Source organism: Cupriavidus sp. FW305-27, assembly GCF_058787995.1.
The window spans coordinates 56245-96731 of record NZ_JBYTAG010000019.1 but is presented as its reverse complement, the minus strand read 5'-3'; the positions used below and the strand labels follow the sequence as shown (position 1 = coordinate 96731).

The window sequence follows — 40487 nt, the reverse complement described above, 5'->3', positions numbered from 1 at the left end:
AGCCCCCGCCCGCCATGAAACGCTACGAAGCCCTTGCCGAGACCCTGGCCGCCGATATCCGCAACGGCAGCCTGCCGCCGGGCACGCGCCTGCCGTCGATCCGCAAGACCGTGGCCCAGTATGGCGTCAGCCCCTCGACCGCCTTCCAGGCCTATTACCGGCTGGAAGAGCGCGGGCTGGTACGGGCGCGCGAGCGCTCCGGCTACTACGTGGCGGGACCGGCGCGGCGCGAGCTGCCCCAGCCGCAGGCGCGGCCGTCGCGCCAGGTGTCGACGCAGGTCGACATCTCCAAGCTGGTCTTCGCCGTGCTGGAAGGCGCGCGTGACCGCGAGCTGGTGCAGTTCGGCTCGGCCTTTCCCTCGCCCGAGCTGTTCCCGTGGGAGCGGCTGGGCAAGTCGCTGGCGCGCGCCGGCCGCGCGCTCGACCCGTGGTACTCGGTCAACGACCTGCCGCCGGGCAATACCGCGCTGCGCCGCCAGATCGCGCTGCGCTACCTGGGCGCGGGCGCGCCGCAGCCGGCCGAGGACCTGATCGTCACCAACGGCGCGCTCGAGGCGCTCAACCTGTGCCTGATGGCGGTGACGCAGCCGGGCGACGTGGTGGCAATCGAATCGCCCGGCTTCTATGCCTCGCTGCAGGCACTGGAGCGGCTGCGGCTCAAGGCCGTTGAGATCCCGGTCGACCCCGCCGAAGGCATCGACCTGGGTGCGCTCGACACCGCACTGTCACGGCACCCGGTCAAGGCGTGCTGGTTCATGACGCAGTTCCAGAATCCGCTCGGCGCCAGCATGTCGGAAGACAAGAAGAAGGCACTGGTGGCCTTGCTGGCGCGCCACCAGGTGCCGCTGATCGAGGACGATGTCTATGGCGAGCTCTACTTCGGCAACCGCTGCCCGCTGCCCGCCAAGGCCTTCGATACGCAAGGCCTGGTGATGCACTGCAGTTCGTTCTCGAAGACGCTGGCGCCGGGCTTCCGCATCGGCTGGGTGGCGCCGGGCCGCTTTGGCGAAGCCATCCAGCGGCTCAAGCTGATGACCACGCTGTCTGCCGGTGTGCCCACGCAGGTGGCGCTGGCCGAATACCTGCAGCACGGCGGCTACGACAAGCACCTGCGCAAGCTGCGCCATGTGCTGGAGATGCAGCAGGGGCGCATGATCGATGCCATCGGCCAGCACTTCCCGGAAGATGTGCGCGTGTCCCGGCCGGAGGGCGGGTATTTCCTGTGGGTCGAGTTTGCGCCCGGCTTCGATGCATTGGCATTGCACCATGCCGCACTGGAGGCAGGCATCGGGCTGGCGCCGGGTCCGATCTTCTCGGCGCGGCAGGGTTACCGCAACTGCATCCGGCTCAACTACGGGCACCTGTGGAGCGATGAGGCCGAGGCTGCGGTAGCCACCCTCGGCCGGCTCATCGCGCAGCAGCAAGGCAGCTAGCGCGCATCGCGATGGCGGCGCAGCGCCCACTCCAGGGTCTCGAACGCTGCCTGTACCACCAGTGCCAGCACGGCCGCCGGGATTGCGCCGGCCAGCAGCAGCGCTGTGTCGTTGAGCGCCAGCCCGGTGGCAATGCGCTCGCCGAAACCACCGGCGCCGACAAAGGCCGCGATTGTGGCCGTGCCGACGCTGATGATGGCCGCGGTCTTGACCCCGGCCAGCAGCACCGGCAAGGCCAGCGGCAGCTCTACATAGCGCAGCACCTGTCCGCCGCGCAGCCCGAGCGCCCGCCCCGCATCGCGCATGCCCTGCGGCACCTGCTCCAGCCCGGTCGCGGTATTGCGCACGATCGGCAGCAAGGCATAGAGAAACAGCGCCACCATGGCCGGCCAGACGCCGATGCGGCCCAGCAGCGGGATCAGCATCGCCAGCAACGCCAGCGACGGCACCGTCTGCAGCACGTTGACCACGCCCAGCACAGCCTGTCCGGTGCGCCGCCGCCGCGCCGCCAGCATCCCCAGCGGCACGCCGACCAGCGTTGCCGCGCCGACCGCCCCCGCCACCAGGCCGACATGGCGCAGCGCCAGGCGCGTGGTGTCGGGCCCGAACAGCGCGGCAGCCAGCCGGCTGCGCGGTTCGGCACCGTCATGCGTTGCCTTTTGCCCCGCAGTGCCGGCCAGGAACGCGCGCGCGATTGCATCGAATGACTGGCCATCGATCTCCGCCGCCGCATTCATGGCGATCATGTCGTCGGCGCTGACGCGCCCGGCCAGCCGCTCCAATGCCTGCCAGGCCTGCGGGAAGCGCTGCGGTACGTCAAGGCGGTAGACCACTACTGCGTCGTAGCGCGGGAAGTAGTGCCGGTCGTCTTCCAGCACGCGCAGCTTGTACTTGCGGATCTTGGCGTCGGTGGAATAGATGTCGATGGCATCGACCTGCCCCGCGGCCAAAGCCTCGTAGGCGACGCCATGGTCCAGCCCGACCGGGCGTTGCGGCAGTCCATAGCGGCTGGCCAGCCCCGGCCAGCCGTCGGCGCGCCCCAGGAACTCGTGGGACAGGCCGAGCCTGAACTGCGGCTGCGCGGCGAGGTCGCTCAGCCGGCGCAGCGCGCCGGCGCGGGCATCGGACACGGCCAGCGCGTAGGTGTTCTCGAAACCAAGCGGAATTGCCGCGCCCAGCCCCATCGGCGCCAGTGCCCGCTGGATGGCATCGAGGCCGGCCCCCGGGTGCAGTTTGAGGATTTCGGCGGCGAGCGTGCCGGTGTAGTCGGGATAGAGGTCGATGCTGCCGGCCTTCAGCGCCTCGAAGACGATCGCGGTATTGCCCAGCCCTGGCTGGTGCTGCGCGGCGCCAGGCGGCCCCGCGGCCTGGGTCAGCAGTTCGCCAAGGATGTAAGACTCGGTGAAGCGCTTGGAGCCGATACGCAGCGGATCTGCCGCGCGCGCCGGCATCGCGCCCGCGAGTGCGGCAGCCAGCACCCAGGCCACTGCCCGCCACAGCGCGCGCCCTGTTCTCCCGATCTCCCGACTGCCGCGGATCCAAGCCAAAACGTCTGTCCCGATATGGGGCCGGTGTGCGCCCGGCATCGCTACATCATAGCTGCCGCATGTCCTTATCCCGAAATAGTATTTGCCATTTGCATGATGAAGGCATCAGAATCCGGATTACACATACATTAATCCCGAGACCCAGCCCGCCATGGAAATCCGGCAACTGGAAGCCTTCGCCGCAGTCGTCACCACCGGCAGCGTCACCGCCGCCGGGCGCCTGCTCGGCCGCTCGCAGCCGGCCATCACGCGGCTGATCCAGGAGCTGGAGGCCGAGCTGGGCTTTGCCCTGTTCACCCGCAGCGGCCCGCGCGTCAGCCCGACCGAGCAAGGCTTCCTGCTCTATGACGAAGTCGAGCAGACGCTGGCCGGCATGCAGCAGATCCGCACCCGCGCCGCGGCGCTGGCGCGCGGCGATGGCCGGCCCCTGCGCATTGCCGCGACCCCGGCGCTGGCGGCCGGCCTGCTGCCGCCGGCGCTGGCGCTGGCCTTTGAGCGCGGGCTGTGCGCGCCGGAACGCGTCGCGGTGCAGAGTGTGTCGCCCGAACAGGTGGTGCACGCGGTGCTGACCGGCGCCGCCGACATCGGTCTGAACAGCCTGCCGCTGGAACACCGCGGCGTGACCGTGCACTGGATCGGCCAGTCCGCGTGCGTCGCAGCCGTGCGTGCCGACGACGCACTGGCCGCACAGCCTGCGATCGCGCTGCAGGACTGCCGCGGGCGCCGCATCGTGACCATGCAGAACCCGTACCGGCTGCGCCGCCGCGTCGACCGGGCCCTGGCTGGCGCCGGCGTGCCCGAAGCGGGCGTGATCGACACCAACACCTCGATCAGCGCGCTGACCCTGGTGCGCGCCGGGCTGGGCATCGCCGTGCTGGAGCCGGTGACCGCCCGCGGCCTGCCGCTGGCCGATATCGCCGTGCGGCCCATCGATGCCGATATCCCTTTCTACTTCGGCGTGATCACGCCACAGGCCCGCCCGGCCAGCACGGCGGTGCTGGGGCTGGTGCAGGCCGTGGCCGACGCCGCCGCCGCGCTGTTGCCCGACCTGGTGCGGCGCGATCCCGCCGAACACGGCGCGCTGCTGCAATCGCTCTATGGCGATGCCAGCGACGACGCTGACACGCTCACGCAAGATGCCGGACTTCCAAGCCATGACTGACCTATCCGCCCCCGCCCTTACCCCCGCCGCCGGCCTGGCCGCGCTTGAAGCGCGCCTGCGCCAGGACCTGTCCTGGCTGGACCTGCCCGCCAAGGCCTGGACCATGCCGCGCAGCCACGATGGCCAGGACGTGCTCGACGTCGCCGTCATCGGCGGCGGCATGGCGGGACTCGCAGCCTGCGCCACGCTGACGCACCTGGGCATCCGCGTGCGCGCCTTTGACCGCGCCCCGGCGGGCTTCGAAGGCCCGTGGACCACCACCGCGCGCATGGAGACGCTGCGCTCGCCCAAGCAGCTGACCGGCCCCGCGCTGGGCCTGCCGGCCCTGACCTTCCGCGCCTGGTTCGAGGCGCAGTTCGGCGAGGCCGCCTGGCAAACGCTGGACAAGATTCCGCGCCTGCAATGGATGGACTACCTGCGCTGGTACCGCCAGGTGCTGGCGCTGGATATCCGCAACCAGCACCAGGTCAATGCCATCGTGCCGCGCGCGGACGGCCTGGTGGCGCTGTCGATGCAGACCCCGGACGGCCCGCACACCGTGCTGGCGCGCCGCGTGGTGCTGGCCACCGGCCGTGACGGCCTGGGCGGTGCCTACGTGCCGCCGGTCGCGGACACGCTGCCGCGCCACCTGTGGGCGCACTCGTCGGACGAGATGGACTACGCCAAGCTGCGCGGCAAGCGCGTGGGCGTGGTCGGCGTAGGCGCCTCGGGCATGGACAGCGCCGCGACCGCGCTGGAGGCGGGCGCCGCCAGCGTCGAAATGCTGATCCGCCGCCCGGACATTCCGCGCGTCAACAAGAGCAAGGGCGCCGGCAACCCTGGCCTGACCTTCGGCCACTACGGGCTGCCCGATGTCTGGAAATGGCGGCTGCGCCATTACATCAACACCCAGCAGGTGCCGCCGCCGCGCGGCAGCACGCTGCGCGTGTCGCGCCATGCCAATGCCTACTTCAACCTGGGCGCAGCGCTGGAAGCGATCGAGGCGCAAGGCGATGTCCTGCACGTGCAGACACCGCAGGGCACGTTCGAGCTGGACTTCCTGATCTTCTCGACGGGCTTCCGCATCGCGCTGGAAACACGGCCGGAGTTCGCCGCCTTCGCCCCGCATATCCGCTTCTGGCGCGACCGCCATGCGCCGCCCGCGGGCCAGGAAGACCGCGAGCTGTCCGACTCTCCCGATCTCGGCGCAGCCTTCGAATTCCAGGAGAAAACGCCCGGCGCCTGCCCCGGCGTCACGCGCATCCACTGCTTCTGCTATCCGGCGGCGCTGTCGCACGGCACCGTGTCCGGCGACATCCCGGCGATCAGCGACGGCGCACGCCGGCTCGGCCAGGGCATTGCCGCGCTGCTGTACCGGGAAGACGTTGAGCTGCACTACGCCGCGCTGCAGGCCTATGCCGAACCCGAAGTCTTCGGCGACGAATGGGTGCCGGCCCCGCCGCCGGCGCTGCGCGCAGCCAAGGCCTGAATCCCACCCCGACCTGAACCTGGAGAGTCCGATGACCCAGCCCCCGACTTCCACGGTCGACCTGATCGACCAGCTCACCGGCCTCGCGCCGGGTAGCGCGACGCACGCGCTGCGCCACCAGCGCAACAAGGTCGTGGCCGCCACGCAAGGCAGCTACGACGCCCTGTTCGACCCCGCCCTGCCTGGCCTGTCGCTGGCAGAGCGCCTGCTGGTTGCGTTGTACGCGGCACGCCTGACGCCGTCGACGGCGCTGGCGGCACACTATCGCGCGCGCCTTGAGCAGGCCGGCGCAGATGTCAGCCAGGTCCGCGCCGCGGCCGAAGGCCAGCCGGAGGATATTGCCGACACGCGCCTGCACGCCATGCTGGAGTTCACCCGCAAGCTGATCGAAAAGCCCGTTGAGGGCGACAAGGCCGCGCTGCAGGCCCTGCCCGCCGCCGGCCTGAGCACCCCGGCAGTGGTCACGCTGGCGCAACTGATCGCCTTCCTGTCGTACCAGGTCCGGCTGGTGGCCGGCTTGGATGCGCTGAAAGCACTGAACGACAACGCCGCAGGAGCCCAGGCATGAGCGAGATCATCAAATCCCACGGCTTCACCAATGAAGTCCTCGACTGGAAGGCCTGGCTGGACGTGGTCGAACTCGACCAGGCCACGCCCGAGCAGGTCGCCGTACTCGAAGAGAGCCACCCCAAGGCCAAGGTCCAGGATTACTACCGCTTCCTGGTGCACCAGCCCGAAATCCTGCGCCAGCGCTCCACCGCCTTCAACGCCATCATGTACGCCCCCGGCGGCATGCCGCGTGCCGAACGCGAGCTCTCCACCACGGTGGTGTCGCGCATCAATGGCTGCGTCTACTGCGCATCGGTGCATGCGCAGCGCTTCGAACAACTGGCCAAGCGCAACGACGTGATCCGCCAGGTGTTCGACGATCCCCATACCGCCGGCACGACTGCGCGCGAACAGGCAATCGCGAAGTTCTCGATCGAACTGACCGAGCGGCCCGCCGAAGTCACTGCCGAGCAGCTCAAGCCGTTGCGGGAAGCGGGCGTCACGGATGCGGAAATCCTGGACCTGATCCACTCGATCGCCATCTTTGCCTGGGCGAACCGGCTGATGCTGAACCTGGGCGAGCCGGTGTTTCCGGAGCAATCCGGGGAGTAAGCCGTCAGGCGCCAGCCACAATGCGCGCGGGCGCTCAGCCCGCGCTGTGATGCACCGCCAGCCAGACACTGGGCTGACTGGCATCGGTCCACGCCACCCGGTGGCGGCAGTGGGCCGGAAGATGCAGCCAATCCCCCGGCTTCATGGGATACAAGCCGGACTGGCCTTCGATCTCGATGGCGGCGCTGCCGCTGACCAGCAGCACCCATTCCGCCTCTGCGCTGTCGTACCAGAAGCCCTCAGGACTGGCCTGCCCGTTGGAGACGATGCGCTCGATCCGCAGCCCGGGCCGTTCCAGCAGCGGCTGGAAAAGTTCCTGCGCCGCGCCGGCCGGGACGTCCGCCAGCAGGTTTCCGTGTTCAGGCTGCATGCTGCCTCCTGGAAGGGAAGTCGTGGATGCCGACCCCGGTCAGTTACCCGGCCCCGGCGCCAGTACGTCGCGCGCGCCGTTGCGGCCCATCGGCGACACCAATCCGGCCACCTCCATCTGCTCGATCAGGCGTGCCGCGCGGTTGTAGCCGATGCGCAGCTGGCGCTGCACGGCGGAGATCGAGGCGCGGCGGCTGGTCAGCACAAAGCTGGCGGCTTCGTCGTAGAGCGGGTCGGCCTCGCCGTCGCCGCCGCTGTCGCCGAACAGGTCGGTGCTGCCGGCCTCGGCCGGGTCGCCGGCAAGGATGGTTTCATCGTAGTCCGGCTCGCCGAACTGCTTCCAGTGTTCCACCACGCGGTGCACTTCGTCGTCGGCAACAAAAGCGCCATGCACGCGCTGCGGATAGCCGGTGCCAGGCGGCAGGAACAGCATGTCGCCCTGGCCGAGCAGGCTCTCGGCGCCCATCTGGTCAAGGATGGTGCGCGAATCGATCTTGGACGAGACCTGGAACGCCACGCGCGTCGGGATATTGGCCTTGATCAGGCCGGTGATCACGTCCACCGAGGGGCGCTGCGTGGCCAGGATCAGGTGGATGCCGGCGGCGCGCGCCTTCTGCGCCAGGCGCGCGATCAGTTCCTCGATCTTCTTGCCGGCGACCATCATCAGGTCGGCCAGTTCGTCGATCACCACCACGATCATCGGCAGGCGCGACAGCGGCTCGGGCGCGTCCGGCGTCAGCGAGAACGGGTTCGGCACTTTGCGCTCGGCGGCCTCCGCGGCGCGGATCTTCTGGTTGTAGCCGGCCAGGTTGCGCACGCCCAGAGCCGACATCAGCTTGTAGCGCTTTTCCATCTCGCCGACGCACCAGTTGAGCGCGTGCGCGGCCTGCTTCATGTCGGTGACCACCGGCGCCAGCAGGTGGGGGATGCCCTCATAGACCGACAGTTCCAGCATCTTGGGGTCGATCATGATCAGGCGCACATCTTCGGGCGTGGCCTTGTACAGCATCGACAGGATCATGGCATTGACCGCCACCGACTTGCCCGAGCCGGTGGTGCCGGCCACCAGCAGGTGCGGCGCGCGTGCCAGGTCGGTCACCACCGGATTGCCGGTGATGTCCTTGCCCATGGCCAGCACCAGCCGCGAATGGTGCGCCTGGAACGAGGCCGCGTTGACGATCTCCGACAGCCGGATCATCTGCCGGCGCGCATTGGGCAGCTCCAGCCCCATGCAGGTCTTGCCGGGAATGGTCTCGACCACGCGGATCGAGGTCACGCCCAGCGCGCGCGCCAGGTCCTTCATCAGTCCGACCACCTGGGCGCCGCGCACGCCCATGGCGGGCTCGACCTCGAAGCGGGTGATCACCGGGCCGGCGCCGGCGCCGACCACGGCGACTGGCACCTTGAACTCGGCCAGCCGCTGGGCGATCAGCTCGCCGGTTTCGCGCAGGCGTTCTTCCGACACCTGTTCGGCGCTGTCGACACCGGTCTCCAGCAGGTCGGCCGGTGGCAGGCGGTAGTCAACGATGGGGCGCGGCGGCGGCGGCGCGACCGGCACCGGCACGGGCGCAGGCTGGGCGGTAGCCAGCGGCACGGTGCGGCCGACCACGGCGGGCAGCACGATGCGCGGCTTGGCGGCCGGGACCGGAGCCTGGTTCAGTGCAGGCGCCTCAGCGGGCTCAGGGACTTCCGGGGCCTCGGTCGCTTCAGGCAGTGCTGCTGCCTCGGCAGGCTCGGCCGCATCGGGTTCCGCCTCCTCGGCGATCAGGCCGTTGCCGTCCATCAATCCGTCCGGTTCGCTGTCCTCCGCGGGTGCCGGGGTGCTGGCATCGAGAGCGCTGCCCTCTTCCATCGCGGAGCTTGCCACGGCCTGGGCTACTGCCTCGGCGCCGGTGATATCCAGTGCGGGCCCGGCTGCTGCCAGCGCTTCGGGTTCCCCAATGACAACGACGTGATCTCCGCTCCTCGCTTCGGCTTCGGCTTCGGCTTCGGCTTCGGCTTCGGCTGGCAGGGTGACGGTAGCCAGTGCTTGCGGTTCTGCGTCGCCGGCAATGTCCGGCGCCGAATCCGGCACAGCCGCGTCCAGTTGTTGCGGTTGCGGCGCAGCCGCTTGCGGCACTACCGGCTTGCCGGCCAGCGCCTGCAACTCGGCCAGCAGGTCAAGGGCTTCCTGCCGGATCGCGGCAAGCGTGGCTTCGTCGGCTTCGGCCGGCACGGCTTCCGGCGCAATATCGCCAACGATATCGGTGCCTGCGGACACTGGTTCCATGGCAGGCGCTTCGGGCACTGCCACTACCTCAGCTTCCGGGCTGGTAACCGGCTGCGCGGGAGCGGCCACGGCTTGCGTGGCGCCAGTGGGCGCCGGCGCGGCGGCGGCTTCGGCCGGCGCGGATACGGCGGCAGCTACGGTGACTGAAGCAGCGGCCGCGGCGATGCTCTTGCCGGAAGCCTCGGGCAGCGTCGTAATCGCCGAACGCACCAGCGGCTGCGGCTGGCGGAACGGGCTGCTGACGACCGTGCCGCGCAGGGACTGCGCCGGCCGCGGCGCCGGAGCCGGTGAAGGGGCTGCCGTCGGGGCCGGCCTGCGCGCCGCCGGCTGGGCCGGACGCGGCGCCGGTGCCGCCGCCACGGGTGCGGGCGGCGCGGCGCGCGCCGGCTTGACCGCGCCCGGCGACTCGGCGTGGTGCAGCCAGATCTCGCCCGGCTGCGGCGGGGATTCACGCGTGCGGCGCGGCGGTTGCCAGGCGGGCTGGCGGCGCGCCGAGACTGCCTCAAAGCTGCGATGGCGCGTGGCGGGCGCGGTCCAGCCGGGGGTGCCTGCCGCCGGCGCATCGCGGCGCTCTGCGTCGCGCATCGGCTGGGTGGCAGCAAAGGAAACCGGCGGCTCTTCCGGCGCCGCGTCAGGCGCGGCGGCGCGGCGCGGCTTGCGCGAGAACAGGCTGCGCCAGGTTTCACCGAACACCATCGGCGCGGCCAGCGCCAGCACGCCCAGCATCAACAGCAAGGCACCGGTCCAGCCGAACAGGTTGCCCATCATGCCGGCCAGCGCGCGGCCGGCCGAACCGCCAGCGCTCGATTCCGGATCGGTGCCGCTGGTCAGCGCTTCGAGGCAGGCGCTCGCGCACAGCACGGCGAGCGTGCCGAGCCAGACGCGCAATGAGCCGGGCCCTGCCAGCCGGCGCTCGCCGGCGAGCCAGCGCGTCACCAGCCGCCAGACCAGCGGCACTATCCAGAAAGTCGAAAATCCGAACCAGCCAAAACCCATTATCGACATGCCATGTTCAAAACTACGGGCAGCGATTGTAGCGGTTATGGCAGGCGGCGATTGAATCGGAAAGCGCAAATATTCGTAACGCAGCGCGTTTCCGGGGCGATTGCGCAACGATCCCCTGTGCGATTCCGCATGCCAGCGGCGCCAGACTTTGCGCCATCCGGTGGTTGGCGCAGCGGCGCCGCGCTACCATGCGGCAACCCCCAATCGAATTGCACTCCGGCGGCCCGCCGCCTTCCCCTCCCCCATGCCGATCCGCTACGCCAGGCTGCGCATTCTTGTCGTCGAAGACCATCCGTTCCAGCGCGTCGCGGCCGAGGGGCTGCTGCGGTATCTGGGCGTGCAGACCCTGGTTTCAGCTGAAAACGGCACGCAGGCGGCCGAGATCCTTGCACGCGAACCGTTCGACATCGTGTTCTGCGACATCGAAATGCCTGGCGGCAACGGCCCCGAGCTGATTGCCGAACTGCACCGGCGCGGGCAGCATGCCTTTGCCGGGACGGCGCCGGTATGGGTCTGGGTGACGGCGCTGGCGGAGGACATCCTGGATTCAAACCGCGGCCTGGCGCACGCCGCCGGCATCCCGCGCGTGCACGCGCTGCGCAAGCCGCTGTCGCGCGATGCGGTGGAAGAGATCCTGGCCGATGCGCTGGTGCGCCAGCCTGTTAGCGAATCCACCGCGCCGGCGTGGTCGCCCGACGACGCAGAACTGGTCCCCGCCACCCGCTCGGGCACGGACCTGCTGGTCATGCTGCAGCCCCAGCACGAGATTGCCAGCGGCCGGCTGGCCGGTGCCGAGGCACTGGTGCGCTGGCGCCATCCCGAACACGGTCTGGTGCAGCCCGACCTCTTTATCCCACGGCTCGAAGCGCTCGACGCGGCCGACCCGGTGTTCTTCTTCGTGGCCCGCCAGTGCCTGGCAGCGCAGCAGCGGCTGCGCGCGGCGGGCATCCACATCACGCTGGGCATCAATGCCTCGGCGCAAACCCTGTGCCGGCCCGGTGTGCTGGAGACGTTCGATGCCCTGGTGACCGCCAGCGGCGTGCCGCGGCACGCGCTGACGGTGGAATTGACCGAGGGCTATCCGGTGCCCGATACGCTGGCGCTGTCGGTCGCGCTGAACCGCTTGCGGCTGCTCGGCTACGGCGTGGCGATCGACGATTTCGGCGTTGGCATCGCCACGCTCAGGCTGCTGGCGGACCTGCCTTTCACGCAGTTGAAGCTCGACCGCTCGTTCGTTGTCGAGGTCGACGGGCATGGCCAGCGTGCCGCGATCTGCCGCAACATGATCAACCTGGCGCGCGAGCTGGGCCTGGAGTGCGTGGCCGAAGGCGTCGAGACCGACGCCCAGCGCGCAGCGCTGCTGGCGCTGCGCTGCCCGCTGGGCCAGGGCTACCTGTGGTCCGCGCCCAAGCCGGCCGAGGTCTTCGTCGCGGATGCCATCGACCGGGCGGCAGTCACGCCGGCGGCGTGAGCTGGCCCTACTGCGCGGCCCGGAACGGATACTTGGCAAAGATCTGCGCCACGGTCTTGTCGATGCGCTGCTGGGCGCTGGTCTTGTCGCTGGTGTCCACGCTGCCCACCGCCACGCCTTCCCAGACCAGCTTCATCTGGCGCCGGTCGACCAGGTCGATGTTGACCGTGCCTTCGGTGTAGGTATAGACGTCGTTATAGAAGCCGTAGCCCGGCCACGGCGCATACAGCCCGCCGCGATAACCGTAATACCCCATCATCGGCGTCGGCGCCGGGCTGACCTGGACCTTCTCCTGCAGCCGGGCATTGAAGTTGACCAGCAAGTCCGGCGACTGCGCCGCATAGCGGTAGCCGCGCGCGGTCAGTTCCCGCTGCACGGCAGACTTGAAGTACTGGGTGGTCAGGCTTTCATAGCCCTGGCGGTCGGTGCCGAGATGCTCGACGAAGCCAAAGCTGCGGTAGGCACTGAAGTCAGTGCTGCGATTGTAGTCAGTCTTGATGTCGGGCACGCTGGCGCAGCCTGACAGGACCAGCGCCGCGGCCACGACGGGAAAGAGCTGCCGGAAGGGTTTCACGATACATCTCCATGATGTCCGCGGCAGCGCGCACATGCAGCCACGCGCAAGCGCCACCGGCGCCGGAACGCCGGCGCACCGTACGCCATCTGACCCGATGGGCTAGTGTCCTGTTCCGCAGATGGCTTGCCAAAATGAAATCGTCCAGTTGATCGTCAGGCTAAACGCGAGGAGGCGCCATAGCCGTAGCTATGGCAACGACGAGCAACGACGCATGGCGGCCAACTGGGCGATTTCATGGCAAGGTATTTGCGGAACAGGGCACTAGTTCAGCTTGCCATTGATGCCGCCCACGCTGAACCGGCCCGCCCCCAGCAGGGCCACCGCCAGCGCCGCGGCCAGGAACATCCCCTGCAACTCAAGCGCCCAGCCGCCGGTATCGGACAGCATGCCGAGCTGCTTGGTATGCACCAGCGCCACCGCAAATACCATGTTGATGGCAACGATCAGCGCCGCCAGCCGGCTCCACAGCCCGATGATCAGCAGGATCGGGGCCACGACTTCCCCAATGTAGACGCCGTAGGCCAGCCATGCCGGCAAGCCGGCGTCGGCGACCACCTTCCCCACAAAGCCCATGCCGGACGCACCGGTCAGCTTGGCGATGCCGTGCATCAGGATCAACACGCCAAGCACGATGCGCAGCAGCGCCTTGCCCAAGTCCTGGGAACCCTGAGAGCCACCCATGGCCGTTCTCCTTGCCGTTGTCTGTCGAGTTGGTTGTCGAAGCCAAGCGCCTTTACCCTCACGCGCAAGGCTCGCCCCTGTACCTTAGTGCGAGGCGGCGTGAAGGTAAAGCCGCAAATACGAGACTGCCTGGTGGCCGGGATGCGACCGGCACACCACCTCGCCAATCCCGCCATGCCGTATCCGGAAGGCCTGCGCTACACCACCCGGTGCATCGCTGGCTGCCGCGGCTCAAGCATGCCGACCTTGTATGCGCATTCGGGCAGGACCTCGCCCAGGAAGTCGAGAAAGCGCCGGGTGGCAGGCGTCACGCCCTTGCGGGAGGGGAACACCGCGTGCAGCGTGCCGACCGGCATGTCGTACTGCGGCAACACCAGTTCCAGCTCGCCGCTTTCCAGCGCATCGCGGCAATACATCCGCGGCAGCATGGCCACGCCCGCGCCGGCGATCGCCGCCTCGCGCAGCAGCACGAAGTCTTCGGTGACCAGGTGCGGTTCATAGGCAATCTGGATCGAGTCGTTGGTCTTGCAGCGCAGGGTCCAGACATGCTTGCCGTCGTGCGGCGGCTGGCCCACGCCGGGCATGCCGTCCAGCGCCTGCGGTGTGCGCGGGCGGCCGATGCTGTCCAGCAGCGCGGGGCTGGCCACCAGCATCAGCTGGCTTTCACCGAAGGTGCGCACGGCCAGGCTGGAGTCCTCCATGGACTCGCGCACGCGCAGGGCCAGGTCGAAGCCTTCGCCGATCACGTCCACGCGCCGGTTGGTGGTCTCCAGCTCGATCCGCACGGCCGGGTTGGCGCGCATGAAATGGCCGATGGCCGGCGCCAGCAGGATCTGGGCGATGGCGATCGGGCAGCTCACGCGCAGCGTGCCGCCAGGCTGCTCGCGCGCCTGCTCGATGACCTCGCGGGCCGCCTTGGCCTCATTGAGCATGGCGCGGCAGCGTTCGTAGAAGGATTCACCAAGCGGCGTAACGCGCACCTGCCGTGTCGTGCGGCGCAGCAGCTGCACGCCCAGGTCGCGTTCCAGCTGGGCGATGCGCCGGCTCAGGCGCGACTTGGGCACGCCTGAGGCGCGGCTGGCCGCGGAAAAACTGCCGTGTTCGACCACCTGGGCAAACAGGGACAAGTCGTTGAGGTCTTGCATGGATGGCTCCGGGATCACGTGCGGCCGCCAGGCTGGCGTTGCGCCGGCAGAACAATCATTTGCATTTTGCCTCACTACCGATACCAATGGCCAGCCGCTATCTTTCATCCATCGCAACCGCACACCTTGTGGAGATAGACATGAACATCCTGCAGATCGATTCCAGCGTACTTGGCGACAACTCCGTTTCGCGCAGCCTGACCGCCAGCGTGGTGGCCGACCTGGTCGCCGCCACCCCGGACGCCAAGGTCACCGTGCGCGATCTGGACCAGGACGCTCCGGCACACCTGTCCGGCAACCTGCTGCCCGTGCTGGGCGGCCCGAAGGAAGGCCTGAGCGCCATCCAGGAAGCCGAGCTGCAGCGCACCGAGCAATGGCTGGCCGAATTCCTGGCCGCCGACGTGCTGGTGGTGGGCGTGCCTCAGTACAACTTCAGCATCCCCAGCCAGCTCAAGGCCTGGATCGACCGCATCGCGCAGGCTGGCCGCACCTTCAAGTACACCGAGAACGGCCCGGTGGGCCTGGCCGGCGGCAAGCGCGTGATCGTGGTGTCGTCGCGCGGCGGCGTGCGCCAGGATGCCAATGAACTGGACCTGCACGAAAAGACCGTCGACATCGTGTTCCGCTTCCTGGGCATCACCGACATCACCTACGTGCGTGCCCACGGCCTGGCCATGGGTCCGCAGTTCCGCGAAGCCGGCCTGGCCAGCGCCCGCACCGAAATCGCGGCGCTGAACGACGCCAGCCGCCTGGCCGCCTGAAGTCCTGTGGACGGCCGGCGCTGCGGGACGGCGCCGGCTCGCCCCGCGGACGGATCGGGTCTATGATGGATCGGGGCGCTATGGCGCCCCGCGTGCCATGGGCGGCGCGCCGGCCCCGGCTATTTGCCCGCGGCTGTCGTGCCGCCTGCAGTCATCGACCGATCCACTCCCGGGAGCCCGCATGACTTCAGCCCTGTTGCCAGCCGCCGCCCTCCATCCGCCGCACGAACCCGCCCTGCTTTCACAGTATCGCCACGTACGCACCGCCACCGAGACCCTGGTGGCCGACCTGTCCGATGCCGATGCCACCGTGCAGTCCATGGACGACGCCAGCCCGGCAAAATGGCACCTGGCGCACACCACATGGTTCTTCGAGGAATTCGTGCTGGCTGCGCGGATCCCGGACTACGAGCTGGTGGACCCGGACTACCGCTACCTCTTCAACTCGTACTACGAAGCGGTCGGACCGCGCCACCCGCGGCCGCAGCGCGGGCTGCTGACCCGCCCCTCGCTGGACGAGGTGCTGGCCTACCGCGAGGCCGTGGACGAATCGATGCTGACGCTGCTGGGCAGCGCCCAGACCGATGACGAGGCAGCGCTGATCATGCTTGGCCTGCAGCATGAACAGCAGCACCAGGAACTGCTGCTGGCCGACATCCTGCATCTGTTCGCGCAGAACCCGCTGCGCCCCGCCTTTGCCCCGGAACTGCCCGAGCCGGTGATCGCCGACCCTCGGCCCGCGCCGGACTGGATCGGCTTTGACGGCGGCCTGGTGGAGATCGGCCACCGCGGCGAGACCTTTGCCTTTGACTGTGAAAGCCCGCGGCACAAGGCCTACCTGGCACCGTTCACGCTGTGCTCGCACCCGGTCAGCAACCGGCAATGGTTTGAATTCATCGAGGATGGCGGCTACCAGACGGCGGGGCTGTGGTTGTCCGACGGCTGGCGCTGGGTGTGCGAGCAAGGCATCCTGGCCCCGCTCTACTGGGAAGAACGCGAAGGCACGTGGTGGCAGATGACGCTGCGCGGGATGCATCCGGTCGACCCGGACAGCCCCGTCACCCACGTCAGCTTCTATGAGGCCGAGGCATTCGCGCGCTGGGCCGAACGCCGGCTGCCGACCGAGGCCGAATGGGAGCACGCGGCGCGCAGCCTGCCGGCCACCGGGAATTTTGTTGAAGGCCGCGCGCTGCGGCCGTTGCCGGACCGGCAGAACACCTCGGGCGTGCTGCGCCAGATGTTCGGCGATGTGTGGGAATGGACCGGCAGCGCCTTCCTGCCGTATCCGGGCTTCCGCCCGAACGGCGGTGCGGTGGGCGAGTACAACGGCAAGTTCATGAGCGGCCAGATGGTGCTGCGCGGCGGGTCTTGCGTCACGCCCGAATCGCATATCCGGGCGACGTACCGCAACTTCTTCTATCCGCACCAGCGCTGGCAGTTCACCGGGGTGCGGCTGGCGGACGATGTCTAGCCCGGCGCCAGCCAGCGCCACGCCAGCCAGGCCAGCAACACCCACACCAGCACGATGACCACGGCGGCCGCGCGATTGCGCGGCCGTTTTGCATGCGTGGCCTGCCACGCCTGGGCCCGGCCGCGGCATTCATCCTTGACCGCCGGCGGAATCATCCGCAGCGTCAGCCAGATACCCAGCGGCACCAGCAGCACGTCATCGACATAGCCCAGCACCGGGATGAAATCGGGGATCAGGTCGATCGGGCTGAAGGCATAGGCCACCACCAGCGCGGCCAGCAGCCGCGCGCTCCACGGCGTGCCGGGGTGGCGGCTGCAGAACCACAGCATCAGCAGGCTCGCCTTGAGCCCGCGCGCCCACTGGCGCAGGCGTGCGCCGACGGCCATCGCCGGCATCAGCGCTTACCAGCCCTTGGTCTTGGGCTGCTGCGCCGCGGGTTGCTGGGCCGCAGGCCGCTGCCCGCCCGGCTCGCCGGTGGGCGCCTTCAGCGGCGGCGCCGCCGCGATCGGCGTCTGCGGGTACAGCTTCTGCCAGCGCGCCTTCAGGCCCTTGGCGATCTCTGCCTGGTTGTAGCGCTCGGCAAAGTCGATCACGGTCATGCCCTGCTGGTTCTTCAGGCGCATGTCGGCGCCCTCGTCCAGCAGCAGCTTGACGGTCTCGATATGGCCGCCGCGCGCGGCCATCATCAGCGGCGTGGTGCCGTTGGGGCTTTCAGCGTCGATATAGGCGGCATGGTCGACCAGGTACTTGACTACGTCGTTGTGGCCATTGGTGGCCGCATAGTGCAGCGGGGTCCAGCCGGTCTTGTTGATCTCGGCCTCCATCTCGTCGACCATCAGCTTGACCATGTCCAGCTCACCCTGCAGCGCGGCCATCATCAGCGGGGTCTCGCCGGCCGGGTTGGCCTTGTCGAAATCGATGTCCTTGGCGCGGATCAGCACCGTGGCCGCCTTCAGCGACTTCTCGCGCAGCGCCAGCACCAGCGCCGGGTTGCCGCGGCTGTCCACCAGATTGGGATCGACGCCCTTGGCCAGCAGCTTCTTGACGGTGTTGGCGTCGTCGAATTCGACGGCCTTGCGCATGTCGTCGGCAGGCGCGGCCTGCGCCAGCGTGGCGGCGGCCAGCGCAAGGACGCCGGCAGCGCGTCGGGCAAACTTCATGTCAAACATGCGATTCCCTGTCAATATGCTTGAATAGCTTGAAGAAATTTTCCGTCGTCTGTTCCGCGACCTGTTCCACAGGGATCCCGCGCAGCTGCGCGATGAACTCGCCCACATGGCGCACCCAGGCAGGTTCGTTGGTCTTGCCGCGGTATGGCACCGGCGCCAGGTAGGGCGAATCGGTCTCGATCAGCATGCGCTCCAGCGGCACCTTGCGCGCGGTTTCCTGCAGGTCGGCCGCGCTCTTGAAGGTGACGATGCCCGAGAACGAGATATGGAAACCCTCATCCAGCGCCTGGCGGGCGACGTCCCAGGTCTCGGTGAAGCAGTGCATCACGCCGCCGGCCTCGCGCGCGTTCTCTTCGCGCATCAGGCGCAGCGTGTCGTCGGCGGACGAGCGGGTATGGATGATCAGCGGCTTGCCGGTCTGGCGCGCGGCGCGGATATGGGTGCGGAAGCGCTCGCGCTGCCATTCCATGTCGGCGATGCTGCGGCCGTTCAGGCGGTAGTAGTCCAGCCCGGTCTCGCCGGTGCCGACCACGCGCGGGTGGGCGGACAGCTCCACCAGGCGCTCCAGCGTGGGTTCCTCGCCCCCTTCGTAGTCCGGGTGCACGCCGACCGAGGCGTACAGGTTGGGATGCTGCTCGGCCAGCGCCAGCACGCGCGGGAAGTCTTCCAGCGTGACCGAGATGCACAGCGCATGCGTGACCTGGTTGGCGCGCATGTTCTCCAGCAGTTCCGGCAGGCGCGCGGCCAACTCGGGGAAATCGATATGGCAGTGGGAATCGACAAACATGGGGAATCTCTGTTGGCGGGTGGCTCAGTCCACGCGGCGGCCGACGATGATCAGGTCGCGCTCGACACCGTCGAGCACGGCAACGCGCGGCAGGTCGCCCCAGCGCGTAAAGCCCAGCGACGCGAACAGGCCCAGGCTGGGCGCATTGTGGCCGAAGATAAAGCCGAGCAGCGTGTTCACCCCGACCCTGGGCGCATGGTCGATGGCCTGTTGCAGCAGGTAGCGGCCCAGCCCCTGGCCGCGGCGCTGCGCGTCCAGGTAGATCGACACCTCGGCGGTGGCGCCGTAGGCCGGGCGGCCGTAGAAGTCTGAAAAGCTCATCCAGCCGGCCATGCGGCCGTCGGCATCCTCGCACACCCACAGCGGGCGGCGTTCAGGCTGGTGGGAATCGAACCAGGCCTGGCGCGAGGCCACGGTGACCGGTTCGGTATCGGCGGTGACCATGCGCGAGGGCACGGTGCTGTTATAGATGGCGACGATGCCCGGCAGGTCGCGGGGCTCGGCAATGCGAAGTGAAAAATTCATTGAAAATCAAAATATTGTGAGAACAACCTCACAACGTTCATAAAGTTTGCGTGGGGCGCCCGGACTCCAGCATCTTGCCCAGGATCTCCTCCACCGCGCGGCGCAGGTTGCGCCCGTTGTCGTCGTCGGGGAAATGCACGCCGACGCCGGGGGTCTTCATCGGCGTGCCCGCCGGGGTGATCCAGGCCACATGGCCCGCGATCTGGTATTTCTGCGGCCGGTCCAGCAGCGACAGCACCAGGAACACCTGCTCGCCCAGTCGGAACGGCCGGTTCGACGGCACGAAGATGCCGCCGCGCGCCAGGAACGGCATGTAGGCCGCATACAGCCCGGCCTGGTCCTTGATCGACAAGGACAGCACATTGGGGCGCGATGCCGCCCCGCTGCCGGTTGGCGCAGCGGGCGGTGCGCCGGCGACTGCTGTGTTCATGGTTGACCCCCTGAATGACGGTGCTGCTTGTTGTTATGGCTTATTTTGACTGCCAGGCGTATTACCGGAACAGCTGGCGGTATTCCAGGAATACCGCTTCCATCACCAGCCGGGCCGCCAGCGGATGGTTCTCGCTGCGGCGATGCGCAGTCAACCGGATGGCAAAGGCCTGCAGGCGGTGCGCGTCGGTGGCCCCGGCGCAGCGCGCCAGCACCGCCCGTTCCTTGGGCAGGTACCGCGGCGTGGCGCTGCCGTCCAGGCGCAGCGTCAGCAGATCGTACGTCCAGCGCTGCAGGATGCCAAGCACGGCAGGCACCGGCAGCTTCTGCAGTTGCTCGGCCGCCGCGGAAGCGTCGAAGGCGGCGGCGGCGCCGAGCTGGCCGACCAGCCAGCGCTGCAGCGGCTGCTCCTCGGCCTCGGCCGCATGCAGCGCGGTCAGCGGCGAGCCGCCGGCCAGCGCCAGCTGGGCCTCGGCATCGGCCACGCCCTGGCCGCGCAGCCAGGCCAGCGCGGCCTCCGGCGTCGGGCGCTGGGCCGAGAACTGGCGGCAGCGCGACAGGATAGTCGGCAGGATGCGGTCGAGGCGGTCGGTCACCAGCAGGAATACGGTGGACGGCGGCGGCTCTTCCAGCGTCTTCAGCAGTGCGTTGGCGCCCTCGGTCTGCAGCGCATCGAGCGGATAGACCACCACCACGCGCAGCCCGGCCCGGTGCGTGCCCACGCCCACGGCCTCGATCAGCGCGCGCACCTGCTCCATGCGGATGATCTTGCTGGGCGCCTTCTTCTTGCCGCCCTCGTCGGTCTCGGCCTCGGCCGCGGCGTCCAGCGCCTCGGGCCGCACCACGGTGAAGTCCGGGTGGTTGCCCTGGCTGAACCAGTGGCAGGCGGCGCACTGGCCGCAGGGCTGGCCGTCCGGCAGCGGCGCCTCGCACAACAGCCCCTGCGCGAAATGCAGGGCCAGGTCGCGCTTGCCGATGCCTTGCTGGCCATGGATCAGCAAGGCATGCGGCAGCCGTTCACGCAGCGCGCCAAGCCGTTGCCAGTCTTCCTTCTGCCAGGGATATAGCATGTGAATCAGTGGGTTAGCGATCTAACTTCAAGTTTTACCTGTGATAGCCGTGCGATTGCGAATTGCGCAATGGCGCGGCATTCACACCTATCACGTCAGCCATATATCGGCCAAAAATCAGATAGTTGCGATGATTTTTTCAAGTTCATCGCGAATGTCGGCAATGCTGCGCGTGGCGTCGATCACCCGGAAGCGCTGCGGCGACTGGGCCGCGCGGCGCAGGTATTCATCGCGGGTGCGCTGGAAGAACGCGCGCGATTCGGATTCGAACCTGTCAGGCGCGCGTGCGCCGGCCAGGCGCTCGCTGGCGGTTTCCAGCGGCACGTCGAACAGCAGCGTCAGATCCGGCTGCAGGCCGCCCTGCACCCAGTCTTCCAGCACTTCCAGGCGCTCGGTGGCCAGGCCCCTGCCCCCGCCCTGGTAGGCGAAGGTGGCGTCGGTGAAGCGGTCGGAAATCACCCACTTGCCGCGCTCCAGCGCGGGTGCGATGACCTCGGCGATATGTTCGCGCCGGGCCGCGAACATCAGCAGCGCCTCGGTTTCCAGGTGCATCTTGCGATGCAGCAGGATCTGGCGCAGGTCTTCGCCCAGCGAGGTGCCGCCGGGCTCGCGGGTGGTGACGACGCCGGCAATGTCGCTGCGTGCGCGCAGGCGGTCGGCGACCCAGTCGATATGGGTGCTCTTGCCGGCGCCGTCAATGCCTTCAAACGTGATGAATTTTCCGCGCATGGAATGCCTATTTGCCGCGCTGGTACTTGTCGACCGCGCGGTTGTGTTCGGGAAGCGAGTTGGAGAAATGGCTGCTGCCGTCGCCGCGGGCGACGAAGTACAGTGCGTCGGATGGCGCCGGCGTGGTGGCCGCCGCCAGCGAGGCCAGCCCCGGCAGCGCAATCGGCGTGGGCGGCAGGCCGGTACGGGTGTAGGTATTGTACGGGTTGTCGGCCTGCAGGTCGCGTTTGCGCAGGTCGCCGTCGAAGCCATCGCCCAGGCCGTAGATCACGGTCGGGTCGGTCTGCAGCATCATGTTCTTGCGCAGCCGGTTGATGAACACGGCGGCGATCATCGGGCGTTCGGCGGCCTGGCCGGTTTCTTTCTCGACGATCGATGCCATCACCAGGGCCTCGTACGGGGTCTTGTACGGCAGGTCGGGCGAGCGTGCGTTCCAGGCCTCGTTCAGGCGCCGCTGCATGGCACGGTAGGCGTGCTTGTACAGGTCGATATCGCTGCTGCCGCGCGCGAACAGGTAGGTGTCCGGGAAGAACATGCCTTCGGGCGAGGTCTCGGCCGCGCCGATTGCCTTCATCAGCTCCGCATCGGACATGTCCCGGGTGTCGTGCCGCAGCGCCGGGCTGGCGTCCACGGCGGCGCGCATCTTGCGGAATTCCCAGCCCTCGATCACCGTGACCACATAGTGCGTGACCTCGCCGCGCGCCAGCTTGCCGATGATCGACAGCGGCGTGGCGCCGGTCGCGAATTCATAGCCGCCGGCCTTCAGGTCAGGCCCGTGGCCGGTCAGGCGCACCAGCAGCATGAACAGCCGCGGGTCCATGCCGACGCCGCCGCGCTGGATCTGGCGGCCGACGCTGGCGACGCCGGAATTGGGCTTGATCACCACTTCCACGGGTGACTTGCTGAGGGGCAGCGGGTGATTGGCCCACCACGCGAACGCGCCCGCGGCCGCCAGCGCGAACACCAGGATGGCCAGGCCAAGACTAAGGAAAAATCGTTTCATGTATCAGGGATAGGGGCGGCTGACCGGATCCGTCGGAGGGCTTGCGCGCCACCGCTTGCCGCCACGTGCTGCCGGCGCCGGCCGAAAATCTCATAGCCCCATATAATAACCGGCAGCCTCGCACCGACCATGCGCCGCGGCGCCGGCGCCGCTTGACGGCCCGCCCGGCACGGCGCACGACCGGCGCCTTCCCTCTCCCGAATTGCCTCAACGATTGCCACGCAATGCCAGTGATGAATGCCCAAGCCCAGGAACTCGCCGCAAACCTTGAAGCCTTGAGCGGCAGCGGCATCGTCTGCAGCCCGCCCGGGCTTGGCCTGGTCCGTGTGGCCGGCGACGATGCCGGCAGCTTCCTGCACACCCAGCTGACCAATGCGGTCGAAGACCTGAAGGCCGGCGCGGCCCGCCTGGCGGGCTATTGCTCACCCAAGGGGCGCCTGCTCGCCACCTTCCTGATGTGGCGCGATGTCGAAGGCATCGTGCTGCAGCTGTCGGCCGACATCCAGGCCCCGGTGCAGAAGCGCCTGTCGATGTTCGTGCTGCGCGCCAAGGCCAAATTGTCCGACATCACCCCCACCCATGCGATCCTCGGCCTCGCCGGGGCCGGCGCTGCCAAGGCCCTGGCCGCTGCGGGCCTGCCCGTGCCGGAGGTCGCCTTTGCCGTGGCCGAAGCCGACGGCATCACCGTGATCCGCCTGCCGGATGGCGCCGGCCAGCCGCGCTGGCAGCTGGTGCTGCCGGCCGAGCGCGCCGAGGCGGTGCGCGCGGCACTTGCCGCCTCGCTGCAGGATGCGACGCCCGCGCTGTGGGACTGGCTGGAAGTGCAGTCGGGCCTGCCGCGCATCGTCGCGGCCACGCAAGAGCAGTTCGTGCCGCAGATGATCAATTTCGAACTGGTGGGCGGGGTCAATTTCCGCAAGGGCTGCTATCCCGGCCAGGAAATCGTGGCGCGCAGCCAGTACCGCGGCACGCTCAAGCGCCGCATGTGGCTGGTGCAGGGTGAAGGCGAAGTGCCGGCGCCCGCGGCTGAAATCTACCGTCCGGAAGATCCGGGCCAGCCGTGCGGCATGATCGTCAACGCCGCACCGGCGCCCCAGGGCGGCTGGGCCGGGCTGGCCGAGCTGAAGATCGATGCCGCCGCCAGTGCGCTGCGCCTGGGCAGCGCCGAGGGCGCGGCAGTGGCTACGGCCACCCTGCCCTACGAGGTGCCGCTGGGCGAGGCCGCCCAGGCCGCTGGCTGAAACCCACAGGACCTGCCATGAGCGATCACCTCTACGTCTATTTCCGCGTCCCGGAAGCCGTTGCCGCCGAGGCGCTGCCGCACTGGCACCGCTGGATGGAGACTGTCGCCGAAGCAACCGGAATTGGTGGTACGCTGATGCGCAGGCCGGAAACCCGCGCCGGCGTGCAGACCTGGATGGAGTGCTATCCCGACGTGCCGCCCGCGTTCGATGCCACGCTGGAAGGCCTGTGGCGGCAGAGCGGGCTGGACCAATGGGTCGATGGCGAGCGGCGGGCCGAGCACTTTGTCGACCTGGACGTGCTGTAGGCGTCCAGGATGCCGTTGGACTGAAGTACGCCGGGTGCCACTGCAGCCACCCCGGCGGCAAAGGAAGCAAAGCGATGTGTCTGATCCTGGTTGCCTGGCAATCCCACCCCGACTATGCCCTGGTCGTCGCCGGCAACCGCGATGAATTCTATGTCCGCCCCGCGGCGGCCGCGCACTGGTGGCAGGATGCACCGCAGGTGCTGGCCGGGCGCGACCTGGCGGAAGTCATCGGCGAGCCCGGCACCTGGATGGGCGTCAACGCCGACGGCCGCTTCGCGGCACTGACCAACTACCGCGCCCCGTCCGAAAAACGCACCGACGCGCGCTCGCGCGGCGAGCTGGTGGCCGGTTTCCTGCGCGGACGCGAGGCGCCGTTCGACTACCTGGACGGCCTCGCCGGCGAAGACGGCCGCTACAACGGCTTCAACCTGCTGGCGAGCGACCTGCGTGAACTCTGGTGGTACAGCAACCGCGCCGCCTCGCGCCAGCCGCAACGGCTGCGCCCGGGGCTGTACGGCCTGTCCAACGCCCTGCTCGACACGCCCTGGCCCAAGGTGCGCAGCCGCGTGGGCGCGCTGGCCGAAGTGCTGGCCGCCGACAGCGGCCAGGCCAACGCCAGCGCCGAGCCCTACCTGCAAATGCTCGCCGACGAGCGCCAGGCGGCGGATTTCGAACTGCCTGCCACGGGCGTGGCACCGGAATGGGAAAAGCTGCTGTCGTCGGCCTTCATCCGCTCGCCGCTGTACGGCACGCGCGCCAGCACGGTGCTGCGCGTGCGCCACGATGGCCGTTTCGACCTGAGCGAGCGCAGCTTCGACGCCGACGGCCGCATCGGCGACGTCAACTTCCACGGCAAGCTGAACCTGCAACGCGACACCGGCATCGTGCCAGCGCCGCGCTGAGGCCCGCTGGAACCGAGGATTCCGGCGCTCAGCCGGCCAGCCGCTTGCGCATCTCCACGTGCGGGATGCCCGCCTCTTCGAATTCCGGCCCCACCTGCGCAAAGCCCACGCGCGCATAGAATGGCGCCGCGTGCGTCTGCGCATTGAGCACCAGTTCCGGGTAGCCAAGCGCTTCAGCCTTGCGCATCAGCGCGTCCAGCACCATTGCACCGACACCGGTGCCACGCACGGACTGCAGCACCGCCATGCGCCCGATATGGCCATCCGGCAGCAGCCGTCCGGTGGCCACCGGCGTGCCATCCTCGGCCAGCGCCAGCGCGTGCCAGCTCGGCTCGTCCCACTCATCCCATTCCAGTTCCACCGGCACGCATTGCTCTTCGACGAAGACGGTGTAACGGATGGCGCGCGCGCGTTCGCGCGCTTCGGACCAGGGGCAGATCAGGACAGTGATGGACATGGCGTGTGGAATCAGGCGCTTGGAGAACGATTGCGTCGGGCAGGGGATGCGGACGGGCGCCCATGATACGCCAGTGTCGCAGTGACCGTCGATGCACCAAAGCGGATCACTCGCCGCATCTCCGCTCTTGAAGTTGCACCATATCAGGGTTTGCCCGGGGTCGGCAGCGTCCTAGCAAATTTGTATGATGACCTGATTACCGAATAACCCGGGAAGCTGCCGTGTTCCAGAAAGTCCCTGCCCGCGCCCTCACCGACAATGTCGCCGAACAACTGCTGGACAAGATCCAGAGCGGCGCCTTTGCCCGCGGCGACAAGCTGCCGACCGAGGCGGTGCTGTCCGGGGAATTCGGCGTCAGCCGCACCGTGGTGCGCGAAGCCATCTCCCGGCTCAAGTACGAAGGCGTGGTGGAGTCGCGCCAGGGCAGCGGCGTGTTCGTGACGCTACAGGCCGGCATCCGGCCGCTGCGCATCGACTACACCGAAACCGGCACGCTGGAATCGGTGCTGCAGATCGTCGAACTGCGCCGCGCGATCGAGGCCGAGGTGGCCGCGCAGGCCGCCCGCCGCCGCACCGATGCGTCGATGGCGGCCATCGACGCCGCACTGGCCCGGCTCGACGAAGAGGTTGCGCAAGGCGGCGACGGCGTGGCCGAAGACGTGGCCTTCCACCGCGCCATCGCCGAGGCCACCGGCAACCCGTATTTCCTGAAGACGCTGGCCTTCCTCAGCCAGTACCTGGAAGCGGCCACGCGCGTGACCCGCACCAACGAGGCGCGCCGCGCGGACTTTTCGCGCCAGGTGCGTGAAGAACACCAGGCCATCGTCGCCGCCATCCGCGCCGGCGACCCGTTGGCCGCGCGCAATGCCGCGCAGAACCATATGTACAACGCCGCGCACCGTCTCGCCCAGCTGGGTGCGGACGAGAGCGGCGAAGCGCACGGCGCCGCCAACTGACGCGCGCGCAAGCCCGAACCATCGAATTATCCGTATCTGTTTCAGGAGTCCCTTCATGTCCAGGAATATCGGCGTCATCGGCCTTGGTGCCATGGGCTTTGGTGTCGCGCAGTCGCTGCTGCGTGCCGGCTTCAACGTGCACGCGTGCGACCTGCGCCCCGAAGTGCTGCAGCGCTTTGCCGATGCCGGCGGCGTGCCGTGCGCCTCGCCCGCCGAGCTGGGCAGCCGTTGCGACGTGGTGCTGACGCTGGTGGTCAACGCGCAGCAGACCGAGGCCGTGCTGTTCGGCGCCAACGGTGCCGCGGCCGCGATGCAGCCGGGCAAGCTGGTGATCGCCAGCGCCACCGTGCCGCCGGGCTTTGCCGAGGCGCTAGGCCGCCGGCTGGCGGAACAGGGCCTGCTGATGCTGGACGCACCGGTCTCCGGCGGCGCCGCGCGCGCCGCCAGCGGCGAAATGACCATGATGACTTCCGGCCCGGCCGAAGCCTACTCGCTGGCCGAGGACGTGCTGGCCGCCATCGCCGGCAAGGTGTATCGCCTGGGTGCCGCGCATGGCGCGGGCTCCAAGGTCAAGATCATCAACCAGCTGCTGGCCGGCGTGCATATCGCCGCGGCCGCCGAAGCGATGGCGCTGGGCCTGCGCGAAGGCGTGGACCCCGATGCGCTCTATGACGTGATCACGCACAGCGCGGGCAACTCGTGGATGTTCGAGAACCGCGTGCCCCATATCCTGAAGGGCGACTACACGCCGCTGTCGGCGGTCGACATCTTCGTCAAGGACCTGGGCATGGTGCTCGACACCGCGCGCCACAGCAAATTCCCGCTGCCGCTGTCGGCCGCCGCGCACCAGATGTTCATGATGGCGTCGACCGCCGGCCATGGCGGCGAGGACGACTCGGCCGTGATCAAGATCTTCCCGGGCATCGAACTGCCGGGCAAGGCTGAATAAGGGAGAAGCGAAGATGACCGCAGGCACCCTCGCCCATCGCCCGCTGTTGGGCTGCATCGCCGACGATTTCACCGGCGCCACCGACCTCGCCAACACGCTGGTGCGCAATGGCATGCGCACCGTGCAGACCATCGGCCTGCCCGACGTGGGCGCCGTGCAGGACATTGGCGAAGCCGATGCGCTGGTGGTGGCGCTCAAGTCCCGCACCATCCCGGCCGTCGAGGCCGTGGCCCAGTCGCTGGCCGCGCTGCAATGGCTGCGCGCGCAGGGCTGCCGCCAGTTCGTATTCAAGTACTGCTCCACCTTCGACTCGACCGATGCCGGCAATATCGGCCCGGTGGCCGAGGCGCTGCTGGCGGCACTGGACAGCGACTTCACCATCGCCTGCCCGGCCTTCCCCGAAAACGGCCGCACCATCTTTCGCGGCCACCTGTTCGTGGGCGATGCGCTGCTCAATGAATCGGGCATGGAGCACCATCCGCTGACGCCGATGACCGATGCCAGCCTGGTGCGCGTACTGCAGCGCCAGAGCAAGAACAAGGTCGGGCTGCTGCGCTACGACGCGGTTGCGCGCGGCGCGCATGCCACCGCCGAGCGCATCGCTGCGCTGCGCAGCGACGGCGTGCGCATGGCGATTGCCGATGCGGTGTCCGACGCGGACCTGTTCACGCTGGGCGAGGCCTGCGCCAACCTGCCGCTGATCACCGGCGGCTCCGGCATCGCGCTGGGACTGCCCGAGAATTTCCGCCGCGCCGGCCTGCTACCGCAGCGCGGTGACGCGGCCTCGGTGCCGGCCATCGACGGCCCGGGCGTGGTGCTGGCCGGCAGCGCCTCGCGCGCGACCAATGGCCAGGTAGCACGCTGGCTGGAGCAAGGCCGCCCGGCGCTGCGCATCGACCCGCTCGCGCTGGCACGCGGCGAAGCCGTTGCCGACGCGGCGCTGGCCTTTGCCGCCGGTCATGGCGAACCGGTGCTGATCTACGCCACCTCCAGCCCCGACGAAGTCAAGGCCGTGCAGGCCGAACTGGGCGTCGAGCGCGCCGGACACCTGGTCGAACAGTGCCTGGCCACGGTTGCCGCCGGGCTGCTGGCACGCGGCACGCGCCGCTTCGTCGTGGCCGGCGGCGAAACCTCCGGCGCGGTGGTGCAGGCGCTGGGCGTGCGCGCCTTGCGTATCGGCGCGCAGATTGCACCGGGCGTGCCGGCCACCGTCACGCTGGATGCCAAGCCGCTGGCACTGGCGCTCAAGTCGGGCAACTTCGGCGGCCCGGATTTCTTTGACGAAGCGCTGCGCCAGCTTGGAGGTCACTGATGAGCACCGAAAGCAAGCTGCGCGAAGAGATCTGCCGCATCGGCGCCAGCCTGTACCAGCGCGGCTATACCGTGGGCTCGGCCGGCAATATCAGCGCGCGGCTGGACGACGGCTGGCTGATCACGCCGACCGATGCCTGCCTGGGGATGATGGACCCGGCCGCGGTCGCCAAGGTGGCCACCGATGGCAGCTGGGTCTCCGGCGACAAGCCGTCCAAGACGCTGATGCTGCATCGCGCGATCTACGACAACAACCGCGAGGCGCACGCCGTGGTGCATACGCACTCGACGCACCTCGTGGCCCTGACGCTGGCCGGTGTCTGGCAACCGGACGACGTACTGCCGCCGCTCACGCCCTACTACGTGATGAAGGTCGGCCATATCCCGCTGATTCCCTACCATCGCCCCGGCGATCCGGCCGTGGCCGCGCGCGTGGCCACGCTGGCCGCGCAGGTGCGTGGCGTGCTGCTGGAGCGCCTTGGTCCGGTAGTGTGGGAATCCAGCGTCTCGCGCGCCGCGTTCGCGCTGGAAGAACTGGAGGAAACCGCCAAGCTATGGATGACGATGAAAGACACGCCGGGCTTCGCCGCCCGCGCTGCGCTGCCCGACGGCGCACTGACTGAGCTGCGCGACGCCTTCCAGGCGCGCTGGTAACAACCGCTTTTCCCCGATAAACGACGGCTTCACCCGGCGCGGTTGCCTTGCGGCCACCGTGCGGGGGACGCGCATGCCTGCAGTCCGCGCGCCGCCGCATTAGACCCACCACCATACCCGGAGACCACCGTGAATCCAAACCAACCGGCGGCAAGCGTGCCCGCCCTTGACAGCCTGGGCGGCAACGCCCGGCTGGACACCGAAGCCCAGATCGAAAAACGCGCCTACAGCAAGGTGTTCTGGCGCGTCATGCCGTTCCTGATGCTGTGCTACGTGGTCGCCTACCTGGACCGCGTCAATGTCGGCTTCGCCAAGCTGCAGATGGGCCAGGACCTGGCCTTCTCCGAAACCGTGTTCGGCCTCGGCGCCGGCCTGTTCTTTATCGGCTACTTCCTGTTCGAGGTGCCCAGCAACCTGCTGATGCATCGTATCGGCGCGCGCATCTGGATCGCGCGCATCATGATCACGTGGGGCATCATCTCGGCGCTGTTCCTGTTCGTGAAGACGCCGACCCAGTTCTACGTGATGCGCTTCCTGCTCGGCCTCGCCGAAGCGGGTTTCTATCCCGGCGTGATCCTGTACCTGACCTACTGGTTCCCGGCCAACCGCCGCGGCAAGATGATCGCGCTGTTCATGTCGGGCATCCCCATCGCGGGCATGTTCGGCAATCCGCTGTCGGGCTGGATCATGGACGCGTTCAACGGCACGCACGGCATGCGCGGCTGGCAATGGATGTTCCTGCTCGAGGCCCTGCCCGCGCTTGTGATCGGCGTGGTGACGGTGTTCGTGCTGCGCGACGGCATCGACAAGGCGCCGTGGCTCGACGCCGATGAAAAGCGCGTGCTCAAGCGCAATATCGAGGAAGACCAGCGCGGCGCCCATAACGCCGCCAGCGCCGCCGGCAAGGCCCACGGCCACTCGCTGGGCGCGGTGTTCTCCGACCGCCGCGTGTGGTGGATGTGCCTGATCTACTTCTGCTTCGTCACCGGCCAGTACGCGCTGACCTTCTGGATGCCGACGCTGGTGAAGGCCAGCGGCGTGACCGGCAACCTGAACATCGGCCTGCTGTCGGCGATCCCGTTCATCTGCGCCGTGATCGTCATGAACATCCTGGGCCACAGCGCCGACGCACGCCGCGAGCGCCGCTGGCACCTGATCGTGCCGGCGCTGATGGGTGCCACGGGCTTTGCCATTGCGGCCTCGTTCACCAACAATACAACGGTGGCCATCGCCGCGCTGTCGCTGGCCGCCGCCGGGGTGCTGACCTGCGCGCCGCTGTTCTGGTCGCTGCCGACCTCGTTCCTGTCGGGCATTGCCGCCGCTTCCGGTATTGCCGTGGTGAATTCGGTGGGCAACCTGGCCGGCTTCGTGTCGCCGTACATGGTCGGCGCGCTGAAGGACATGACGCAAAGTACGCAGCTGCCCATGTACGTGCTGTCCGCGATCCTGGTCGTCGGCGCCGTGCTGGTGTGGCTGACGCCCGCTAAACTGGTCAACCGCTGATCCTGGCCGGCCCGCTTTCGACGTAGTCTCGATCGGGCCGGATCCGTACCACCGCTTTGGAGTTCCGAATGCCGCGCTTCGCCGCAAACCTCTCGATGATGTACAACGAGCACGCCTTCCTGGACCGCTTTGCCGCAGCCGCGGCCGACGGCTTCCGGGCGGTGGAGTTCCTGTTCCCATACGAGCACGCCGCCGCCGAGCTGCGCGCGCGCCTGGACGCGAACGGCCTCACACAGGCACTGTTCAACGCGGCGCCGGGCGACTGGGCAGCAGGCGAACGCGGCCTGGCCGCCCTGCCCGGGCGCGAGGCGGATTTCCGCGGCACCATCGGCCGCGCGCTGGAATACGCCGGCGTGATCGGCAATGACCGCATCCACGTGATGGCGGGCCTGATCCCTGCCGATGCCGACCGCGCGCGCTGCCGCGCCACATACCTCGAGAACCTCGCCTTTGCTGCCAACGCTGCCGCCGCCCAGGGCGTGACCGTGCTGATCGAGCCGATCAACACGCGCGACATGCCGGGCTATTTCCTGAACCGCCAGGACGACGGCCAGGCTATCTGCAAGGAAGTCGGCGCGGCCAACCTGAAGGTGCAGTTCGACTGCTACCACTGCCAGATCGTCGAAGGCGATGTCGCGATGAAGCTCAAGCGCGACATCGCGGGCATCGGCCATATCCAGATCGCCGGCGTGCCCGAGCGCCATGAGCCGGACGTGGGCGAGCTGAACTATCCCTACCTGTTCGAGGTCATGGACACGCTCGGCTACGACGGCTGGATCGGCTGCGAATACCGCCCGCGCGCCGGCACCTCGGCCGGCCTGGGCTGGCTCAAGCCCTACCTGGGCCGCTGATCGCGACCAACCCCAAGAACAACCGCTCCCATCCTGCCATGAACGTACTGATTACCGGCGGCGCCGGCTTCCTCGGCCTGCAACTCGCCCGCCTGCTGCTGCAACGCGGCACCCTGAACCTGGACGGCCAGCCCGTGGCCATCAAGCGCCTGACGCTGCTGGACGTGGTGGCGCCGCAAGGCCTGGACGATGCGCGCGTGCGCGTGGTCACCGGCGACCTGTCCGACCCGGCCGTGCTGCGCCAGGCCATCGACACCGACACTGGCGCCGTGTTCCACCTGGCGGCCGTGGTCAGCGGCCAGGCCGAGGCCGACTTCGACCTGGGCATGCGCGTCAACCTGGACGCCTCGCGCGCGCTGCTGGAAACCTGCCGCGAGCTGGGCCACCAGCCGCGCGTGCTGTTCACCAGCTCGGTCGCGGTCTACGGGGGCCAGTTGCCGCCGGTGGTGCAGGACGATACCGCGCTGAACCCGCAATCGTCATACGGCGTGCAGAAGGCCATCGGCGAGCTGCTGCTGTCGGACTACAGCCGCCGCGGCTTTGTCGACGGCCGCGTGCTGCGCCTGCCGACCATCAGCGTGCGCCCCGGCAAACCCAATGCGGCGGCCTCGTCGTTCGCCAGCGGCATCATCCGTGAGCCGCTGTCTGGTGTTGCTGCCAACTGCCCGGTGGCACCGGAAACGCCGCTGTGGCTGCTGTCGCCGCGAGCGGCCGTCGCGGCACTGGTCAATGGCATCGAACTGGCCGGCGAACGGCTGGGCAACCGCCGCGTGGTGAACTTGCCGGGGTTGTCGGTCACGGCTGCCGGCATGATCGAAGCCCTGCGCCGCGTGGCGGGCAATGCCGTGGCGGACCGCGTGACGTGGGAGCGCGAAGCGCGCGTGGAGAACATCGTCGGCACCTGGCCGGCGGCGTGGAACGCGGAGCGTGCGCTGGCGCTGGGGTTCCAGAGCGACGCGAGCTTTGATGAGGTGATTCGCGCCTATATGGAAGATGCGGGGCTGGCCAAGTAAGCGAATCTCGCCTCCCTGCTGCGACGGCCCTAATATTTGCTGAGAGCCGCTCCCCTCTCCCGCTTGCGGGAGAGGGGAGCAAACAAGCGGGATTTGAAGACTCGTCGGCACGGAATCACCCCGCCGGCTTCACCACCTCATACCCCTCGATAATCTCCCGCACCGGCCCCGGAATCGCCGCCGATTTCTGCGTGGCCGGGTCCGCGCACACATAGACGATCTCACCGGTAATCAGGTGTTCGTCGCCGCGGAACATCTCCACCCGGAACAGCATGCTCGAGCGCCCCAGGCGCGACATGCGGCCGCGGATTTCCAGCTCGTCGTCAAAGCGCGCCGAGGCGTGGTATTCCAGCGTGGACTTGACCACGAAGATGTCCACGCCATGCGCGTGCAGCACATCTTCCGGATAGCGGATGCCCAGCGCGCGCCAGTACTCGGTCACGCAGATATCGCAGTACGTCAGGTAGTGCGCGTTGAAGACGATCGACTGCGGATCGACTTCGGCCCAGCGCACGCGCAGCGGGATACTGTGGCGAAAATCCTCTTTGGCCATCGGCCTGGTCTCCTTGTTTGTCGTGGCTTGTCAAAGCACCAGGCCGCCGGCCCGCCGGACAGGACCGGCAGGCGCGGCGGCCTGGATCGATGATGGCGGCGGCAGGCTGATTGCGCTTACTGTGCCTTGGCCAGCCCCAGCTTCTCGATGATCGCCTTTTCCTTCTTGACGGTCTCGGCCGCAAACTGCGCGTATTGCTGGCTGTTCATGTAGTACGGCTCCATGTCGAACTTGGCCAGCGATTCGCGGTAGTTGGGCATGTCCATGGCCTTCTTGAAGGCGTCATGCAGCTTCTGCACGATCTTCGGATCGGTGCCCTTGGGCGCGACCAGGCCGAACGGCGAGGTCTGCACGATGCCGATGCCCAGTTCCTTCAGCGTCGGCACGCTGGGGAAGCGCGCCGAGCGCTTCTCGCCCCAGGTCGACAGCAGGCGCAGCTTGCCCTGCTCAACGTACGGTGCCCATGCCGGCGTGTCGGCCACCGACATCACGTGGCCGCCCAGCAGCGCCTGCATCGACTCGGAATTGCCCTTGTAGGGGATGTGCGAGAACTGCACGCCCTGCTTCATCGCCAGCTCTTCCATGGTCAGGTGCAGCGTGGTCATCGAGCCCGGCGAACCGTAGGTCAGCTTGCCCGGATTGGCCTTGGCGTAGGCAATGTACTCCTGCATCGTCTTGATCGGCGAATCGGCCGGCACCACCAGGCCGAACGAATAGCCGGCGAGGTTGATGATGTAGTTCAGGTCCTTGACCGGGTCCCAGTTGATCTTGGTGGTGTACGGCAGGCGGTAGACCGGCATGGCGACCTGGGCCAGCGTGTAGCCGTCCGGCGCGGTGGACTGCATCATCTGCGCGGGCAGCACGCCACCCGCGCCGGGCTTGTTCTCGACGATCACGGGCTGGCCCAGGATCTTGGAGGCGTTGTCGGCGAGCACGCGGAACGGGATATCCGTGGAGCCGCCGGCGGTGTAGCCGATCACCAGGCGGATCGGGCGCTGCGGGAACTTGTCGGCCTGTGCCTGGGCGGGCATGGCGGCAAGGCCCAGTGCCGCGGTGGCGGCGGCGATGCCCGCGCGGGCGATGAAGTGGCGGCGTTGCATTTGACTATGTCTCCTTGTGCTGCAAGTCACTGCTGAAAATGGAAGGCCGGGGCCGGTGCGGCCCTGACCGTGGCTGCTGGTCTAGTTGTGCGGTGTGCCGAACGCGGCGCGCAGCGCGGCAACGGCCTCGGCATGTGCCTGCGCCACCGCCGGCACGAACCGGCCCAGCTTGAAGAAATCATGGATCATGCCGGGGTAGTCCGCCAGCGTGGCGGCCACGCCGGCGGCGCGCAGCTTCTCCGCGTAGGCCACACCCTCGTCATGCAGCGGATCGTAGCCGGCCACGGCGATCCAGGCCGGGCATGTGCCGCGCACCTCGGCGCCGGCGCCGCCGCCATCCAGCGGGGCGAAACGCCAGTCGTCGCGGCTGGCTTCCTGGTCCAGGTACTGGGCAAAGAACCAGCGGATCATGTCCGCCGTCAGCAGGTAGCCATCGGCCAGCGCGCGGTGCGACGGCGTGTCCTGGCGTGCACAGGTGCCGGGATAGATCAGCAACTGCAGCACGGGCGCCAGGCCCGCATTGCGGGCCTCCACGGCACACGCCGCGGCCAGCGTGCCGCCGGCGCTGTCGCCACCCACGGCGATGCGCGCCGGGTCGGCACCGAGCCGGCCGGCTTCGGCGAAGACCCAGTGCAGCACATCGAAGGCGTCGTTGGCCGCCGTCGGGAAACGCCATTGCGGCCCGAGCCGGTAGTCCACCGACAGCACCATGCAGTCCGCCTGGCCACACAGCAGCCGGCACAGCGGATCGTGCGAATCGACGCTGCCGACCGTGAAGCCGCCGCCATGGAAATACACCAGCAAGGGCAGCGGCTCGGTCCAGCTGGCCTCGCGCGGGGTGTACAGCCTGAGCGGGATGGCGTGGCCGTCGCGCGCCGGCGCCAGCAGGTCTTCCGCCATATACACGGGCGGCGGGTTGATATCGAGGATCGGCGCGCTTTTCTCGTAGGCGATCTTGGCGTCCTCGGGCTCCATCGCGTGGATCGGCGGCCGCTTGGCGCGCGCGATCAGCTCCAGCAGCGCGGCCACCTGCGGGTCGAGCGGGCTGGACGGCAGGCCGGGCGTGGCGGGCGCATCAGGGCTGGAAGACGGTGCGGCGGACATAGGGAATGACGCGGATCCGGAGCCGGTGCCAGCGGCGTGCAGAAGTTCTGCGCGTCGCCCGCATCGGGACAAGTTCGAATTGTGAACGATCGTTCGATTTTAGTATGATGCCAGATGTTCCAGGTGCCCGGCAGTACGAGATAACCCCGAAAAGTCGCTGTCAGCCTGCCACGCGGCAAGTTTTTGCGCGATGATCGGCTGAAGCGGTCCCGAGGGCTCCGGAAACGCAGTAGTGCAGGTCCATTGAAACCCAAGACAGCGGGCCTGGCGAGCATCCGCTCCAGGCCCGTGCAAAAGACAATTTGGCGGCAGATCCCGGCAGGAGACAAGCAAACATGGCGTTTATCTACTATCTGACCCACATCCACCTGGATTTCGGCGCGGTAAGCCTGCTCAAGTCCGAATGCGAGCGCATCGGCATCCGCCGCCCGTTGCTGGTGACCGACAAGGGCGTGGTCGCCGCGGGAGTGGCGCAGCGTGCCATCGATGCAATGCAGGGCCTGCAGGTTGCGGTATTCGATGAAACCCCGTCGAACCCGACCGAGGCCATGGTGCGCAAGGCCGCCGCACAATACCGCGAGGCCGGCTGCGACGGGCTGGTGGCAGTGGGCGGCGGCTCGTCGATCGACCTCGCCAAGGGCATCGCCATCCTGGCCACGCATGAGGGCGAGCTGACCACCTATGCCACCATCGAAGGCGGCAGCGCCAGGATCACCGACAAGGCGGCGCCGCTGATCGCGGTGCCCACCACCTCGGGCACCGGCAGCGAGGTGGCGCGCGGCGCCATCATCATCCTGGACGACGGCCGCAAGCTGGGCTTCCATTCCTGGCATTTGCTGCCCAAGTCCGCCGTCTGCGACCCGGAACTGACGCTGGGGCTGCCGGCCGGGCTGACCGCGGCCACCGGCATGGATGCGATCGCGCACTGCATCGAGACCTTCCTGGCCCCCGCCTTCAACCCGCCCGCGGACGGCATTGCGCTGGACGGGCTGGAGCGCGGCTGGGGCCATATCGAACGCGCCACCCGCGACGGTCAGGACCGCGACGCACGCCTGAACATGATGAGCGCGTCGATGCAGGGCGCAATGGCGTTCCAGAAGGGGCTGGGCTGCGTGCATTCGCTGTCGCACCCGCTGGGCGGGCTGAAGATCGACGGCCGCACCGGCCTGCACCACGGCACGCTCAACGCGGTGGTGATGCCGGCGGTGCTGCGCTTCAACGCCGATGCGCCCACGGTGGTGCGCGACGACCGCTACGCACGCCTGCGCCGCGCCATGCACCTGCCCGACGGCGCCGATATCGCGCAGGCCGTGCACGACATGACCGTGCGCCTGGGCCTGCCCACCGGGCTGCGTCAGATGGGTGTCACCGAGGACATGTTCGACAAGGTGATTGCCGGTGCGCTGGTCGACCATTGCCACAAGACCAACCCGAAAGAAGCCAGCGCCGCGGATTATCGGCGTATGCTTGAGCAGTCCATGTAGCACACAGCGGCTTCCCGCCGGTCAGACCGACCAAGCGGCTGTCCGGCGGCCCTCCCTCCACAGCGCAGGAGACAACATGAGCGGCGAGCACTTGCAGGTAGTCCATGGCGATATCACCCGGATGGAAGTCGATGCCATCGTCAACGCGGCCAATAGCGGCCTGTTGGGCGGCGGCGGCGTCGACGGGGCCATCCACGGGGCAGGCGGCTCCGCGATCAAGGAGGCCTGCCGCGCGATCCGCGACACGCAGGGCGGCTGCCCCACCGGCGAGGCGGTGATCACTACCGGCGGCCACCTGCCGGCGCCATACGTGATCCACGCGGTCGGGCCGGTCTGGCAAGGCGGCGACCAGGGCGAGGACGAACTGCTCGCCAACGCCTACCGCAACAGCATCCGGCTGGCGGCGCAGCACCACCTGCGCAGGCTGGCCTTTCCCAATATCAGCACCGGCATCTACGCCTTCCCGCGCGAGCGCGCGGCGGATATCGCCATCGCCGCGGTGCGCGAGGCGCTGGCCGCGGCGCCGGAGATCGAGCAGGTCACCTTCGTCTGCTTCGACGACGAGAACTACCGCCTGTACCGCGAGCGCTTGTCCTGAGACGGATCGCGGGGCATGCCCCGCGATCTCCACCGCCTGCGTCAGAACTTGTGGCGCAGGCCCACGCGCAACACCGCCTGGCTGTCATCGGCCGACGGACGCACGCCGTTGATCGCGGCCACCGCGCGCTTGCCGGTGGAATCGATTCCCGAGGCCTTCTGGTAGATCGCCATCGCGTAGACATCGGTGCGCCTGGACAGGCTGTAGTCCGCCCCCAGCACGAACTGCCGGTAGCTGGCGTCATTGATGCCGCTGCCCCTGGCATAGTCCGCGGCCACGCCCATCAGCAATGCCGGCGTCACCTGGTACTTGAAGCTGACTTCCACATTGTTGAAGGTCGCGGTGCCGCGATAGCCGAACGGATTCGGGCCGGACGACAGGTCTCCCAGGTCCTTGAAGCGCGTGTTGGAGTACGTGGTCCCGACCGTGGCCGCGCCGAAGCTGTACGCTGCGCCCGCGGCAAAGACTTCCTGCGAGCGCGCCGACGCGTAGCCCGACTGCACCGGCGAGCCGATATTGGTCAGCGTGTTCAACGGTGCCGAGCCGGTGGTGTTGGCCGTGACACCGGTGCCGTAGAACGAGGTATTGGGGTTCCTGACGTTCAGGTAGCCGATGCCGAGCAGCAACGGCCCGCTGCCATAGCCCGCGCCCAGCGACCAGATCTGGTTGCGCGCCGGGCTGCCCGCCACGCCGCCCAGGCTGTAGACCCCGCCAAAACTCAGGCCGCCGTAGTTCTGGCTGCGGAACTTGATGGCGTTGTTGACCCGGGCGGAGTTGTTCAGGTTGTCGATATCGCCGGGGTGGGCGTTGTAGAAGCCGCCCCATTGCGCGCCGATGTTGAGCGGACCGACAAAATCCACCACCGAGTCGTACTGGCGGCCCATGGTCACCGTGCCGTAGTTGCCGGACAGGCCGACGTACGCCTGGCGCCCGAATATCAGGCCGCCCTGCCCCAGCTTGCCGCTGCTGGCGTCGAAGCCGTTTTCCAGCACGAACAGCGCCTTCATGCCACCGCCCAGGTCCTCACTGCCGCGCAGGCCGAAGCGGCTGGCCTGGATCACGCCGCTGACCAGGCCAAACTGGTGATGGCCACCGGCGTTGTTGTTGTAGGTCAGGCCTTCATCGACGACGCCATAGAGGGTCACGCTGCCCTGTGCGCAAGCCATCTGCGCGAATCCGCCGATCAATGCAAAACCTGCAAGCTGCTTTTTCATTCTGTTTCCTCCGTCTTTGAATTTGTTGCCGCACCTGTTGATTCGCGTCCCTCGCATATGCGCCGACTGGGTGCGGGCCCTCCCGGAACTGCCTTCGAAAACCACTGCAACGACACCTGCTGAGGGATTCCGCCCGCGTTTCGCTGGCGATGGGCGTGACAAAGCCGCTCACGCCGTGAGCACGGCTTTGCGCCGCTGGCGCAAAGCCGAACATCCACCCCTGGAAAAATCAGAACCAAGAACCGCCGCGCGTTTTGAAAACGACGAGACGCAGGCAGGAATGCGCGTCAGGCCGTCCCGCCCGACAGCCGCCGCGCCTTAGCCATCGAAATGGATCCAGGGCCGGCGCAACCGGTCCGCGCCCTGGAACGCGTCGATGCTTGACGCCAGCTTCAGCGTCAGCGCGATCGGGTCCAGCCCTTCAAGCAGCATCTGCCGCTGCTCGCTGCCCAGCGTGAAGCCGTACCGCGCGCCCGCTGGCGACACCACTTCCAGCTGCCGGAGGTCGACCGTCACCTGCCGCGTGGCCGGCGCTGCGGCGCAGTCGTCGGCGAGTGCCTGCACCGTTGCCATCGGCAGCACCACCGGAAGCAGGCCGTTGCGCACGCAGTTGTTGTGGAAGATGGCACCGAAGCCGGGCGCAACGATGGCGCGGATGCCGAACTCCTTCAGCGCCCACACCGCATGCTCGCGCGAGGAGCCGCAGCCAAAATTGCTTCCGGCCAGCAGGATCGACGCCCCGGTGTACTCCGGCTGGTTCAGCACGAACAAGGGATCGGGGCTGCGGTCCGTCCCCGCCAGGTAGCGCCAGCCGGCGAACAGGCCCTCGGCCAGCCCGTGCCTGGAGACGCGCTTCATTTCCCGCGACGGGATGATGGCGTCGGTGTCGATGTTGATGCGCAGCAGCGGCGCGGCCACGCCGCGATGCATGGTAAACGGCTCCATCTCAGGCTCCTGGCGGCCGGCGCGGGTCGGCGATGCGCCCCAGCACGGCCGATGCCGCCACCGTGGCCGGGCCGGCAAGGTGGGTGCGGGTCTGCGGGCCCTGGCGGCTTTCAAAATTGCGGTTGGTGCTGCTGATCACGCGCTGCCGGTGGCCGAAGCTTTCGCCGCCGGCGTAGAAGCACATCGAGCAACCCGATTCACGCCACTCGAATCCCGCTTCACGGAACACGCGATCCAGCCCTTCGGCCTCGGCGGCGCGCTTGACGGCGCTGGAACCCGGCACGCAGATGGCCGTCACGCCGGGCGCCACCTTACGCCCGGCCAGCACACCGGCCGCGCTGCGCAGGTCCGACAGCCGGCTGTTGGTGCAGGAGCCGATAAATGCGGCATCGATGGCGATGTCCGCCATCCGCTGCCCGGGACGCAGGTCCATGTAGGACAGTGCGCGCTCCATGGCCTGGCGCGTATCGGCATCGATCGCCATGGCGGGGTTGGGCACGGCGCCGTCGACGGCCACGCCGTGCTGCGGGCTGGTGCCCCAGGTCACCATCGGCGCCAGCTGCCTGCAATCCACCGACAGCTCGCGGTCGAACACGGCGTCGGCGTCGCTGTACAGGCTGCGCCAGTGCCACAGCGCTGGTTCCCACTGCGCACCGGCGGGCGCATACGGCCGGCCGGCGAGGTATTCGAAGACCGTGTCGTCGGGCGCGACAATGCCCGAGAACGCCGAGAACTCCACCGCCAGGTTGCACAGCGTCAGGCGCGCCTCGACCGGCAGGCTGCGCACCGCGCTGCCGCCGAATTCGAGCATATGGCCGCCGGCGCCCGCCGCCGAGTAGCGTGCGATCAGCCACAGCATCAGGTCCTTGGCGCCGACGCCCGCTGGCAGCGCGCCGTCGAACGACACCCGCATGGTGCGCGGCCGCGTCACGCGCAGCGTCTGCGTCGCCAGCGCATGTTCCGCCTCGGACGAGCCGATGCCCCAGGCCAGCGCGCCCAGGCCGCCCTGCGTGCAGGTATGGCTGTCGGGACAGACCACGGTGGTGCCGGGCAAGGCAATGCCCTGTTCCGGCGACACCACATGGACGATGCCCTGGCCGGGATCGCCGATA

General features: G+C 68.4%; 41 protein-coding genes (1 of these 41 running past the window's edge). 20 read left to right on the top strand and 21 right to left on the bottom strand.

Annotated elements, in window-relative coordinates; genetic code table 11:
* The first annotated feature begins 14 nt into the window (after positions 1–14).
* Positions 15–1433: an aminotransferase-like domain-containing protein gene (locus AC3WRI_RS11990; RefSeq protein ID WP_010811551.1), complete on the top strand. Its 1419-nt coding sequence runs from the start codon at positions 15–17 to the stop codon at positions 1431–1433.
* Here the strand turns inward: AC3WRI_RS11990 and AC3WRI_RS11985 are convergent.
* Positions 1430–2911: a glycine betaine ABC transporter substrate-binding protein gene (locus AC3WRI_RS11985; protein WP_492293359.1), complete on the bottom strand. Its 1482-nt coding sequence runs from the start codon at positions 2909–2911 to the stop codon at positions 1430–1432. The genes AC3WRI_RS11990 and AC3WRI_RS11985 overlap by 4 nt on opposite strands.
* A gap of 220 nt (positions 2912–3131) precedes the next feature.
* On the opposite strand from AC3WRI_RS11985, the gene AC3WRI_RS11980 reads away from it, so the two are divergent.
* Genes AC3WRI_RS11980 through AC3WRI_RS11965 form a run of 4 tightly spaced genes read left to right on the top strand, consistent with a single transcriptional unit; the run spans position 3132 to position 6771 of the window.
* On the top strand, positions 3132–4142 hold the full coding sequence (locus tag AC3WRI_RS11980) for a LysR family transcriptional regulator (RefSeq protein WP_011615164.1): 1011 nt from the start codon (positions 3132–3134) through the stop codon (positions 4140–4142).
* Positions 4135–5610, top strand: coding sequence for an FAD-dependent oxidoreductase (locus tag AC3WRI_RS11975; protein WP_492293358.1), 1476 nt, complete (start codon positions 4135–4137; stop codon positions 5608–5610). The genes AC3WRI_RS11980 and AC3WRI_RS11975 overlap by 8 nt, the downstream gene beginning before the upstream one ends.
* Positions 5611–5641: 31 nt before the next feature.
* Positions 5642–6178, top strand: coding sequence for a CMD domain protein (locus AC3WRI_RS11970; RefSeq protein ID WP_010811547.1), 537 nt, complete (start codon positions 5642–5644; stop codon positions 6176–6178).
* On the top strand, positions 6175–6771 hold the full coding sequence (locus AC3WRI_RS11965) for a peroxidase-related enzyme (RefSeq protein WP_010811546.1): 597 nt from the start codon (positions 6175–6177) through the stop codon (positions 6769–6771). The genes AC3WRI_RS11970 and AC3WRI_RS11965 overlap by 4 nt, the downstream gene beginning before the upstream one ends.
* A 34-nt stretch (positions 6772–6805) precedes the next feature.
* On the opposite strand, the gene AC3WRI_RS11960 is transcribed toward AC3WRI_RS11965, so the two are convergent.
* Both AC3WRI_RS11960 and AC3WRI_RS11955 read right to left on the bottom strand, forming a co-directional pair.
* Positions 6806–7141 carry a cupin domain-containing protein gene (locus AC3WRI_RS11960; protein ID WP_010811545.1) on the bottom strand — a complete coding sequence of 112 codons (336 nt, stop codon included), beginning with the start codon at positions 7139–7141 and terminating at the stop codon, positions 6806–6808.
* A 39-nt stretch (positions 7142–7180) separates the two neighbouring features.
* Positions 7181–10405: a DNA translocase FtsK 4TM domain-containing protein gene (locus AC3WRI_RS11955; RefSeq protein WP_492293360.1), complete on the bottom strand. Its 3225-nt coding sequence runs from the start codon at positions 10403–10405 to the stop codon at positions 7181–7183.
* Positions 10406–10658: 253 nt separating this feature from the next.
* Between AC3WRI_RS11955 and AC3WRI_RS11950 the strand changes: the two genes are divergently transcribed.
* Complete coding sequence (locus AC3WRI_RS11950; RefSeq protein WP_492293357.1) at positions 10659–11885, top strand: EAL domain-containing response regulator; 1227 nt, start codon at positions 10659–10661, stop codon at positions 11883–11885.
* A gap of 7 nt (positions 11886–11892) precedes the next feature.
* On the opposite strand, the gene AC3WRI_RS11945 is transcribed toward AC3WRI_RS11950, so the two are convergent.
* From AC3WRI_RS11945 to AC3WRI_RS11935, 3 genes are all read right to left on the bottom strand, one after another.
* The gene (locus AC3WRI_RS11945; RefSeq protein WP_011615159.1) at positions 11893–12459 is read right to left on the bottom strand and encodes a DUF4136 domain-containing protein; all 567 of its coding nucleotides are present in this window, start codon (positions 12457–12459) and stop codon (positions 11893–11895) included.
* A gap of 264 nt (positions 12460–12723) precedes the next feature.
* Entirely contained in the window at positions 12724–13143 is a 420-nt protein-coding gene (locus AC3WRI_RS11940; RefSeq protein WP_010809993.1) for a DoxX family protein, read from the bottom strand.
* A gap of 197 nt (positions 13144–13340) precedes the next feature.
* A complete protein-coding gene (locus AC3WRI_RS11935) occupies positions 13341–14288 on the bottom strand; it encodes a LysR family transcriptional regulator (RefSeq protein WP_492293356.1) in 948 nt (315 codons plus the stop codon).
* A 140-nt stretch (positions 14289–14428) separates the two neighbouring features.
* On the opposite strand from AC3WRI_RS11935, the gene AC3WRI_RS11930 reads away from it, so the two are divergent.
* Together AC3WRI_RS11930 and egtB are read left to right on the top strand one after the other, a co-directional pair.
* Positions 14429–15049, top strand: a complete 621-nt coding sequence (locus AC3WRI_RS11930; protein ID WP_010809995.1) for an FMN-dependent NADH-azoreductase — start codon at positions 14429–14431, stop codon at positions 15047–15049.
* 181 nt (positions 15050–15230) lie between these two features.
* Entirely contained in the window at positions 15231–16520 is a 1290-nt protein-coding gene (gene egtB, locus AC3WRI_RS11925; protein ID WP_010809996.1) for an ergothioneine biosynthesis protein EgtB, read from the top strand.
* Here the strand turns inward: egtB and AC3WRI_RS11920 are convergent.
* The 8 genes from AC3WRI_RS11920 to mltG form a co-directional block, all read right to left on the bottom strand.
* Complete coding sequence (locus tag AC3WRI_RS11920; RefSeq protein ID WP_041687712.1) at positions 16517–16906, bottom strand: YkvA family protein; 390 nt, start codon at positions 16904–16906, stop codon at positions 16517–16519. The two genes, egtB and AC3WRI_RS11920, sit on opposite strands and share 4 nt — an antisense overlap.
* A gap of 15 nt (positions 16907–16921) precedes the next feature.
* A complete protein-coding gene (locus tag AC3WRI_RS11915) occupies positions 16922–17689 on the bottom strand; it encodes an ankyrin repeat domain-containing protein (RefSeq protein ID WP_492293355.1) in 768 nt (255 codons plus the stop codon).
* Positions 17682–18476, bottom strand: a complete 795-nt coding sequence (locus tag AC3WRI_RS11910; RefSeq protein WP_011615156.1) for a TatD family hydrolase — start codon at positions 18474–18476, stop codon at positions 17682–17684. The genes AC3WRI_RS11915 and AC3WRI_RS11910 overlap by 8 nt, the downstream gene beginning before the upstream one ends.
* A gap of 24 nt (positions 18477–18500) precedes the next feature.
* A complete protein-coding gene (locus AC3WRI_RS11905; protein WP_011615155.1) occupies positions 18501–19001 on the bottom strand; it encodes a GNAT family N-acetyltransferase in 501 nt (166 codons plus the stop codon).
* Positions 19002–19038: 37 nt separating this feature from the next.
* Positions 19039–19431, bottom strand: coding sequence for a PilZ domain-containing protein (locus AC3WRI_RS11900; protein ID WP_010810001.1), 393 nt, complete (start codon positions 19429–19431; stop codon positions 19039–19041).
* Positions 19432–19492: 61 nt separating this feature from the next.
* Positions 19493–20500: a DNA polymerase III subunit delta' gene (locus tag AC3WRI_RS11895; protein WP_492293354.1), complete on the bottom strand. Its 1008-nt coding sequence runs from the start codon at positions 20498–20500 to the stop codon at positions 19493–19495.
* A gap of 117 nt (positions 20501–20617) precedes the next feature.
* A complete protein-coding gene (tmk, locus tag AC3WRI_RS11890; RefSeq protein WP_010810003.1) occupies positions 20618–21229 on the bottom strand; it encodes a dTMP kinase in 612 nt (203 codons plus the stop codon).
* Between the two features lie 7 nt (positions 21230–21236).
* Positions 21237–22232 (bottom strand): endolytic transglycosylase MltG, encoded by a 996-nt coding sequence (mltG, locus tag AC3WRI_RS11885; RefSeq protein WP_011615154.1) that lies wholly within the window; start codon positions 22230–22232, stop codon positions 21237–21239.
* Between the two features lie 224 nt (positions 22233–22456).
* Here mltG and ygfZ point away from each other — a divergent pair, with 224 nt between their 5' ends.
* The 3 genes from ygfZ to AC3WRI_RS11870 all read left to right on the top strand — a co-directional run bounded on the left by ygfZ (position 22457) and on the right by AC3WRI_RS11870 (position 24683).
* Entirely contained in the window at positions 22457–23473 is a 1017-nt protein-coding gene (gene ygfZ / locus AC3WRI_RS11880; RefSeq protein ID WP_081050197.1) for a CAF17-like 4Fe-4S cluster assembly/insertion protein YgfZ, read from the top strand.
* 17 nt (positions 23474–23490) lie between these two features.
* Positions 23491–23781, top strand: coding sequence for a DUF4936 family protein (locus AC3WRI_RS11875; protein ID WP_010810006.1), 291 nt, complete (start codon positions 23491–23493; stop codon positions 23779–23781).
* A gap of 74 nt (positions 23782–23855) precedes the next feature.
* The gene (locus AC3WRI_RS11870) at positions 23856–24683 is read left to right on the top strand and encodes an NRDE family protein (RefSeq protein WP_010810007.1); all 828 of its coding nucleotides are present in this window, start codon (positions 23856–23858) and stop codon (positions 24681–24683) included.
* Positions 24684–24711: 28 nt separating this feature from the next.
* Here the strand turns inward: AC3WRI_RS11870 and AC3WRI_RS11865 are convergent, their stop codons facing one another.
* The gene (locus AC3WRI_RS11865) at positions 24712–25140 is read right to left on the bottom strand and encodes a GNAT family N-acetyltransferase (RefSeq protein ID WP_010810008.1); all 429 of its coding nucleotides are present in this window, start codon (positions 25138–25140) and stop codon (positions 24712–24714) included.
* A 221-nt stretch (positions 25141–25361) separates the two neighbouring features.
* Between AC3WRI_RS11865 and AC3WRI_RS11860 the strand changes: the two genes are divergently transcribed.
* From AC3WRI_RS11860 to denD, 7 genes are all read left to right on the top strand, one after another.
* Positions 25362–26096, top strand: a complete 735-nt coding sequence (locus AC3WRI_RS11860) for a FadR/GntR family transcriptional regulator (protein WP_010810009.1) — start codon at positions 25362–25364, stop codon at positions 26094–26096.
* A gap of 55 nt (positions 26097–26151) precedes the next feature.
* Positions 26152–27045, top strand: a complete 894-nt coding sequence (gene ltnD, locus AC3WRI_RS11855; protein ID WP_011615152.1) for an L-threonate dehydrogenase — start codon at positions 26152–26154, stop codon at positions 27043–27045.
* Positions 27046–27058: 13 nt separating this feature from the next.
* Positions 27059–28357, top strand: a complete 1299-nt coding sequence (gene otnK / locus AC3WRI_RS11850) for a 3-oxo-tetronate kinase (protein ID WP_011615151.1) — start codon at positions 27059–27061, stop codon at positions 28355–28357.
* Positions 28357–29010 carry a 3-oxo-tetronate 4-phosphate decarboxylase gene (otnC, locus tag AC3WRI_RS11845; protein WP_010810012.1) on the top strand — a complete coding sequence of 218 codons (654 nt, stop codon included), beginning with the start codon at positions 28357–28359 and terminating at the stop codon, positions 29008–29010. The genes otnK and otnC overlap by 1 nt, the downstream gene beginning before the upstream one ends.
* 129 nt (positions 29011–29139) lie before the next feature.
* Entirely contained in the window at positions 29140–30513 is a 1374-nt protein-coding gene (locus AC3WRI_RS11840) for an MFS transporter (protein ID WP_010810013.1), read from the top strand.
* Between the two features lie 68 nt (positions 30514–30581).
* Positions 30582–31364, top strand: coding sequence for a 2-oxo-tetronate isomerase (gene otnI / locus AC3WRI_RS11835; RefSeq protein ID WP_010810014.1), 783 nt, complete (start codon positions 30582–30584; stop codon positions 31362–31364).
* Between the two features lie 38 nt (positions 31365–31402).
* A complete protein-coding gene (gene denD / locus AC3WRI_RS11830) occupies positions 31403–32377 on the top strand; it encodes a D-erythronate dehydrogenase (RefSeq protein ID WP_011615150.1) in 975 nt (324 codons plus the stop codon).
* A gap of 115 nt (positions 32378–32492) precedes the next feature.
* On the opposite strand, the gene AC3WRI_RS11825 is transcribed toward denD, so the two are convergent.
* The 3 genes from AC3WRI_RS11825 to AC3WRI_RS11815 all read right to left on the bottom strand — a co-directional run bounded on the left by AC3WRI_RS11825 (position 32493) and on the right by AC3WRI_RS11815 (position 35134).
* Positions 32493–32930, bottom strand: coding sequence for a YbgC/FadM family acyl-CoA thioesterase (locus AC3WRI_RS11825; RefSeq protein ID WP_010810016.1), 438 nt, complete (start codon positions 32928–32930; stop codon positions 32493–32495).
* Positions 32931–33046: 116 nt separating this feature from the next.
* Positions 33047–34030 carry a tripartite tricarboxylate transporter substrate binding protein gene (locus AC3WRI_RS11820; RefSeq protein WP_011615149.1) on the bottom strand — a complete coding sequence of 328 codons (984 nt, stop codon included), beginning with the start codon at positions 34028–34030 and terminating at the stop codon, positions 33047–33049.
* 81 nt (positions 34031–34111) lie between these two features.
* Positions 34112–35134 carry an alpha/beta hydrolase gene (locus AC3WRI_RS11815; RefSeq protein WP_011615148.1) on the bottom strand — a complete coding sequence of 341 codons (1023 nt, stop codon included), beginning with the start codon at positions 35132–35134 and terminating at the stop codon, positions 34112–34114.
* A gap of 335 nt (positions 35135–35469) precedes the next feature.
* Here AC3WRI_RS11815 and gbd point away from each other — a divergent pair, with 335 nt between their 5' ends.
* Together gbd and AC3WRI_RS11805 are read left to right on the top strand one after the other, a co-directional pair.
* On the top strand, positions 35470–36618 hold the full coding sequence (gene gbd, locus AC3WRI_RS11810) for a 4-hydroxybutyrate dehydrogenase (RefSeq protein ID WP_010810019.1): 1149 nt from the start codon (positions 35470–35472) through the stop codon (positions 36616–36618).
* A gap of 76 nt (positions 36619–36694) precedes the next feature.
* On the top strand, positions 36695–37216 hold the full coding sequence (locus tag AC3WRI_RS11805; RefSeq protein WP_010810020.1) for an O-acetyl-ADP-ribose deacetylase: 522 nt from the start codon (positions 36695–36697) through the stop codon (positions 37214–37216).
* A 41-nt stretch (positions 37217–37257) separates the two neighbouring features.
* Here AC3WRI_RS11805 and AC3WRI_RS11800 read toward each other — a convergent pair whose 3' ends face one another.
* The 3 genes from AC3WRI_RS11800 to AC3WRI_RS11790 form a co-directional block, all read right to left on the bottom strand.
* Complete coding sequence (locus AC3WRI_RS11800) at positions 37258–38430, bottom strand: porin (protein WP_011615147.1); 1173 nt, start codon at positions 38428–38430, stop codon at positions 37258–37260.
* Between the two features lie 318 nt (positions 38431–38748).
* A complete protein-coding gene (leuD, locus tag AC3WRI_RS11795; protein ID WP_010810022.1) occupies positions 38749–39375 on the bottom strand; it encodes a 3-isopropylmalate dehydratase small subunit in 627 nt (208 codons plus the stop codon).
* A 1-nt stretch (position 39376) separates the two neighbouring features.
* Positions 39377–40487, bottom strand: the 3' portion of a protein-coding gene (locus AC3WRI_RS11790; RefSeq protein WP_062804583.1) for a 3-isopropylmalate dehydratase large subunit. Its footprint extends 311 nt past the window's final position; 1111 of the gene's 1422 nt are visible here — the last part of the coding sequence; its start codon lies beyond the right edge, outside the window; it ends in the stop codon at positions 39377–39379.

Coding starts and splice junctions, on each gene's coding strand:
- AC3WRI_RS11870 (WP_010810007.1), top strand. CDS start 23,856: ATGTGTCTGATCCTGGTTGCCTGGCAATCCCACCCCGACTATGCCCTG.
- AC3WRI_RS11975 (WP_492293358.1), top strand. CDS start 4,135: ATGACTGACCTATCCGCCCCCGCCCTTACCCCCGCCGCCGGCCTGGCC.
- AC3WRI_RS11960 (WP_010811545.1), bottom strand. CDS start 7,141: ATGCAGCCTGAACACGGAAACCTGCTGGCGGACGTCCCGGCCGGCGCG.
- AC3WRI_RS11910 (WP_011615156.1), bottom strand. CDS start 18,476: ATGTTTGTCGATTCCCACTGCCATATCGATTTCCCCGAGTTGGCCGCG.
- AC3WRI_RS11950 (WP_492293357.1), top strand. CDS start 10,659: ATGCCGATCCGCTACGCCAGGCTGCGCATTCTTGTCGTCGAAGACCAT.
- AC3WRI_RS11900 (WP_010810001.1), bottom strand. CDS start 19,431: ATGAACACAGCAGTCGCCGGCGCACCGCCCGCTGCGCCAACCGGCAGC.
- AC3WRI_RS11970 (WP_010811547.1), top strand. CDS start 5,642: ATGACCCAGCCCCCGACTTCCACGGTCGACCTGATCGACCAGCTCACC.
- gbd (WP_010810019.1), top strand. CDS start 35,470: ATGGCGTTTATCTACTATCTGACCCACATCCACCTGGATTTCGGCGCG.
- otnI (WP_010810014.1), top strand. CDS start 30,582: ATGCCGCGCTTCGCCGCAAACCTCTCGATGATGTACAACGAGCACGCC.
- otnC (WP_010810012.1), top strand. CDS start 28,357: ATGAGCACCGAAAGCAAGCTGCGCGAAGAGATCTGCCGCATCGGCGCC.
- ltnD (WP_011615152.1), top strand. CDS start 26,152: ATGTCCAGGAATATCGGCGTCATCGGCCTTGGTGCCATGGGCTTTGGT.
- AC3WRI_RS11980 (WP_011615164.1), top strand. CDS start 3,132: ATGGAAATCCGGCAACTGGAAGCCTTCGCCGCAGTCGTCACCACCGGC.
- otnK (WP_011615151.1), top strand. CDS start 27,059: ATGACCGCAGGCACCCTCGCCCATCGCCCGCTGTTGGGCTGCATCGCC.
- ygfZ (WP_081050197.1), top strand. CDS start 22,457: ATGCCAGTGATGAATGCCCAAGCCCAGGAACTCGCCGCAAACCTTGAA.
- AC3WRI_RS11965 (WP_010811546.1), top strand. CDS start 6,175: ATGAGCGAGATCATCAAATCCCACGGCTTCACCAATGAAGTCCTCGAC.
- AC3WRI_RS11805 (WP_010810020.1), top strand. CDS start 36,695: ATGAGCGGCGAGCACTTGCAGGTAGTCCATGGCGATATCACCCGGATG.
- AC3WRI_RS11935 (WP_492293356.1), bottom strand. CDS start 14,288: ATGCAAGACCTCAACGACTTGTCCCTGTTTGCCCAGGTGGTCGAACAC.
- egtB (WP_010809996.1), top strand. CDS start 15,231: ATGACTTCAGCCCTGTTGCCAGCCGCCGCCCTCCATCCGCCGCACGAA.
- AC3WRI_RS11815 (WP_011615148.1), bottom strand. CDS start 35,134: ATGTCCGCCGCACCGTCTTCCAGCCCTGATGCGCCCGCCACGCCCGGC.
- denD (WP_011615150.1), top strand. CDS start 31,403: ATGAACGTACTGATTACCGGCGGCGCCGGCTTCCTCGGCCTGCAACTC.
- AC3WRI_RS11820 (WP_011615149.1), bottom strand. CDS start 34,030: ATGCAACGCCGCCACTTCATCGCCCGCGCGGGCATCGCCGCCGCCACC.
- AC3WRI_RS11825 (WP_010810016.1), bottom strand. CDS start 32,930: ATGGCCAAAGAGGATTTTCGCCACAGTATCCCGCTGCGCGTGCGCTGG.
- AC3WRI_RS11800 (WP_011615147.1), bottom strand. CDS start 38,430: ATGAAAAAGCAGCTTGCAGGTTTTGCATTGATCGGCGGATTCGCGCAG.
- tmk (WP_010810003.1), bottom strand. CDS start 21,229: ATGCGCGGAAAATTCATCACGTTTGAAGGCATTGACGGCGCCGGCAAG.
- AC3WRI_RS11990 (WP_010811551.1), top strand. CDS start 15: ATGAAACGCTACGAAGCCCTTGCCGAGACCCTGGCCGCCGATATCCGC.
- mltG (WP_011615154.1), bottom strand. CDS start 22,232: ATGAAACGATTTTTCCTTAGTCTTGGCCTGGCCATCCTGGTGTTCGCG.
- AC3WRI_RS11940 (WP_010809993.1), bottom strand. CDS start 13,143: ATGGGTGGCTCTCAGGGTTCCCAGGACTTGGGCAAGGCGCTGCTGCGC.
- AC3WRI_RS11875 (WP_010810006.1), top strand. CDS start 23,491: ATGAGCGATCACCTCTACGTCTATTTCCGCGTCCCGGAAGCCGTTGCC.
- AC3WRI_RS11895 (WP_492293354.1), bottom strand. CDS start 20,500: ATGCTATATCCCTGGCAGAAGGAAGACTGGCAACGGCTTGGCGCGCTG.
- AC3WRI_RS11920 (WP_041687712.1), bottom strand. CDS start 16,906: ATGGCCGTCGGCGCACGCCTGCGCCAGTGGGCGCGCGGGCTCAAGGCG.
- AC3WRI_RS11930 (WP_010809995.1), top strand. CDS start 14,429: ATGAACATCCTGCAGATCGATTCCAGCGTACTTGGCGACAACTCCGTT.
- AC3WRI_RS11905 (WP_011615155.1), bottom strand. CDS start 19,001: ATGAATTTTTCACTTCGCATTGCCGAGCCCCGCGACCTGCCGGGCATC.
- leuD (WP_010810022.1), bottom strand. CDS start 39,375: ATGGAGCCGTTTACCATGCATCGCGGCGTGGCCGCGCCGCTGCTGCGC.
- AC3WRI_RS11915 (WP_492293355.1), bottom strand. CDS start 17,689: ATGTTTGACATGAAGTTTGCCCGACGCGCTGCCGGCGTCCTTGCGCTG.
- AC3WRI_RS11865 (WP_010810008.1), bottom strand. CDS start 25,140: ATGTCCATCACTGTCCTGATCTGCCCCTGGTCCGAAGCGCGCGAACGC.
- AC3WRI_RS11955 (WP_492293360.1), bottom strand. CDS start 10,405: ATGGGTTTTGGCTGGTTCGGATTTTCGACTTTCTGGATAGTGCCGCTG.